A 56,670-nucleotide genomic window follows, 5' to 3' on the forward strand; every position below is an offset into this window, starting at 1 on the left:
GCCGGCCTGTGCTACGCCGAGTTCGCGGCGATGCTGCCGGTCTCCGGCAGCGCCTACTCGTATTCCTATGCGACGCTGGGCGAAGGCGTGGCCTGGTTCATCGGCTGGTGCCTGGTGCTGGAGTACCTGTTCGCCGGCTCCAGCGTCGCGGTGGGCTGGTCGGCCTACCTCATCAGCTTCGTCACCAGCACCCTGGGCCTGCCGTTCCCGGCGGAACTGGCCAGCGCACCGCTGACCTGGACCGGCCACACGTTCGTGGCCTCCGGCAATATCGTCAACCTGCCGGCGGTGCTGATCGTGGCCGCAGTGAGCGCGCTGTGCTACGTCGGCGTCACCCAGTCGGCCTTCGTCAACGCCATCGTGGTGGCGATCAAGGTCGCGGTGATCTGCCTGTTCGTCGGCGTCGGCATCTCCCATATCGACCCGGCCAACTGGCACCCGTTCATCCCGGAGAATACCGGCCCGGGCGAGTTCGGCTGGAGCGGCATCTTCCGCGCCGCCTCGATCGTGTTTTTCTCCTACATCGGCTTCGATGCGGTCTCCACCTCCGCGGGCGAGACCAAGGACCCGCAGAAGAACATGCCGATCGGCATCCTGGTGTCGCTGGCGATCTGCACCATCATCTACATCATCGTCTGCGCGGTGCTGACCGGCCTGCTGCCCTACACCCAGCTCGGCACCGCCAAGCCGGTGGCCACCGCGCTGGAGCACTATCCGGACCTGGCCTGGCTGAAGACCTTCGTCGAGATCGGCGCCATCGCCGGCCTGTCCTCGGTGGTGCTGGTGATGCTGATGGCGCAGCCGCGCATCTTCTACACCATGGCCCGCGACGGCCTGCTGCCGAAGCTGTTCGGCAAGGTGCATCGCCGCTTCCACACGCCGTATGTCGGCACCATCGTGGTCGGCGTGCTCGCCGCGCTGCTGGCCGGGCTGATCCCGCTGGACGTGCTCGGCGAACTGGTGTCGATGGGCACCCTGCTCGCCTTCGCCACGGTCTGCATCGGCGTGATGGTACTGCGCTTCACCCGGCCGGAACTGCCGCGGCCGTTCCGGGTGCCGTGGTTCTGGGCGGTGTGCCCGCTGGGCGCGGTGTTCTGCGTCGGCCTGTTCTTCCAGGCGTTTCAGGAACACTGGAAGGTGTTCGTCGGCTGGACCGCGATCGGCCTGTGCATCTATTTCTTCTACGGCATCCGCAACAGCCGCTTGGCCACGCGGGCCTGATCCGTCCCCCCGAAGACCGGCCGCTGCGCCGGTCTTCGCGTTCATCCCCTCTTTCTCGCGCGCCGCGCCAGGCTGGAACCGCTCCATGCTCAAACAACTCTGGGCCACCAAACACCCCCACGCCAGCCACGAGGACGCCGGCGGCCTGGGCCTGCAGCGCGCGCTCGGTCCCTGGGGCCTGACCGCGCTGGGCATCGGCGCGGTGATCGGCGGCGGCATCTTCGTCATCACCGGGCAGGCCGCGGCCGACCACGCCGGCCCGGCGATCATGCTGTCGTTCGTGCTGGCCGCGCTGTGCTGCGCGTTCTGCGCGCTGGCCTACGCCGAGTTCGCGGCGATGGTGCCGGTCTCCGGCAGCGCCTACACCTACACTTACGCCACCTTCGGCGAGCTGGCGGCTTGGTTCATCGGCTGGATGCTGGTACTCGAATACGGCGTATCGGCCTCGGCGGTGGCGGTGAGCTGGACCGGCTACTTCCTCAGCCTGCTCGACCATTTCGGCATCCACCTGCCCGCCGCGCTGGTCAACGCACCGCTGGACGGCAAGCTGCAGCGCACCGGCGCCATCGCCAACCTGCCCGCGGCCGGCATCGTGCTGCTGCTGACCTGGCTGTGCTACGTCGGCATCCGCAAGTCCTCGGCGATGAACATGGCGATGGTGGTGCTCAAGACCGGGCTGATCCTGCTGGTGATCGCGGTCGGCTGGAAGTACGTGGACCCGGCCAACTGGCATCCGTTCATCCCGGCCAACGAGGGACCAGGGAAGTACGGCATGGAGGGCGTGCTGCGCGGCGCGGCGATGGTGTTCTTCGCCTACATCGGCTTCGAGGCGGTGTCGGTGGCGGCGCAGGAATCGCACCGGCCGCAGCGCGACCTGCCGATCGGCATGATCCTGTCGCTGCTGATCTGCACCGTGCTGTACATCGCCATGGCCGCGGTGATGACCGGGCTGGTGCCGTTCACCCAGTTGGGCACCAACGAGCCGGTGGTGACCGCGGTCGCCGCGCATCCGCAGCTGAACTGGCTGCGCGTGGTGGTGGAGGTCGGCGCCCTGATCGGCCTGTCCTCGGTGGTGCTGGTGATGATCATCGGCCAGCCGCGGATCTTCATGATCATCGCCCGCGACGGCTTGCTGCCGCCGGTGTTCACCAAGATCCACCCCAAGTACCGCACCCCGCACGTCAACACGGTGATCACCGGCATCGGCATCGCCCTGCTGGCGGCGCTGTTCCCGCTGGACGTGCTCGGCGAACTGACCTCGATGGGGACCCTGATCGCCTTCGCCGCGGTCTGCGCCGGCGTGCTGATCCTGCGCTGCACCCAGCCGGACCTGCCGCGGCCGTTCCGCATTCCGTTCGCCTGGCCGATCTGCATCGCCGGCGTGGCCAGTTGCGTGACGCTGCTGTCGGCGATGACCGCGCACAATTGGAAGCTGATGGGCGGCTGGACCGTGATCGGCCTGGTCATCTACTTCGGCTACGGGCACCGCCACAGCCGCCTGCGGCACAGCCAGGGCTGAGCCATAAAGCCCCTCTCCCGCCGGGAGAGGGGTTGGGGTGAGGGTACGGGCGCGAAGCGCGCGCGGTGTTTCGGCTGCACGAGGCTGCGCTCGCACCCTCATCCGCCCCTTCGGGGCACCTTCTCCCGGGGGGAGAAGGGATAAAGCGCCAGCCCCTCTCCCGCCGGGAGAGGGGTTGGGGTGAGGGTACGGCGTGAGGAGGTGCCATTGGCGCAGCCTGTCATCCCAATCGCGCCAGCAAGCCCTAAACTACGCGCATGAACGCACTGCCCTACGATTCCGAGCGCCTGCGCACGCTGGCGCACCTGCTGATCGACAATATCCGCGAACTCGCTCAGGCCGGCTGGACGCCCGCCACCAGCAGCAACTTCTCGCACCGCCTGGACGATCGCCATGCCGCGATCACCGTCTCCGGCCGCGACAAGGGCCGGCTGGTCGAGGACGACATCATGGTGGTGGACTTCGACGGCCAGGCCGTCGGCCGACCGCTGCGCCCATCCGCCGAGACCCTGCTGCACACCCAGCTGTACCGGCGCTTCCCGGAGATCGGCTGCGTGCTGCACACGCATTCGCCGGTGCAGACCGTCGCCTCGCGCCTGTACGCGCCGCAGGGCCATATCCGCCTGGAAGGCTACGAACTGCTCAAGGCACTGCACGGCAACCACACCCACGAGACCGCGGTGGACCTGCCGGTGTTCGCCAACACCCAGGACATGACCGTGCTGGCCGCGCAGGTCGACGCGCTGCTCGACCGTGCGCCGCTGTGGGGCTACCTGATCGACGGCCATGGGCTGTACGCCTGGGGTCGCGACATGGCCGAGGCGCGCCGCCACCTGGAAGCCATCGAGTTCCTGCTGCATTGCGAACTGGAACTGCGCAAGTTGCGCGCCCTGGGCTGAACCGGCCGCGCGCGGCGCCCTGCCCGCGCGACAGCGTTCCAGCGCCGCAACGGCGGCGCCGCCGCCAACTGCTACCCTCTTCCTCCCCCCACGACGCCTCGCCGCCGCCATGAGCCGACTCCGCATCTTCGCCGACACCACTCCCGACGCGCCGCTGTTCGACAGCCGCGATGGCGACGCGATCGCCGCCGAGCTGCGCAAGATCGGCGTCACCTTCGAGCGCTGGCAGGCCAACCAGCCGATCGAACCCGGCGCCTCGCCGGAAGCGGTCATGGCCGCCTACCGCGCCGACATCGACCGCCTGGTCGCCGCCCACGGCTTCAAGACCGTGGACGTGGTCAGCATCGCCCCCGACAACCCGCAGCGCGAGGAGATGCGCAGGAAGTTCCTCGACGAGCATTTCCACAAGGAAGACGAGGTGCGCTTCTTCGTCGCCGGCTCCGGCCTGTTCACCCTGCACGTGGACGGCAAGGTCTACGAAATCGAATGCTTGCAGAACGATCTGATCGCGGTGCCGGACGGCACCCACCACTGGTTCGACATGGGGCCGGAGCCGCGCTTCGTGGCGATCCGCTTCTTCACCGAGCCGGATGGCTGGGTCGGTCATTTCACCGGCACCGACATCGCCCAGCGCTTCCCGCGCTACGAAGCGGCGCTGCGCGGCGAGGCGGGCGAGCCATGACCGCCGTGCAGGCGATCCTCACCGACATCGAGGGCACCACCAGCAGCATCTCCTTCGTCAAGGACGTGCTGTTCCCGTACGCGCGCCGCGCCCTGCCCGATTTCGTGCGCGCGCACGGCCAGGAGCCGCAGGTGCGGCGCTGGCTGGACGCGGTGGCGACCGAATGCGGCGGCATCTGCAGCGACGCGGTGATCGTGGAGACGCTGCAGGGCTGGATCGACCAGGACCGCAAGCACACCGCGCTGAAGGCGCTGCAGGGCATGATCTGGGAAACCGGCTACCGCGAAGGCGCCTACCGCGCGCACTTCTACCCGGAGGTGGCGGACGTGCTGCGCGGCTGGCACGCGGCCGGGTTGACGCTGTACGTGTACTCGTCCGGCTCGGTACCGGCGCAGAAGCAGTTCTTCGGCTACAGCGAGGCCGGCGACCTGATCGACCTGGTTTCGGGCTGGTTCGACACCGAGATCGGCGGCAAGCGCGAGGTCGCCAGCTACCGCGCCATCGTCGCCGCACTCGGCGTGCCCGCCGAGCGGATCGTGTTCCTGTCCGACGTGGTCGAGGAGTTGGACGCCGCGCGCGACGCCGGGCTGCAGACCCGCCTGCTCGACCGCCGCGAGGATTACCCGCAGCCGCGCACCGGCGCGGCCACGCACGGCCACGAGCGCGTGGAGAATTTCCAGCAGATCGCGCTCTGAGCCGAGCGCTGCGCGAGCGGCGCATCCAGAGGCACCAACGAGACGGTGGCGACGGTTGCGGGCAAGGCGTACGTTCGCTCGGCAAGCCAGCGCTGGCGCCCGAGCCGTTCATTGCACGAGGCCTCGGCGAGCGGCGCGGTGCCGAAGGCCAGGCTGCCGCTGGTGGTCGCGACAGCGATGAAGGCGCATCCCAAATGACCATGGAAGGCCATCTGTAGGAGCGGCTTTAGCCGCGACAGATAGCTTCGGAAAGTGCCTGTCGCGGCTAAAGCCGCTCCTACAAAAACAACAACGATGCCTCGCGCGGCGCGAGGGGAAGCGACCCGAAGTGGCGTCCGGATACGCTGGCCCCTTCGCTGATCGCGCGACTGAAATCAGACGCCCACCATCTCGCCGCCGGACCCGCGGCATCAGGCACAGGTGCTGCCGCGCCGCAGCCTGCCACGCACAAAGCCCGATGCCAGAGCCCGCTGCCTGACACGGATCCTGCCACGCGGTGCCCGTGCGCAGCACGAAGACGATCCCGTGCGCACAGGCAGCTCGCACTCCGATGGCTAAAGCGCCTCCTCCGCCCCTCCCCTCTTTCTCGCCTCGTCATACGCACATTGCGCGCTTTCCAGCGCGGGGCCGTTGGCGAGCGACCAGGTGTAAAGGGCAGCGAAGGGCTCGCGTAGCGAGCAGCCGAGCTCGGTGATGGTGTATTCGACGCCGATCGGCTGCGTCGGCAGCACCTTGCGGCTGATCAGGCCATTACGCTCCAGCCGCTTCAAGGCCTCGGACAACGCCTTGTGGGTGATGCCGTCGAGCCGGCGCTTGAGGTCGTTGAACCGCGCCGGCCGGGTGCAGAGGACGCTCAGGATCAGCACCGTCCACTTGTTGGCGATGTGTTCGAGGATGGGCCGCGTCGCGGTGACATCCAGCGGCAGTTCGAGCACGTCGTTGGCCATGGGTATACGCCCCTATATCTAAGCACCACTCGGTGCGTTCTTGTTATTAGATATACGACTGATACCTTATCCGTCAACACCAACGCAGTGAGGACCTATGAGCAGCCTTTCAGGGAAAATCGCCGTCGTGATCGGCGGCCATGGCGGCATCGGCGGCGCCATCGCGGACCGGTTCGCGGCCGAAGGCGCCACCGTTTACGCCACCAGCCGTCGCGCAGAAGAAGCGGACCTCGCGCATGGAGTCGGCAGGCTGCGTGCGCGCCGCGTCGATGCGTCCGATCCGACCGCGCTCGCGACCTTCTTCGAGGCGGTGCGCGGCGAGGTCGCGCGGGTGGACGTGCTCGCCCTCAACGCCGGCATCTCCGAGTTCGCGACCCTCGACGCGGTCAGCGAGGATCATTTCGACCGGACCTTCGACCTCAACGTGCGCGCGCTGCTGTTCGCCGCCAAGGCGGCGACGGCGCTCATGCCCGATGGCGGCTCGATCGTTCTGGTGGGCTCGATCGCCGATGCGATCGGCACCAAAGGCTATGGCGTCTACGGAGCCACCAAGGCCGCCATACGCTCTTTCGCGCGGACCTGGGCCAACGAGCTGGCGCCGCGCAACATCCGCGTCAACGTCGTGGCGCCGGGACCCACCGACACCGCCATGATGGCGGCGACGTCCGACACGGTGCGCGAGACGCTGACCCAGCTGATCCCGCTCGGCCGGATGGGGCGCGCCGACGAAGTGGCCTCGGCCGCGCTGTTCCTCGCCAGCGACCAGAGCAGCTTCATCACCGGCGCCTCGCTGCCGGTCGACGGCGGCATGGCGCAGGTCTGATCCAGGCCGCCTGCGGAACGCGCCCTCGCCCCGAAGAAGGCGATAGACGCGTCCCCGGGTTCGCGCTGGCGACAGTGGCGGGTCGGCGCGCCACTGGTTTTCCAGGGTGAGTGCGTTCCCTTGCGTGTCGGCCAGTTCGACATCCTCGGTTCACTCCTCCGATCGCGCTTGGGCGATTGCCGCCCATGCGCTTTGCCGCGATCATCTGCGCCATGTCTACCCCGCACCGCTCGTGCTTGCGTCCGTACCGGCTCCTGCTGGGTGTCGGGTTGCTGCTGTGCGTCGTCGGCCCGCATGCGGCGGTGCCGCCGATGGGAGCGTTCGCGGCGACCGCGCCGGCGGCGACGGCCGCGCCCGATCCCGTGCAGGCGCGCTTGCTGCAGGCGCAACTGGACGCGCTGCGGCCGCAACGGCCCGGCGTGACCGATCTGTACGTGGTCGGCTTCGCCGGCGACGCCAGCGAGGACGTGTTCCGCAACGAGACGCTGTACCTGCGCGACCTGTTCGCGCAGCGCTTCGACGCCGAAGGCCGCATCGTCACCTTGATCAACCATGCGGACAATCTCGGCGCCCATGCCTACGCGCCGGAGGCGTCCTACGAGCACCTGGACGCGACCCTGCAGCGCATCGGCAAGCTGATGGACCGGCGCGAGGACGCGCTGCTGCTGTTTCTGACCAGCCACGGCACCGAGCAGCACGAGCTGTACCTGCAGTTCGGACCCGGCGAGGACGCCGAGTACGACACCATCGCGCCGCAGGAGTTGCGCCGCCTGCTCGACCGAGCCGGCATCCGCAACCGCATCATCGTGATCTCGGCCTGCTACTCCGGCGGCTTCGTGCCGGCATTGAAGACCGCCGACACCGTGGTCATCACCGCCGCGCGCCGCGACCGGCCCTCGTTCGGCTGCGGCAACACCGCCAGCGCCACCTATTTCGGCCGCGCCTGGCTGATCGACGCGCTGGCGCGCACCACCGATGTCGTCGAGAGCTATCGCCTGGCCAGTGCCGAGATCAGCGCACGCGAACGTGCCGAAGGCGAAGCGCCGTCGTACCCGCAGTTGTACGTCGGCGCGCGCATCGCGCCGTTGCTGCAGCGTTGGCGCGCGCAGCTGAAGCCGGTCGCCGCGCCGGCATATCCCTATCCGGAGCCGGACACGGCCGCCGAACCCACGCCGGAAGCGGACGTGGCGCTGGCGCCGCAAGCGAGCGGCGGCGGGGCTAGGGACACGCCCGCTGCGCAACACGCGGCGGCGCCGTCACGAGCGACGGCACGTGGCCGTGTCGAAACGACGGGATCGCCGCATGCGAAGTCGTTGGTCCCAGCGTCCTCGGCGACATCACCTCGCTGACATCGCCGTGGCTGTTCGCGCGCGATCGCGGTGCCAAGCGGACGGCGCCGGCGTCCCGCGCGCCGTGCCCTTTCCATCCACGAGTGCGGCGCGAGCGGCGATGGAAGGCTTGTGCGCCCGCATCCGATCGCTTCAGCGATGCGCCTTGTCGTTGAGTTGCCACGCGCTGCCCTGGCGCACGGCAGCCGATTCGCGTCGCGGTCGCTTTGCGGCGCAGACGGACAGGCGCAAACGATGGCGCCAAGCATTGCGGCGACGCGTGACATTTCACGGCCGCTCCCGCTAACGCAGCGAGTTGCGTGCCCTGCGCCGTGCCCTTGGCCGGCCGTGCACCGCGTTGCTCGAGAACGTGGCGGACATCGGCGTGCGGCCCCGGATTCACGATCACCAGCACCGTGCCGTGCACCGCACTAGATGCGAGTGATTCGCGTTTGATCGCGGGACGTCATGGCTCGCTAGACTGCATGCGCCGCAAGCCCGCCAGCCTCAACGCCAGCCAGCTGCTCCCGATCCTTTCGCCCGCTCGCCTTCGCTCGCCAGCCAGGATCACCCACGCACTTCGACGGCCTCCTCAGTGGAGGTTTTTTTATTTCCGGGCCGCGCAGAGCTGCCGTACTTTCGTTTTTGCACCGTGCCGCGCACAGAGCGATAGCCGGCCCAAACCGCACCCGGTCTCCGTCATCGTCTTCGCGACGGAGCACCAAGCGCCAGGACCGGCGATCGCTGCCGGTCAGGGCGCGGCGTCCTGCAGGCGATAACCGGTGGTCGCGCGTTGCTCGCCGCGCCAGCGGTCGACGAAGCGCACGTCGATGCGATGCGCACCAACGCCCAGATCGGTCGGCAAGGTGCCGCGCCACAGGTGCTGCGACGGGATCGCTTCCGGCGAGCGGTCATAGCCGCGCAGCGTTTCGGCGGCGTCGTCGCGCGCATTCTCGGCGAGCAGGTCCGGATCCGGCTGCTGCACCCGGCGCATCGGCTTCCAGGCGCCGTCGTCGATGCGGTACTCCACGCGGCTGTCGTCCTGGCCCATGAACACGTTCGCGTACACCGCCCAGGCCGGATAGGCGCCGCGGCGCAGCACCTTGGGCGCGTGCACGGTCATCGCCACGTCCTCGTCGGCGCGCGCGGCGTGATAGGCCAGCGCATAGTCGCCGCCGCGCTTGACAGTCAGCCGCGCATACCCATTCGGGGTGCCATCGGCCATCGTCGCCGCGGGAATGCCATCGGCGTCCTTGACCCCGGACCAGAACGCGCCGCACGCCGCGCCCACGTTGTATTCGTGCAAGGGCTGCGCGCCACGCCAGCCGTCGTCGGCATCGTGATAGTAGTGGCGCTGGGTGTGGCTGTGGCCGCTGAGCACCAGCACATGCGGGAATTCCTGCAGCAGCGCGAACAGGCGCGCGCGGTCGGCATGGCGGAAGCTCTCCTTGCCCGGCGCCGCATCGAACAGCGGGATGTGCATGCCCAGCACCAGCAGCCGGTCCTTCGGCAGGGTCGCCAGGTAGGTCCGCAGGAACGCGAACTGGTCCTCGCGCAGGCCGCCGACGTAGTCCGGCTGCTGCTTGGGCTGGTAGACCACGTCGTCGAGGAACACGAAGCTGGCGCCGCCCTCTTCCACCGCGTAGGTGTCCGGGCCGTAGACCGCGCGCCAGCTCGACAGCGAGTCCGCGTCGTCGGCCGCATCGATGTTCAGGTCGTGGTTGCCGGGCACATGGAACCAGGGCACGCCGAGCTTGGCGGTCTCGGCGTTCAAGGCCGGATACAGCGAGAGGTCGTCGCTGACCACATCGCCCAGGGTGGTGCCCAGGCGCGCCTGGGTCTTGCCCAGCAACGGCGCGACGATGTTGCGCGCGTAATAGCCGACGTCGGTCGCCGAGGCGGTCTGGGTGTCGGTGAACACCAGCACGTCGGTGCTGTCCGCCTTGGGCTGCGCGCGCAGCGCGAAATCCCATTGGTCGGTGGCGCCGGCCGTCGGCGCGATGCCCGCGTATTTCAGCTTGGGCGACCCGGCCGGCGCGTAATGCCGCCAGTACTCCGGCAAGCCGTTGCCGGCGCTGGCGAAGGCATAGCCATCGGGCTTGATCACGAACACCGTGCGCCCCGGCTCCACCTCCAGGCGATAGCGCCCCTGCGCATCGGTGCGCACGATCCGCACACCGTCGGAGACCTGCACGCCGGCCACGCCGCGCTCGCCGCTGCCGCGGCCGGCATGGCCGTCGCGCTCCTGGTAGACGCTGCCGGTGATCGTCGCCGTCTGCGCCAGCGCGGGCACTGCGGCGATCGACAGGCAGGTGAGCACTACGGCACGCAACGACATGCGGGAATTCCGGCGATCAAAGAAGCCGCGATTGTAGCGATCCGCCGCGGCAGGGCGATGACCGCCGCCGCATTGGCTATGCGTGGCGCGCTTCCAGCACCGCGACCGCGTCGGCCAGGCCCAGGCCGCGCGCGCGCAGCAGCACGGTCAGGTGGTACAGCAGGTCGGCGGCTTCGCCGAGCAGTGCCGCATCGTCCTGCGCCACCCCGGCCAGGGCGGTTTCCACGCCCTCCTCGCCCACCTTCTGCGCGATGCGGCGGACGCCGTTCTCGAACAGTTGCGTGGTGTAGCTGCCCAACGGCCGCTCGCGCTCGCGCTGTTCGACCAGGCGGTCGAGCGCGCCCAGGAACTGGCCCGGCGCCTGCGAGAAGCAACTGTCGCGGCCGAGGTGGCAAGTCGGCCCGCGCGGATGCGCGGTGACCAGCAAGGTGTCGCGGTCGCAGTCGGTCTCGATCGCCACCAGCTCCAGCGTATTGCCCGAGCTTTCGCCCTTGGTCCACAGGCGCTGCTTGCTGCGGCTGTAGAAGGTGACCTTGCCGCTGGCGCGGGTCGCGGCCAGCGCTTCGGCATTCATATAGCCGAGCATCAGCACGCGCAGCGTGGCCGCGTCCTGCACCACCACCGGCAGCAGGCCATCACCCTTGGCCCAATCCAGCGCCGCATCCGCGACCTCGGCGCCGTGCGTGTGTTCATGCGCCATCGCGCACCTCGATCTGTCGTTGGCGCAGGAAGCGCTTGAGTTCGGGAATCGGAATCGCGCCGCTGTGGAACACGCTGGCGGCCAGCGCGCCGTCCACGTCGGCCTGTTCGAACACATCGGCGAAGTGCTGCGGTTCGCCCGCGCCGCCGGAGGCGATCAGCGGCACCTTGCACAAGGCGCGCACCGCGTACAGCTGGGCGATGTCGTAGCCGCGGCGCACGCCGTCGTTGTCCATGCAGTTGAGCACGATCTCGCCGGCGCCCAGTTGCTGCGCCTCCACCACCCAGTCCACGGTGCGCACGCGCAGCGCCTGGGTCTTGTCCGGGTCGCCGGTGAAGCGGCGCACGCGCCACTGGCCGTCGTCCTCGCGGATCGAGTCGATGCCGACCACCACGCACTGCACCCCGAACGCCTCGGCCAGCTCGGCGATCAGCGCCGGCCGCTCCAGCGCCGGCGAGTTGATCGAGATCTTGTCGGCGCCGGCATGCAGCACCGCGCGCGCGGTGGCCACGTCGCGGATGCCGCCGGCCACGCAGAACGGGATGTCGATCAGCCGCGCCACGCGCTCGACCCAGGCGTAGTCCACCGAGCGGCCTTGCGGGCTGGCGCCGATGTCGTAGAACACCAGTTCGTCGGCGCCCTGGTCGCGGTAGCGCAGCGCCAGGTCGACGATGTCGCCCATGTCGACGTGATCGCGGAACTTGACGCCCTTGACCACACGGCCGTCGCGCACGTCCAGGCACGGGATGATGCGCCGGCTCAGCATGCCAGCGCCTCGTCCAGGCGCAGCCGGCCTTCCAGCAGCGCCTTGCCGAGCACCGCGCCGGCGCAACCGGCCTCGCGCGCGGCGCGCACGTCGGCCGCGTCGCGGATGCCGCCGGAGGCCTGTACCTCCACGCCCGGCGCGATCTCGCGCAGGTAGGCGTACAGCGCCAGGTTCGGCCCGGACAGCATGCCGTCGCGTGCGATGTCGGTGCACAGCAGGTGCTTCAGTCCGGCCGCGGCGTACTCGACCGCCAGCGCCTCCAGGGTCAGCGACGAGGTCTCGGTCCAGCCCAGCACCGGCAGGCGCCAGACGCCTTGCGCGTCCTGGCGCGTGTCCAGCGCCACGGTGATGCGTTCGGGGCCGAAGTCGGCCAGCCACTCCAGCACCGACTCGCGGTCGCGCACCGCCAGCGAGCCGATCACCACGCGCGTGGCGCCGGCATCCAGGATGCGCTGCACGTCGGCGCGAGAGCGCACGCCGCCGCCGGTCTGCACCTGCAGTCCGGTCTGCGCGCGGATCCGGCCCAGCAGCGGCGCCAGGGTGTAGCCGCCGGCGCGCGCCGCGTCCAGGTCCACCAGGTGCATCCAGGCCGCGCCGGCCTCGGCGAAGGCCTGCGCGCGCGGCAGCGGATCGTCGCCATAGTGGGTTTCGCGGGCGTAGTCGCCCTGCGCCAGCCGCACCACGCGGCCGTCGCGGATGTCCAGCGCGGGATAGACGAGGAAGCTCATGGGAAATCGGTCTCGAGGAAGTTGCGCAGGATGCGCGCGCCGGTGCTCGCCGAGCGCTCGGGATGGAACTGCGCGCCGCAGCGGCGGCCGCGCTGCACCACCGCGGTGAACAACCCGCCGTGATCGCAGGCCGCTACGGTGTCGGCGGTGACCGGCGCGGCATAGCCGTGCACGAAGTAGGCGCTGGCCCGCTCCGGCACGCCGTCCAGCAGCGGCGAGGGACGCATCGGCAGCAGCCGGTTCCAGCCCATGTGCGGGATGCGGATGCCCAACGCCGGCGGCATGTGCCGGACCACGCCGGTGAGCAGGCCCAGGCAATCGACCTCGCCTTCCTCGGAACGTTCGAACAGCAGCTGCATGCCCAGGCAGATGCCGATCAACGGCACCTGCAACGCGCGCAACGGCTCGATCAGGCCTTGCTCGCGCAGCCGCGCCATCGCGTGCGGCGCGGCGCCGACGCCGGGCAGGATCACCCGGTCCGCGCCCTGCAAGCCTGCCGCGTCGCGTACCAGCCGCGCTTCCACGCCCAACCGTTCGAGTGCGTAACGCACCGACCCCAGGTTGGCGCCGCCGGCATCGATCAGGGCCACATCGGTCATCGCAGGCTCCTCGCCGCCGCCGCGCGCATCACAGCACGCCCTTGGTGGACGGCAAGGCCGCGCCCTCGCGGCGCAGCGCCTGGCGCAAGGCCCGCGCCAGGGCCTTGAAGCAGGCCTCGACCTTGTGGTGGTCGTTGTCGCCGTGCACGCGCAGGTGCAGGTTCAATCCGGACGCGTCGCACAGCGAGCGGAAGAAGTGCGGCACCAGTTCTGTCGGCAGGTCGCCGACGCGCTCGCGCTTGAACTCACCCTCGAACACGAAATACGGGCGCCCGCTGAAATCCAGCGCGGCACTGGCCAGGGTCTCGTCCATCGGCAAGGTGAAGCCGGCACGGCCAGCGGCCTCGCCAGCCGGCCACGGGCCGTCGGCCGGGTCGAAGCCGTAGCGGCCGATGCCGCGCTTGTCGCCCAGTGCCTGGCGCAGCGCCTGGCCCAGCGCCAGGCCGGTGTCCTCGACGGTGTGGTGCTCGTCGATGTGCAGGTCGCCGTCGGCGCGCACGTCCAGCGCGAAACCGCCGTGCTTGCCGATCTGCTCGAGCATGTGGTCGAAGAACGGCAGGCCGGTGGCGCAGTGCGGATCGCGCACCAGGTCCAGGTCGACCTCGACCGCGATCCGGGTTTCCTTGGTGTCGCGCTGCACGGTGGCGCGGCGCGGCGCATCGGCCAGTGCGTGGGCGATGCCGGCCCAGTCCCAGTCGCCGCCGAACTGTTCGGTCTTGAGCTGGAAGCCGCGGATGCGCAGGTTCTCGGCGAACTGGATGTCGGTGAGGCGATCGCCGACCATCGCCGAGCGCGCCCAGTCGATGCTGCGATCCTGCAGATAGGGCAGCATCAGGCCGGTGCCGGGTTTGCGCGTGGGCGCATTGTCGGCCGGCCAACTGCGGTCGATCAGCACCTCGCGGAACACGATGCCCTGGCTTTCGAAGATCTGCAGCATCAGGTCGTTGGGGCCGTCGAACGCGGCTTGCGGATAGGCTGCGCTGCCCAGGCCGTCCTGGTTGGTGACGATGACGAACTGGTAGCCGGCATCGCGCAGCTTGAGCATGGCCGGGATCACGCCGCGCACGAAGCGCAGCTTCTCGTAGGCGTCGATCTGGAAATCGGCCGGCTCTTCGATCAGGGTGCCGTCGCGGTCCACGAACAGGATCGGGGTCATGCCGCCGCCCTCCCCGCCTGCAGCGCGCCGAGCACGCGCTGGTTCTGCTCCGCGGTGCCGATCGTGATGCGCAGCGCGTCGCCCAGGCTCGGCGCGGCGCGCTGGTCGCGTACCACCACGCCGGCCGCGAGCAAGGCGCGGAACGCGCCTTCGGCATCGTCGAAGCGCAGCAGCAGGAAGTTGCCCTGCGAGGGATACACGCGGCGCACGCCCGGCAGCACCGCCAGCGCCGCGGCCATGCGCTCGCGCTCGCGGCGGATCTCGGCCACGCGCGCGGCGGTCTGGCGCAACGGCTCGGCCTGCAGCGCGGCCAGCGCCAACTGCGTGCATGGCGCCGGGATCGGGTACGGCGCCTGGCAGCGGCGCAAGACCGCGATCAGCGCCGGATCGGCGATCACGCAACCGATTCGCGCCGCGGCCAGCGCATGCGCCTTGGACAGGGTGCGCAACAACGCCAGGTTCGGGTGGCGCGCCAGCAGCGTGGTCGCCGAGGGCACGTCGGAAAATTCGCCATAGGCTTCGTCGACCACCAGCAGCGCGCGCCCATGCAGGCGCTCGGCGGCGCGTTCGATGTCCGCCAGCGGGATCGCCGCGCCGCTGGGATTGCCGGGCGAACACAGGAACACCAGCTTGGCCATCTGGCTCAGCGCCGCTTCCACCACCGCATCCACATCGGTGACCAGGCCGGCAGCATCTTCGCGCAGCGGCACCGCGACGATGCGCGCATTCTGCAGCCGCGCGCAGACCGCATACATGCCGAACACCGGCGGGGTGATCACGATCGCGTCGCGGCCCGGCTCGCACAGCGCGCGCAGCAGCAGGTCGATGGCCTCGTCGCTGCCGCGGCCGAGCAGCAGTTGCTCCGGCGCACAGGCGTACAGCGATGCCAGCGCCGCGCGCAACGCCGGCGGTTGCGGATCCGGATAGCGGCGGTTGCCGGCATCGCGGTCGGCGGGATTGGCCCAGGCCGATTCGTTGGCGTTGAGCCAGACCTCGCCGTGCAGCGCGCTGCTGCGCGCCGAGGAATAGCCGGCGAAATCGCGCAGGTCGGGACGCACCAGCGCCAGCATCGAGCCCGGCATCGGGGTGTCGTTCGCCCCGCTCATGCCGCCTTCTCCATGCGCAGCGCCACCGCGTTGGCGTGCGCGTCCAGGCCCTCGGCGCGGGCCATGGTCACCGCGCAGGCGCCGATGCCGGCGATGCCGGCGCGGCTGGCCGCCTGCACGCTGACGAAATTCTGGAAGCTGGCGACGCTGACCCCGCTGTAAGCGCGCGCCGCACCGCTGGTCGGCAACACGTGATTGGTGCCGCTGCAATAGTCGCCCAGCGCCTCGGGGGTGTAGTCGCCGAGGAACACCGAACCGGCGGCCTCCACACGTTCCAGCCAGGCGCGCGGGTCGCGCAGGGCCAGGATCAGATGCTCGGGCGCATAACGGTTGCTGATCGCGAAGGCATCCTCGAGCGCGCCGACCTGGATCAGCCGCGATGCAGCCAGGGCCTGGCGCGCGATCGCCGCGCGCGGCAACGTCGCCAACTGGCGTTCGATCTCGTCCTCGACCGCGTCGATCAGCTCGGCGCTGTCGGACAGCAGCAGCACCTGCGAGTCCGGGCCGTGCTCGGCCTGCGACAGCAGGTCGGCGGCGACGAAGGCGGCATCGGCGCCGACATCGGCGATCACCAGCACCTCGGACGGGCCGGCGGGCATGTCGATCGCCGCCGCGCCGGCTTGCGCCACCTGCTGCTTGGCTTCGGTCACATAGGCGTTGCCCGGCCCGAACAGCTTGTCGCACGACGGCACCGACTCGGTGCCGAAGCCCATCGCCGCGATCGCCTGCGCGCCGCCGAGCTTGAACACGCGGTCCACGCCGCTCAGCTTCGCCGCGACCAGCACCGCCGGATCGGCCGAGCCGTCGGCGCGCGGCGGCGTGCACAGCACCACCTCGCGGCACCCGGCCAGCGCCGCCGGCACGCACAGCATCAGCGCGGTGGACGGCAGCGGCGCGCTGCCGGCCGGCACGTACAGGCCGACCCGGCCGATCGGCCGCACCACCCGCTCGCAGACCACGCCCGGCGCTGTTTCCACCGCATAGGGTTGGGCCATGCCGGCACGGTGGAACGTCTCGATCCGCGCCGCGGCCTGCGCCATCGCCTCGCGCAACACGGCCGGCACCGCCGCTTCGGCCGCGGCGAACTCGTCGGCACCCACTTCGAAACTCTGCAGCACCACACCGTCGAACCGCGCGGTGATCTCGCGCAATGCCGCGTCGCCGCGACCGCGCACGTCGTCCAGCAACTGCGTCACCGCGGCGCGGGTCTGCGCGGCCACGGTCTGCGCCGGCCGGGTCAAGGCCTGCGTGCGCGCCTGCGCATCGAGCGAATTCCAGTCCAGTCGGTTCATGCCAGCGAGCGCTCCACCGTCAACACCATCAAGCCCTGCGCGCCGGCGCGTTCCAGTTCCTCCATGCGCTGCCAGGTGATCGCGCCATGACACATCGTCTGCAGGTGCAGCGGGCCATCGCCGTCGCCCGGCAGTTGCACCAGCGGGTCGGCATCGGGCAGCAAGCGGGTCAGTTCGGCGACGTGGTCGCGCGCGGCGCGGAACATCAGCAGCTTGCTATCGCGCAGCTTGAGCACGCCGTCGAGCCGCCGCAGCAGCATCGCCGCCAGTCCGGCGCGGGCGTCGCCCGGCTCGCGCACCGGCCCGGCCAGTACCGCCTCGCTCTCCAGCAGCGTTTCCACCGGCTTGAGCTGGTTGGCGGCCAGGGTCGCGCCGCTGGACACCAGGTCGCAGATCAGGTCGGCGGTGCCCAGGCGCGGCGCGATCTCCACCGAGCCGGACAGTTCCACCACCTGCGCGTCGATGCCGCGCGCCTCCAGCCAGTCGGCCAGCACCGCCGGATAGCTGGTGGCGATGCGCATGCCCTGCAACTGTTCCGGGCCGGTCCACTCCCAACCGTCGGGCACCGCCAGCATCAGCCGGCACTGGCCGAAGTTGAGGCCGCGCAGCGCCCGGTAGGCCTCGGGCATGCCGTTGCGGCGGCGCTCGCCGGCCTGCTCCTCGAGTTCGTTGCGGCCGACGATGCCGAAGTCGCACACGCCATCGGCGATCAGGCCGGGAATGTCGTCGTCGCGCACCAACAGCAGGTCCACCGGCAACGACTCGCCGTAGCAGAACAGCTTGTCGCGGCTTTCGCGCCAGCTCAGCCCGCAGGCCGCCAGCAGCGCGCGCGCCGGTTCGGCCAGGCGGCCGCTCTTCTGGATCGCGATACGCAGCCGGTCACGCGCCGGCGCTGCCAGGGAAGCACTCATCAGGACATCTCAGTGGGAGTCGGAAGGACGCGCCGCTTGCCGACGCAACGCCGTGGCATAGCCGCCGGCGCCGTATTCCAGGGTCCGCGCGACGCGGCCGATGGTGGTGACGCTGACCTGGGTCAGCTCGTGGATCTCGCGGTACGGCACGCCCTTGAGCAGCAGCGGCACCACCCGCCAGCGATCGGACATCGCCTCCAGCTCGGCGGGCGTGCACAGATCCTGCAGGAACGCGGCGACTTCCTGCGGCTTGCTCAGGTGCGCCAGGGCACGCGACAAGGCCTTGAACCATGCGTCTTCGCGATCGGCGGCGGGGGCAGGACGTTGTTTCATTGCGCTAATGTAATAGCGCGCTAGTACATTGGTCAACAGGGACCTGCACGCAGCCACGTTCCACGAGGCCGGCAATGGACGACTGGCGAGATCGTGCCCGCGTCCGCGCGGCGAACCAGGCGATAGCGAAGCAGACGATTGGAAAATCGCGCCTGGACTGCTAGCGTCGCCCGGGTTCAACCACGCGGAGCAAGGGATGCGCCGGACTGCCCATCACGAACTCCTGGCCCTAGGCGTGCTGGCGGCCGCATCGGCGTGGCTGCCGTGGCCGAGCAGCGCCGCGCCGGCACCGCGCACCGCCGAGACCGGAACCGGGACCGAGACCGAGACGGCGTCCCCGCCCCAGATCCGCTCCAAAGCGCAGCTCGACGCCTACCTGCACGCGCATGCGGGCCAGCCCACGCCGCTGGACGCCCTTCCCCCCGGCGCCCGGGAGCGCTTCCTGGATGGCCTGGTGTTCGGCAGCCGGGGGCTGGCGGGGTTCGACACCCAGGACCTGGCCCAACTCACCCACGAGCAGGGACGCCAGTTGCTGGCGCTGTTCGGCGCCGAACGCTACGCCGACACGTTGCAGCCATGGGCGGAGCAGGCGCGCGCCGCGCGCGCCGACGCGCAGATCGGCGACCTGGAACGCCGCTACAACCGCTACAACCGGACACTGACGCAGGAGCGGGCGACGGGCGATGCCTGGGACCACTTGCGCGGCGACCTGCCCGAGGCGTTCGACCGCACCGCCATCGGACGCCTGCCCGACGACGCATTGGCGCTGCTGTATCGCGCGATCGAACGCGCCTATGCGCAGGCACCCACGTCCGAAGGCCTGGAACTGCAGCTGCAGGCACTGAACGCATTGCGCCATCGCGGCCGCGCCGATGCCCGGCAGTTGGACAGCGCGGCCGATGCGCTGCTGCTCGCGCATCGCTACGAGGATGCGCGCCGGTTGCTGGCGACGGGCGGCAGCAGCGACTGGCCACGATGGCTACGGTTCGAGGACCGCCTGGATGGTCCCGCTCCTGGCCCGACGCTGTGGGTCGCGGACGCCAGCGGCACCACCTTGCGGCGGCAACGCATCGATCTGCGCCCGGCGCAGATTCTGGTCACCGCCGGTTGCCATTTCTCCGAGGACGCGGCCCGCGCGATCGCGGCCGACCCGGTGCTCGGGCCCGCGTTCCAGCGCCATGCACGCTGGCTGGCGCTGCCGCCGGGCGCGGAAGACATGGCGGCGCTGCGTGCCTGGAACCAGGCGCACCCGCAAACGCCGCTGCACCCGATCTACGACCGCGACGAATGGCGCATCCTGCCGGCGTGGGACATGCCGACCTTCTACCTGGTCCGCGACGGCAAGGTGCTCGCGCAATTGAAGGGCTGGCCGGCCGACGACCGCGACCAGCGGCAGCAGTTGGCCGCGCTGCTGCGGGGCGCCGGACTGCTGCCCTGACGCAGTGGCGACGACCAGCGGTCGCCGGCAACCGCGGCCACGTCACACCCCACGCCGCGATCTAAGGATTCCGCGGGAATTCCCGATTTCGATAGCACGACCAAAGGACCCGAACACTCCAGCTGTCGTCCCGATGCAGCAGGAAGCTCTTGGCGACCAGATCGATATCGTCGGCCACCCGCGCAGCGATCTCGGCATCGTTCGACGCACGAAAAGCGCTCTTGAACGCCATCTCGCGCAGCCCATCCAGGAAACCCAAGCCCTCCCGGGACATCCTGCCCCTTTCCGCTTCGACAGCAGTGAAGTCCTCCGTCCACGCGCTATCGAACGACGCTCCATCTCTCGCGTCCAGCGCCTCATCGCGATCCAGGCCGCGCAGAAACGCAAAGAACTCGGGTTTCGCGAGCAACGCGTGCATCTCGAGCAACCGCGGATCCTTCATTGCCTCACTCCATTGGAAACCCGGCAGCGCTCCAGGCGGCGTCGCTGGCGCACGCCGCGCATCGAAGCCGCCCGGCCCGCTCCGCTCAGGCCATGACCTTGGCCTGCTCCAGTTCCACCAGCAGGGTGCTGGCCAGTTCGTCGCGGGCGACCTCGAACTGCTGCTCTCGCACCAGGTCCTTGACCGCGACCACGCCGCGCGCCAGTTCGTCGTCGCCGGCCAGCACCACGAAGCGGATGCCGGCGCGCGCCGCGTACTGGAACTGCTTGCCGACCTTCTTCGGCTCCATCTGCACTTCGGTGTTGATCCCGCCGGCACGCAGGCGCCGCGCGATGTCCAGCGCGTCGTCCAGCTTGGCCTCGTCCATCAGCGCGACCATCGCCTGCACGCTGCTGGAGGCGATACCCTCGATCAGCCCCGCCTCGCGCAGTTGCCAGAACAGACGGGTCAGGCCGATGGAAATGCCCACGCCCGGCAGCTTGGACTTGCTGTAGTGGCTGGCCAGATCCTCGTAGCGGCCGCCCGAGCAGATCGAACCGATCTGCGGGTAGTCGATGAGCATGGTCTCGTACACGGTTCCGGTGTAGTAGTCCAGGCCGCGCGCGATGGAGAAGTTCAGGCAGTACGAGGTCTCCGGCACGCCCAGCGCCTTGACCAGGGCCAGCACCTCGCGCAGCTCGGCCACGCCCTCGCGCAGGGTCGCGCTGGACGCCGCATCGGTCTCCAGCGCCTGCAGCCGCGCCAGCGCATCGTCATGACCGCTGGAGCGCACCGCGACGAAGTCGAGGATGCGCTGCACCTGCTCGGCGGGAATGCCGAAGCCCTCGCCGACCAGCGTCTCGCGCACGTAGTCGGCGCCGCGCTTGTCCAGCTTGTCGACCTCGCGCAGCACCGCCAGCTGGCGCTCGCCCTCGGCCACGCCCAGGCTCTCGAAGAAGCCGCGCATCAGCTTGCGATTGTTCAATTGCACCGCGAAATCGCCGATGCCCAGTTCGGCGAACACCGCGTGGATCACCGCTAGCACCTCGGCGTCGTAGCGGATGCTCAGCGCGTCCTTGCCGATGACGTCGATGTCGCACTGGTAGAACTCGCGGAAGCGCCCGCGCTGGGCGCGTTCGCCGCGGTACACGCGCTGCATCTGGTAGCGGCGGAACGGAAAGCTCAGCTCGTGCTCGTGCTCGGCCACGTAGCGCGCCAGCGGCACGGTCAGGTCGAAGCGCAACGCCAGTTCCGGCAGCCCGCCCTCGCCACCGGCATCGGCCGCCGCGGCGTTGGCCAGCGCGCCGGTGGACTGCACGAAGTACACCTGTCGCTCGGTCTCCCCGCCGGACTTGGTCAGCAGCACGTCGGACAATTCGAACACCGGCGTTTCCACCGGCAGGAACCCGAACCGCTCGTAGTTGCGGCGGATGACGTCCAGCATGCGCTGGAACGCGATCTGCTCGCGCGGCAGCAACTCCATGATGCCGGGCGGCGTACGGGGCTTGATCACGTGCAAAACTCCTGCGTCTTGGGGGCGAACGGACGCCAATTCTAGCCGTACTGGGTGCCGTGGTCGTATCGGCGTATGATCCCGGGTGACCTGCCAGACCGCCGAGCGCATGCACCGGACCGCCTCCCGCTTCGCCCTGCCCTATGCCGAACCCGCCGCGGCCCGCGATCCGCACGCGCGCGACTGCATGCACTGCGCGGTGCGCCACCTGGCGATCTGCTCGGCGCTGGCCTGCGACGAGGTCCAGGCGCTGGAGCGGGTGACCACCTCGCTGTCCTACGCCGCCGGCGCCACCCTAGTGCGCACCGGCGAGGCGCGGCAGGCGGTCTACACGGTCACCTCCGGGGCGCTGCGCCTGGTCCGCACGCTGGCCGATGGCCGCCGCCAGGTGGTGGGCTTCGTGCTGCCGGGCGACTACGTGGGCCTGAGCGAAGCGGCGAAGTACCGCAACGACATCGAAGCGATCGCCGATACCCGGGTGTGCCGGGTGGCGGTGGCGGACATGCGGCAACTGCGCAGCCAGTATCCGCAGCTGGAGCGCAAGCTGCTGCAGCGCGCCTGCCTGGAACTGGACGCGGCGCAGGATGCGGCGCTGGCCCTGGCGCGCCTGCAGCCGATGGAGAAGCTCGCCGATTTCCTGCTGAAGCTGGCGGCGCGCACCGCCAGCCGCGGCGATCCCGGCAATACCGTGACGCTGATGATGGGCCGCGGCGATATCGCCGACCATCTCGGCCTGACCATGGAAACGGTCAGCCGCACCTTCACCAAGCTGCGCCAGCAGGGCCTGATCGCCCTGCCGCAGTTGCATGTGGTCGAGATCCGCGACTTCGCCGCGCTGCACCGACTGGCGACCGACGAAGGCTGACCCGACGCCGGCGATTTTTTCGCCAGCCCCTGTCTACGCCTGGCACCACCGCGCCTGCGCCGACTTATCCACAAGTTTCCGGGGCAACGCTCCACATGCGCTGTGGACAACCCGGCCAGCCGCGACCGATTCCGAACCGGGATGCTGGTTGCGGTCCGAGAGCAAGGCTGCAGCGGACCGCCACGGGAGACCGGCGCAGACGCTGCCCACTGCCGCATCCATGAATGCTTCAGGCACCGACCATTCCCTGACACACACCCAGGCATAGACTTGCGCCGCGATACACCTGCGGCGCCGCCGCGGTGCCGGAGGGGGGAACCACTGGGAGGGCAATCATGCTCGTCGCCATCGATGTGCTGCACGACTCACGCGCCTGCGTGGTGCTGGATCGCGAAAAGGAACTGGATTTCTGGAAGACGCATTTCGCCCAGGCCCCGTTCCATCAGCCCGGGCATACGTTCACCGATTACGAGCCGGCGCTGAAGCTGGCCTACGACGCCTACCTGAAGTACCACGGCCAGCGCTTCGAGGACGTGGTACCGCAGCTGCGCGACGTCTTCCTGCGCGACCATCCGCGTTCGCGCCTGGACTGGCTGCAGGCGCGCAGCGTGGTGCAGGCCGCCTGGTCGCGGCTGCAGCCGGACGAGTAAAGGCCTCGTCCTCGCCCGAGCCGGGCGCCGCGTCCATGCGGCACGTTCGCCAAGCGGCGCGGCGCTGACCGTTGGAGGCAGGGCGGAAGGCCGCGGCCTCAACCGGCCAGCAGGCGCGCGCGCACTGCGGCGTAGTCCGGCGCGATCGGCTCGGCCCGCGCCGGGCGCTGCAGCAACGCCGCCAACGCCGGCGGCACCGCGACCGGCTCGCCGATCAACGGCTCCACCACCGCCTCGAACTTGGCCGGATGCGCGGTCGCGGCCACCGCCCAATCGCCGGCATCGGCCTCGACGCCTTCGGCGCGGATCTGCTGCAGCACGTGCAGCGCGGTGGCGGTGTGCGGGCAATGCACCTCGCCGTAGCGGCGGAAGCGCTCGCCGATCAACTGGCGGATCTGCGCATCGTCCACCGAGTAGGACTGGAACTGCGTCCGCAGCGCGGCATCGTCGCCGCGGTACAGCCAGCGCAGCCGCTCGAAATTGCTCGGCGCGCCGACGTCCATCGCGTTGGCGACGGTGGCCACGCTGGGCTGCGGCGCATAGTCGGCGCCGGCGAAGTAGTCCGGCAGCACGTGGTTGGCGTTGGTCGCCAGCACGATCCGGCCCAGCGGCACGCCCTGCCCGCGCGCCAGGATCGCCGCCAGCGCATTGCCGAGGTTGCCGGTCGGCACCACCAGGTTCAGCGCCTGCGCGTGCGCGGCGTAGTGCTCCAGGGCGGCATGGGCGTAGTAGCTCATCTGCGGCAGCAGCCGGCCCAGGCTGATGCTGTTGGCCGAACTCAGCGGCGCCTGCGCCTGCAGGTCGGCATCGTTCAAGGCCTGCTTGACCAGCGCCTGGCAGTCGTCGAAGGACCCGGCCACGCGCAGCGCCTGGATGTTGTCGCCGAAGCAGCCCAGTTGATGCGCCTGGCGCGGCGACACGCGCCCGTCCGGATACAGCACCACCACGCGCAGGCCGGGTTGGCGATGGAAGGCGGCGGCCACGGCGGCGCCGGTATCGCCGGAGGTGGCGACGAGGATGGTCAGCGGCGTCGCGGCGTCGCGGCGCACGCGCGTCAGGCAGGCGGCGAGGAAGCGTGCGCCGAAGTCCTTGAACGCGGCGGTGGGGCCGTGGAACAACTCCAGTGCGTGGTCGGCGGGCGTGGCCAGCGGCTGCAGGGGGGCATCGAAGTCGAAGGCGTCGGCGCAGATCGCGGGCAGGTCCGCGGCGAGTGCGTCGTCGGCGAAGAACGGCGCCAGCAGGGTGGCGGCGGTCTCGGCGAGGCTGGCGCCGGGCTGCAGTTCGCGCGCCGGGGGCATGCGTTCGGGCACGTACAGGCCGCCATCGGGCGCCAGGCCGGCGGCGATGGCCTGGCTGAGGGAGACGGGGGGAGCGGCGTTACGGGTGGAAACGAAGTTCATGGTGGTTCCATCGGCAAGGGGAGTTCGATCGCACTGTCATCCCGGGCTGTTGCACCGGCTTTCGGCTTTCGGCTTTCGGCTTTCGGCTTTCGGCTTCTGGCTTCTGGCTTCTGGCTTCTGGCCTTGGCCTTGGCCTTGGGCTTGGCTTTGGGCTTGGCTTTGGGCTTGGCTTTGGGCGTGGCTTTGGCTGTTGCTGGGCTTTGGCTCCGGCTTGTTTTTGCTTTTCCATCTCCCGTGAGGCGCGGCAAGCAGGATGGGTACAACCCCCGCAGGGGGCGACGCGCAGGGGGCGACGCGCAGGGGGCGACGCGCAGGATGCGCGTCGTTTTCGGCAGGCACATGGATGTGCCTTCCGAAAATTCCCATCCTGCTTGCGGACCCGGAGCGCGCAGCGCGGAGGGCGCGCCGCCCGGGTGTGCTTTCTTTTGGTTACTTTTCTTTGCACAAGCAAAGAAAAGTGACCCGCGTCAGCGGAAGCTCTTGCTCTTGCTCTTGTTGCTGTGCCTTGGCGCTTTTTGTAGGAGCGGCTTCAGCCGCGACAGATTTCTGCGTCACTTTGGTCGCGGCTGAAGCCGCTCCTACAGGTTTCCTCATCCGACACCAAAAACTCAAGCAACAACAAAGCTTTCGCCTTGCGGCGAGTTACTTTTCTTTGCTTGTGCAAAGAAAAGTAACCAAAAGAAAGCACACCCTGCCTCGCGCCCTCCGCGCTGCGCGCTCCGGGTCCGCGTCCATCACGGGGATCCGCGGAAGGGGCATCCTGCCCCTGCCGCGGACGGCGCACATCCATGTGCGCCGCCCTTCGGGTGTTTCCCCGCGATGGCCGCCGCTCGGAAGGGAACCCGGCAAAGCAAGCAGCAAAAGCAACAGCAAAACAACGGCAACAACGACAGCGACAGCAGGATCAAAAACAACAGCAACAGCTACAGCAATGGTGGCGAGCTCAGGGGCAAGCCAGGCTCCGCTAAAGCAATTTCGCTCCCGCGCAGTTCACCGGCGACACCCAGTGCTGACTGCCCAAGCCCACCGCGGCGAACGCCGCCTGGACCGCCGGCGCCGCGGCCTCGGCCTCGGCACGGGTGGCGAACCAGGCGAACATGCTGGGGCCGGCGCCGGAAATGCCAGCCCCCATCGCACCCGCCGCCAGCGCCGCCGCCTTGGCCGCATCGAAGCCCACGATCAACGGCGCGCGCCGCGGTTCGATCAGCACATCGCGCAAGCCGGCGCGCACCAGGCCCTCGTCGCCGGCATGACAGCCCGCCAGGACCAGCGCCAGATTGGAGCTCTGCGCAACGAACTCGCCAAGCCGGTACTCCCCGGCCAGCACCGCCCGCGCATGACGGGTCTCCAACGTCGCGTCCGGATGCACCAGCAGGCTGTGCCAGTTGGCCGGCACCGCCACCGGCACCAGGCGCTCCAGCGTCGACAGCACCAACCCGCCCAGCAGCATCGGGCCGAGGTTGTCGCCATGGCGGCTGCCGCTGGCCACCGCCTCGCCGTCCAGCGCGTAGCGATACAGTTGCTCGCGCGACAGCGGCGCCTCCAGTAGCGCATTGGCCGCCACCAGCGCGGCCACGCACGACGCGGCCGAGCCGCCCATGCCGGAGCTGAGCGGGATGCCCTTGTCGATCTCCAGCTCGAAGCCGAACGGCAGTGCCATCGCCTCGCGCAGCGCGATCAGCGCCGCGCCGGCGGTGTTGCGCGCGGCCTCCAGCGGCAAGGCCACGGTGGTGCCGCGGATGGCGGCGATGCGCACCTCGGGCGCGTCGATGCGGCGCACCGTCACCGTGTCGCCGACACCCTGCACGGCGTAGCCCAGCAGGTCGAAGCCGACCGCCACGTTGGCCACCGAAGCAGGCGCGAAGGCCCGCGCCTGCCGCGGCGGCGCGGCCGCAGCCATGGCATCGGCCGGCATGGTCTGCATCCGGTTCACAGCCGCGCGCCCTCGCCCGCCGCCACCCGCAGCAGGTCGGCGAATACCCCGGCGGCGGTGACCTCCGGGCCGGCGCCCGGGCCCTGCACCACCAGCGGATTGTCGCAATAGCGGCGGGTGGTGAACTGCACCACGTTGTCGGTCAGGCGCAGGTTGGCGAAGGCATGTTCGGCCGGCAGTTCCACCAGGCCGACGCTGGGCGCGCGGTCCGGCGCCAGCCGCGCCACGTAGCGCAGCACGCAGCCGCGCTCCCTGGCCGCCTGCAGGCGCTGCGCGAACACCGCGTCCACCTCGTGCAGGCGCGCCATGAAGTCCTCGACGCTGGCCTGGCGCAGCGCCTCCGGCACCAGGCTCTCCACCGCCACGTCCTCCAGGCTGAGCTCGCGTCCGGCCTCGCGCGCCAGGATCACCAGCTTGCGCGCCACGTCGATGCCGGACAGGTCGTCGCGCGGATCCGGCTCGGTATAGCCCATGCCGCGCGCGTCGGTGACCAGGTGCGAGAACGGCACGCTGCCGTCGTACTTGTTGAACAGCCAGGCCAGGGTGCCGGAGAAGATGCCCTCGATCGCGGTGACCGCGTCGCCGGTATCGACCAGGTCGCGCAGTGTGGTGATCACCGGCAAGCCGGCGCCGACCGTGGCCTCGTAGCGGAAGCGCGCGCCGCTGGCCTCGGCGGCGGCGCGGATCGCGTGGAAGCGCGCCAGCGGCCCGGCACCGGCCTGCTTGTTCGGGGTGACCACATGGATGCCGGCAGCGAGCCAGTCGGCATAGCGGTCGGCGACATCGGCGCTGCCGCTGCAATCGATGATCACCGCATGCGGCAGGTGCGCCGACAGCAGGTGCGCGGTGAAGGCGTCCAGGTCGGTCGGCTGGCGGCCGCCGGCGAAGGCCTGGCGCCAGTCGCCGGCGATCGCGCGGGTCTCCAGGTGCATGGTGCTGCGCGAGGCGATCGCGCGCAGGCGCAGGTCGAGGTTGGCCTTGGCCAGCAGTTGCGGCTGCGCCGCGCGCAACTGGTCCAGCAGCGCCGCACCGACGTTGCCCGGGCCGATCACCCCGACCGAGAAGGTCTGCGGCGACAGCCAGAACCCTGCATGCGCGGCGCGCAGCGCCTTGGTCGCGTGCGCGCTGTCGATCGCCACCGAGATGTTGCGCTCCGAGGAGCCCTGCGCGATCGCCAGGATGTTGACCTGGGCACGGCCCAGCGATTCGAACAGGCGCGCGGCCACGCCCGGCTGCCCGGTCATGCCGTCGCCGACCGCCGCCAGCACGCTGATGCCGGTGGTCAGCTGTACCCGCTGCACCTGGCCGACCACCAGTTCGTGCGCGAATGCCGACAGCAGCGCATCGCGCGCGCGCTCCGCCTCGTTCTGCCGCACCACGCAGCAGATGGAGTGCTCCGAGGAGCCCTGCGAGATCATCACCACCGACACCCGCGCGTTGCGCAAGGCCGCGAACACGCGCTCGGCGGTGCCGGGCACGCCGATCAGGCCGGTGCCCTCGAGGTTGAGCACCGCCAGGTCCGGGCTCAGGGTCAGGCCCTTGATCGGGCCGCTGGTGGCGCTGCTGGCGGTGATGCGGGTGCCCGGATGTTCGGGCTGGAAGGTGTTGCGGATGATGATCGGCAGACCGCGCTCGATCGCCGGCGACATGGTCTGCGGATGCACCACCTTGGCGCCGAAGTAGGCCAGCTCGCAGGCCTCGTCGTAGCTCAGCGTCTCCAGTTGCACCGCCTCGGGCACCACCCGCGGGTCGGCCGACAGCACGCCGTCCACGTCGGTCCAGATATGCAGTTCGTCGGCCTCGAACAGGGCCGCGAAGATCGCGCCGGAGTAATCGCTGCCGTTGCGGCCGAGGGTGGTGATGCGCCCGGCGCGGTCGCGCGCGACGAAACCGGTCACCACCACGCGCTGCTGCGGATGCTGCGCGCGCCATTGCGCCAGGCGCTGCGCGCTGGCCGCCCAGTCCACGTCCACGCCCAGGTCGCCGCGGTCCACCACCAGCACCTCGCGCGCGTCCAGCACCGCGCAGTCCTCGCCCAGCGCACGCAGGTGGTCGCCCAGCAACTGCGCCGAATACACCTCGCCCAGGCCCTGCACCCGGTCCAGTACCTCGCGCGGCAGCTCGCCGATCACCGCCAGCGCGCCGAGGATCTCGGCCAGGCGTTCGAAGCGCGCGTCCAGCCATTCCACCGTGGCGCCGGCATGCTCGCCGAGCAGCGACACCGCTGCGGCGCGGTGCCGGGCGCGGGTTTCGTGCCAGCGTTCGCGCCAGTCGCCGTTTCCGGCAGCGGCCAGCTCGGCCAGCCCGATCAGCGCGTCGGTGACGCCCTTCATCGCCGACACCACGGTGACCTGCAGCGTCTCCTCACGCGCCAGCAGCAATTGCGCGACATGGCGATAGCGTTCGGCGTCGGCGACGGACGTGCCGCCGAACTTGTGGACGACGGTGCGCGCGGCGAGCACGGGTGCGGCGGCGGGAGCGGAAGCGACGGCGGGGGACGGCATGGGAGACCTCGGAGTGGAGGCCCCGCTCGCATCAGGTCCGGGGATTCCCCCGCATCCTGATCCGGGTGCGGGGCCGTGGTGTTCGAGAGTTACGCGAAGACGACGGACCGCACCGGGCGAATGGTGAGGGTGGTAATACCGGTGGTAATGCCCGCAGTGGTCCCGGCCGCGTGCCGGAGCGAACGCGGAAGCGAGAGGGAGGCAAGGGCGAAGACCAGAGGCATGGGCGCAAGAGGACAACATGCGCCCGGGCGCTGTCAAGCGCCGCGTGTGCAACCGCAGCATCGACCTGTTGACCGGGCAAAACGGTTGCAAAAGTGACTATCGTGAAACCCTGAAAAACTCCGGGCTACGTCGCGTCACGACGCGCGATTGGCTCAGGGTCGAGGCTACGCGGCACCTGTGGAACGAGCAGCAAAAAAGCGCGCGGCGCTGCGAGCGCCGCGCGCTTGCGCAACCCGTTACTGCTGTTTCTGATCGGACGGCGGCGGCTGCGTCGGCTGCTGCGGGTCCGGATTGGCCGGATCCTGCGGATCGGTCGGTGGCGGCGACGTCGGCGACATGCCCTGCGACGCGTCCTGGCCCTGCGCCGTGCCCTGCCCGGTGTCGGCGCCAGCGGCGGCGCCTGCGGCATCGCCGCTGGTGGTGCCGGCCGGCGCGGTGGTGCCGCCGGACGGACTGCCGTCGGCCGCGGCCGGCGGATTGGCCGAATTCGGGTCGGTGGCCGGCTGGTCGCCATCACGTTTGCACGCTGCCAGCGCGGCCAGCATCGAACCGACCAGGACCACCTTCATTGCTGCTTTCATGAGTCACTCCTGCTTCGCATGGGGTGGGAGTCGCCACGTGCGCGCCACCAAGCCGGCGGTCGCATCAAAGGCGACGAGAACCGCCGATGCGCGGCGGCGATCGCCCCGCCACAGAGCGGACGGGACGCCTGTAGCAGACGTGGCGGCTGCGCCATCGTCATCCTCACCTGCGGCCGCGCGGAAAACGCAGTGCGAACCGGCACGCCGCCGCAGTAGCGGACAGATGCAGCCTACGCAGGACGATGCTCAGATCGCGTGGACGCAAGGTACAGAGGACGTTATTGCCCACGAGCGCATGAAGTGCGATTCAGCGCTACCGCTCGGTGGCTGCATGCGGGGGCGCAAGCGATCGTGGCCGCAAGCGCCACGGACGGCGGAAGCCGCCTCATGCATGGAATGGTGACCCCGGCGCGATTCGAACGCACGACCTGTCCCTTAGGAGGGGACCGCTCTATCCAGCTGAGCTACGGGGCCACAAGGCTTTCCGGGGATGTGGCGCAGGCAATGTGCCTTCTTTGCGCTCGCGCCATTCCCCCAGATATCCCGAGATTGTACCGGATCGGCCGTTACGGTCACCTGGGTAGCTGCGGCTTGCGGTGAGGCTCTGCCCCCTCCACAGCACAAGCCGCGGCCTAGGCGCCGCCAGAGGGGGGCAGCCCCGGGCCGCGTGCGCCGGGCGGCCCGCCGGCCCCTACGTGCCCTGAGCAGTTCAATCGCCTGACGGTCGCAGTCTGCGGCATTGGCGCGCGCCCAGGCGGCTTTGCAACTGTACAGAGGCTACGAATAAATTGATCGCAAAAAGGAGCACGCCGTAGACGATTCTTTAACAAGATGTTCGCGACTGACGTTACATAGCTGTCCTGATTAGACTGCCAATCCTATACACGAGAAAGGAAATCACATGGAAATCCGACGGTCCGTGAGCGGCGCACTGGCGAGTTTTCTACTCGCCTCGTACGCCGGCTTGGCTGCTTGCGCGTCCAGTCCACCCGTCCAAGCCGCGGAGGCCGATTTCAACGGCAAATGGTCAGTGCAATGGTGTGACAAGACCGATCCTAACGCGGACTGTGGCGGTTTCAACGTCGATCTTACCCAAGTCGGTGACAAGATTGACGGTGAATCCTTCGGGGCGAGAGCACGGCTTGCCCAGATCGACGAAGGCGGGACTATTCACGGCATCGCCATCGGCAATACGGCTGTCCTAACCATAGAAAGCCTGCGTAGCGGCGGAATCTATCTCATCGAGGCAACCATCGATGGCCGCTGCATGCTTTGGAAGATGCGAGATACCGTTCGTGAAAGCAAGCGGGACATCGACATCATTGCAACAGACGATGTACTGACAAAGGCAAGCAACTCCTCGCCGAGCAATGAAACCAAGCCGCAAGTTGACTGCCGCGGTATTCCGATAATAACACAGGATTGACGGATGGATTACAACAACGCACCCATATTACCGAGATAACCGACATGGATTACAGGGAACTTGACCAAGCGGAATATGATCGCAAACTTCGCATGGTAATAGTTGGGTCCGAAGGCCTGCATGCGAACGCGCAGGATATTGGCGACAACCGCGCGACAATAGGCTGGGGCTATACCTTCAATCGAGACAACAATGTTGCGATCTGGCGAGAGAGCGGAATCGAGCTCACCCGGCAGCAGTGGCAAACGCTGGCAGCAATTGATGCAGCCCCAGCCCTGGAAAGGACCAGAGTTGGCCTGACGTTCTCGCGGCAACTGGATGCAGCCGAGTCCGATCAATTGCTCAGGGCTTCCATGGCGGAGTACGAAGGACCGGCGAACCGCCTGCAAATGCCACTATCTGATGAACGCATCGCCCTCGTTTCGCTTGCCTACAATCGCGGCATAGGGATGCTGAATGGCATACCTGAAAGCAATGTTCCAGAGCACGCGATCATGGACGCGGTTCGCGATGGCGATCGCGCAGAGGCGTGGTTCCAGATGCGATATAACTGCTGGGGAAGCAACAACGACGCAGAAGCCGGACTTCGAAAGCGCCGCTTTGCCGAAGCGCAAGTGTTCGGTCATTATGACAACCCTAACAACGTTACACCCGAAGAAGCCCGCAACGTCTACCGCATGTATCAACTGCATCGCGACGAGATCGACCGCGTGGAGCGTGGTTTCGGGATCACAGTTGATGGTGAAGCCGCCCAGCGAAATCGTATCGCACAGGCAAATCGCGATTATCCCGCGCTTGTCAATGAATATGGAATCGTACCGAGCATAGCTGACTCGCTCGGACCGGCTCGCGATGCGCTTTTACGAGAGCTTCGGCGGGAACATCCGGATCTAGCCGATAGGCTGACCGATGCCAACTTCAACGCCGGGCATATTTACCTCGATCCCGGCAGAGACCTACGAGATCGCGGTGAAGTCGACCACCAATACCCCATAGATACCAACAATAGTCGCGTCAACAACCGTAACGTCGCATTGAGACGCGAGCAGCACAACACCGCTACAGGAGATGCTGACCAGAACCACGCCGCAACTATCGATTCGCAGAGGATGTCGCGCGGGCAGAATCCACAGGAGATTGGTGGCGAAGACTTGCTGATGGGACAAGGCGGCAACGACCTCCTGCGGTCGCATGGTGGCGATGACATCCTTATTGGCGGACAGGGCCGAGACCGGATGGAAGGCGGCGACGGCCGCGACACTTACGTGATCGGCGCCGGCGACACCGTGATGGACAGCGATGGCGTAGGCGAAGTGCGCTGGGGCGGAAAGCAACTGACGGGCGGCAGCCGCTCGGAATCTGATCCCGCCAATACCTATCGCAGCGATGATGGGCGCTTCATCTACGCTCTGGAAAACAACAACCTCTCGATTACCGACACGTTAGCCACTGATCAGGCACGAAGGGAACGAGCCGTGATCGAGAATTTCCACAATGGCCAGCTTGGGATCGACCTGAGTGAACAGGCGCGCAGCGCGGCTACTCCACAAGCGGACCCGCAGCGACTTCAGCCCAGCCACCCCGATAGCCCCGACAATGCGTTACTTGAGAGAATCCGCGATGGCGTGCGTGGACTGGATCGCCAAGCCGGCAAACCCTGGGACGAGAACAGCGACCGGCTTAGCGCGAGTCTGTTGCTGCTGGCCGGCGAGAAGGTGTTCACGGCCAAGGACGAGCTGAAGATCGCGACCAACACGCCCACTGCCACCTTCAACGGCGGCGAATTGGTGCACATCTGGCGCACAGGCCACCCTTCGCCCGACCCCGCCGCGCACAGAGCGCATATGTCCATGCAGGAAGCGCTCGCGATGCCGGCGGAACAGCGCTTCGCGCAATTCGATGTCGTGCAGCAACAGGTCAGGGCCGAAGAACTGCAACGTAGCCAACAGCAGGAGGCCGTTCGGACGCAGTCAGCCCCAATGCGATCGATGTGAGAGCATTCATACAATTGCCTAGAGTGCCCTGCGCGCCACTTATGAAAGTCGCATGGGCAATGCAGGTCATTGGCAGCCGGGGCGCAACAGGGAAGCACGGCAACGATCAGGCCGGCGCCCCGCACGCAATGAGCGCAAAGCGACGCGAGCGGCAGCAGTCTGAATTCAAATCGCGATGATCGCCGTCGCCTGCACTTCGACGACCGCGTCGGGCTGTTTGTCGCGCAGATCGGCTAGATGGGCCACTGAGCGGACCTCATCGCGCAGGTGGTCACTCTTGACAGCCAGGATCGCCTTGATCTTCTGGTACGCCGTGCGGGTCTGCGCGGCGTCAGTCGCCCGGATGGTGGATATGCCCGTTGGCGGGCCCTCAGCGGCCATCCGGCGACATAGACGATCCCACCGGATGCCTAGACGATACAGTCATCGGCGAACAGATGACGGCTCCATTTCCCGTCCACATTGCGCTTGAACAACTTCGACATGGCGTCGCCTTTGAAAATTGACGCATTGCGTCACTCTTTCGCCGCCAATGCCATCCGGAGCCGGTCACGCCTCGAGATACGGCGCACCATCAGCCGTCGTCATTGCACGTGCGGCGTGGGCACCTAGGTCGCTGTGATCCGTTGACATCGCCGGTTGGCGCGACCTGCCCTGGCCTCGCCGTGCCCGCTACACGAGCGCCGCCCGGCGGTTCCGGCATGTCGCAGCGCCGGGCCAGCGGCGCGCAGTCTGCTAAAATTGCCGGCTAATCGCGTCCCGCGTCCCCCGCCTGCGGTCGCCTTCCCTGTCGCAACGAACCCAGGAGATTCCATGTCCGCTGACCTGCTCAAGGCGCTCGGCCTCGCCGCCACCAATTCCGGCACCTATCTCGGTAACGGCGAGTGGTCCAGCGCCACCGGCGCCGGCGTGCTGCAGCCGCTCAACCCGTCGAGCAACGCCATCATCGCCGAGGTCCAGGCCACCACCGAGCAGGACTACGAAACGGTGATCGCGCGCGCCCAGGCCGCGTTCAAGGTGTGGCGCACCACCCCGGCGCCACGCCGCGGCGAGGCGGTGCGGCTGTGCGGCGAGGCGCTGCGCAAGCACAAGGACGCGCTGGGCTCGCTGGTCGCGCTGGAAATGGGCAAGAGCAAGCCGGAAGGCGACGGCGAAGTGCAGGAGATGATCGACATCGCCGATTTCGCGGTCGGCCAGAGCCGCATGCTGTACGGCTACACCCTGCATTCGGAGCGCCCCGGCCACCGCATGTACGAGCAGTACCAGCCGCTGGGCCTGGTCGGCATCATCAGCGCGTTCAACTTCCCGGTCGCGGTGTGGAGCTGGAACGCGTTCCTGGCGGCGATCTGCGGCGATATCTGTATCTGGAAGCCGTCCAACAAGACGCCGCTGACCGCGATCGCCTCGATGAAGATCTGCAACGACGCGCTGCGCGACGCCGGCTTCCCCGACATCTTCTTCCTGATCAACGACGCCGGCGTGGCCCTGTCCGAGCGCCTGGTCGAGGACACCCGCATCCCGCTGATCAGCTTCACCGGCTCCACCCAGGTCGGCCGCAGCGTCGCCGAGAAATGCGCGCGCCGCCTGGGCCGCTGCCTGCTGGAACTGGGCGGCAACAACGCCATCATCCTCGACGAGAGCGCCGACCTGAAGCTGGCGGTGCCCGGCATCGTGTTCGGCGCGGTCGGCACCGCCGGCCAGCGCTGCACCACCACGCGCCGGCTGATCGTGCACGAATCCATCTACGACACCGTGCTGGCGACGCTGGTCAAGGCCTACAAGCAGGTCGAAGGCAAGATCGGCGATCCCACCGACCCGGCCAACCTGATGGGCCCGTTGAACAGCCGCGGCGCGGTCGAGCAGTTCCTGGACTCGATCGCCAAGGCCAAGGCCGCCGGCGGCACCGTCGAGACCGGCGGCACCGCGCTGGACCGTCCGGGCAACTTCGTGCTGCCGGCCATCGTCACCGGGCTGAAGAACAGCGACGACGTGGTCCAGCACGAGACCTTCGCGCCGATCCTGTACGTGATGAAGTACAGCACCCTGGACGAGGCCATCGACATGCAGAACGGCGTGCCGCAGGGCCTGTCCTCGTCGATCTTCACCCAGAACCTGAAGGCGGCCGAGAAGTTCCTGTCCGCGGCCGGCAGCGACTGCGGCATCGCCAACGTCAACATAGGCACCTCCGGCGCCGAGATCGGCGGCGCCTTCGGCGGCGAGAAGGACACCGGCGGCGGCCGCGAGTCCGGCTCGGACGCGTGGAAGGTGTACATGCGCCGGCAGACCAACACGATCAACTACTCCGACTCGCTGCCGCTGGCGCAGGGCATCAAGTTCGATCTGTAAGATGCGCCTGGCCGCGCTCTCCGATATCCACGGCAACCTGCCCGCGCTGGAGGCGGTGCTTGCGGATATCGGACGGCGCGGCGTGGACCGGATCGTCAACCTGGGCGATCTCGTGTCCGGCCCGCTGTGGCCGCGGGAAACCGCCGCGCGGCTGATGCCGCTGGCGCTGCCCACCGTACGCGGCAACCACGAGCGCCAGTTGAGCGAACTGGCGCCGGCGGCCATGGGCGCCAGCGATGCCTACGCCCATGCGCAACTGACGCCGACGCAGCGGCGCTGGCTGGCCGCGCTGCCGCCGACCCTGTCGCTGCCGCATGCGCTGCTGTGCCATGGCACTCCGCACGACGATCTGTGCTGGCTGCTCGACGAACTGGCGCCGCCGCGGCTGCGCGCCGCCGACCCGCAGCGCGTGCGCGAGCGGCTCGGCGACGCGCCGCAGGCGGCGCTGGTGCTGTGCGGACACAGCCACCTGCCGCGCACACTGCGCCTGGACGACGGGCGCCTGCTGTGCAACCCCGGCAGCGTTGGCCTGCCCGCCTACGCCGAACCCCATCCGCAACCGCACCGGGTCGAAACCGGCACGCCGCAGGCGCGCTATGCCGTGCTGGAGTACCGCGACGGCCAGTGGCAGGCGCAACTGCACGCGATCGACTACGACCATGCCAGCGCCGCCGCGCAGGCCGAGCGCAACGGCCAGCCGCACTGGGCGCATGCGTTGCGGCACGGGCGCATGCCCGCATGAGCGGCGCACGCCAGGCGCGCTTCTGGGATAATTCGCCCATCCCCCGCACGCGCGCATCCGCCTGGCGCATGCCGCCTTTCTCGCACAAGGAGTCCAGATGAGCACCGTCCGCGAAACCAACTCGCTCGCCGTCGTCAGTCTGGTCGCAGGCGTCCTCGGCTGGACTGTGATGCCGGTGCTGGGCAGCCTGTGCGCGATCATCACCGGGCATCTGGCGCGCGCCCAGATCCGCCGCCAGCCGCAGCGCTTCCGAGGCGACGAGCTGGCACTGGGCGGGTTGGTCCTTGGCTGGGCGATGGTGGTGTTTGCGGTACTCGCGGCACTGGCGTTGCTGGGGTTTATCATCTTCTTCGGCAATCTGATCTACACGAGCGCCCACCCGTGACAACCATGGACGCCTCCGCTCCGCGCGAACGCTTCAGCGACCGCGTCGCCGACTATGTCCGCTACCGCCCCGACTATCCGCCGGCGCTGCTGGCGTGGGTGCACGACGAACTCGGCGTGGCGCGCAGCGCGCAGGTCGCCGACATCGGCGCCGGCACCGGCATTTCCACCCGCATGTTCCTGCAGGCCGGGCATCCGGTGCTGGCGGTGGAACCGAACGCGGCGATGCGCGAGGCCGCCACGGCGCTGCTGGGCGGGCAGCCCGGCTTCGCCGCGATCGACGGCAGCGCCGAGGCCACCACGCTGGCCGATGCCAGCGTCGACCTGATCAGCGCCGCGCAGGCCTTCCACTGGTTCGACATGGACGCGGTGCGCCGCGAATGGGCGCGCGTCCTGCGCCCTGGCGGGCTGGCGCTGGTGTACTGGAACTCGCGGCTGCTGGACGGCACGCCGTTCCTGCACGATTACGAACAACTGCTGCTCGACTACGGCACCGACTACAGCGCGGTCGCCGAGCGCTACCACGACGACGCGACGATGCAAGGCTGGTTCGGTGCCGGGCTGCGCGGCACGGCGCAATTCCCCAACGTGCAGCAACTGGACTACGACGGCCTGCGCGGACGCCTGCTGTCCTCCTCCTACGCGCCGCTGGCCGGGCACCCGCGCCATGCGCCGATGCTGGAGGCGCTGCGCGCGCTGTTCGAGCGCCACCAGGTCGATGGCCGGGTCGACGTCCACTACCGCACTCGTGCCTTCGCCGGCACCTTGAACTGAGCCGCGACCGCATGTATTCCCTCGCCCGCCCGTTCCTGTTCGCCTTCGACGCCGAGCGCGCCCATGCCCTGGGGCTGCGCGCCATCGAGATGGCCTACCGCACCGGCACCAATCCGCTGCTGGCCAAAGCGATCGCGCCGATGCCCACGCGCGCGTTCGGCCTGGAGTTTCCCAACCCGGTCGGCTTGGCCGCGGGCCTGGACAAGAACGGCGAGCACATCGACGCGCTGCTGGCGCTGGGTTTCGGCTTCGTCGAGATCGGCACCATCACCCCGCGGCCGCAGCAGGGCAATCCGAAGCCGCGCATGTTCCGCTTGCCGCGCGAGCAGGCGGTGATCAACCGCATGGGCTTCAACAATCTCGGCGTGGACGCGCTGGTGCGCAACGTCGAACGCGCGCGCCGCCGCCACGGCCTGCTCGGCATCAACATCGGCAAGAACAAGGACACGCCGAACGAGGATGCCGCGTCGGATTACCTGCATTGCCTGGAAAAGGTCTACGCGCTGGCCGACTACGTGACCGTCAACATCTCTTCGCCGAACACCGCCGGCCTGCGCGAGCTGCAGGAAGAACAGGCGCTGCGGCAGCTGGTGTCGCAGTTGCGCGAGGCGCAGGAAGCGCTGGCCGCGCGCCATGGCAAGCGCGTGCCGATGCTGGTCAAGGTGGCGCCGGACCTGAGCGACAGCGACATCGACGCCGCCGCGCGGGTGCTGTCGGACCTGCAGGTGGACGGCGTCATCGCCACCAACACCACCATCGCCCGCCCCGGCCTGGAACGGGCGCCGCTGGCCGCCGAGAGCGGCGGTCTGTCCGGCGCGCCGCTGCTGGGCCAGTCCACCCTGGTGCTGCGCCGGCTGCGCGCGCGCCTGCCCGAGCACATTCCGCTGATCGGCGTCGGCGGCATTCTGTCCGGCGCCGATGCGGTGGCGAAGATGGCCGCCGGCGCGGCCCTGGTGCAGTGCTACAGCGGGCTGGTGTTCCGCGGCCCGGCGCTGATCGGCGAGTGCGTCGAGGCGATGCGCCGGCGCCGCGAGGCGCCCAGCCGCGGCGCGGTCGCCGCGCTATGAGCAACGCCTGGTCGCTGACCGCGAACGCGCCGCTGCAGGCGCTCAACACCTTCCATGTCGCCGCGCAGGCGCCGTGGCTGCTGCAGATCTTCGCGCCCGAGGCGCTGCCCGAGGCGCTGCTGGCGCCGCAACTGGCCGGCGCCGCGCTGCTGCCGCTGGGCGGCGGCAGCAACATGCTGTTCGCCGGCGACGCGCCCGGCGTGGTGCTGGCCTTCGCCAACCGCAGCATCGACACGCTGGAACACCGCGCCGACTACGCCATCGTCCGCGCCGGCGCCGGCGTGGGCTGGCACGAGCTGGTGATGTGGTCGCTGGCGCAGGGCCTGTCCGGCCTGGAGAACCTGGCGCTGATCCCGGGCACGGTCGGCGCCGCGCCGATCCAGAACATCGGCGCCTATGGCGCGCAGGTCGGCGAATTCGTGCACACGGTCGAGGCCTACGACCGCGCCGATGCGCGCTTCGTGCGGCTGGATCCGGATGCCTGCGAATTCGGCTACCGCGACAGTCTGTTCAAGCACCAGCCCGACCGCTACCTGATCGCCGCGGTCGAGTTCAACCTGCCGCGGCTGCATGCGCTGCGCCTGGATTACGCCGGCATCGGCGAGGAACTGGAGGCGCTCGGCATCGCCACTCCCGGCGCGCCGGACGTGGCGCAGGCGGTGATCAACATCCGCCGCCGCAAGCTGCCCGACCCCGAGGTCCTCGGCAACGCCGGCAGCTTCTTCAAGAACCCGCTGCTGCCGGCCGAGCAGGCACAGGCGCTGCAGCATGCCTACCCGGCGCTGCCGGTGTTTCCCGGCGACGGCGCGGAGCAACGCAAGCTCTCGGCGGCCTGGCTGATCGAGGCCTGCGGCTGGAAGGGCCATCGCGACGGCGACGCCGGCGTGTCCGCCGCCCACGCGCTGGTGCTGATCAATCACGGCCAGGCCAGCGGCGCCGAGCTGCTGGCGCTGGCGCGACGCATCTCCGCCTCGGTGCTGGAGCGGTTCGGCGTGATCCTGGAACCGGAGCCGCGCATCGTCGGCGCGCAGTGGTGAACCAGGCCACGCCGCTGCGCGCGGCGATGCTGATGCTGGCCAGCACGCTGGCGTTCGGGATGATGGTGATCGCGATCAGGCTGGCCTCGGAACACCTGTCCACGGTGGAGATCGCGTTCTTCCGCAACCTGTTCGGGCTGCTGTTCCTGCTGCCGATGCTGCTGCGCCCGGGCCGGCCGCTGCCGCGCACCGCGCAACTGCCGCGCTACCTGCTGCGCACCGCGATCGGCCTGGTGTCGATGCTGGCCGGGTTCTGGGCGATCGGCCATCTGCCATTGTCGCAGGCCATCGCGCTGTCCTATTCCACGCCGCTGTTCGTGACCCTGGCCGCGGCATTCTGGCTGGGCGAGACCGTGCGCTTGCGGCGCTGGATGGCAGTGTCGTGCGGCTTCGTCGGCGTGTTGCTGATCGTCCGCCCCGGCGCGGCCACGTTCAGCACCGACACCCTGGTCGCGCTGCTGGCGGCGGTGATGAGCGCGCTGGTGGCGATCCAGATCAAGCAACTGGCGCGGGTGGACGCGGCCAATACCGTGGTGTTCTACACCTACGTGTTCTGGGTGCCGATGTCGCTGCTGCCGGCGCTGTTCGCCTGGAGCTGGCCGCACGGCATCGACTGGCTGTGGCTGCTCGCCACCGGCCTGTTCGGCACGCTCGGGCAGGTGTTGTGGACGCGCGCGCTGCGCATCGGCGAGGTCTCGGCGCTGACCCCGATCAGCTTCATGCAGCTGCCGCTGGTGGCCGGGTTCGGCTGGTGGCTGTTCGGCGAGACGCCGGACCGCTGGACCGCGCTCGGCGCGCTCATCATCCTCGCCGCCAACGCCTACATCGCCCACCGCGAGGCTGTGCTGGCGCGCCGCGCCGCCAGCGCCGCGGCGACCGCGGCGGCCAAACCGGGCGAATGAGCGCGCCTGCCGTGCCATGCCGGCGCGGCATGCGCGGCCCACGCACACGGGCACCGGGGCGCACTCGTCGATGCTTGTATCCTGCGGGCGCGCGAACATGGAGAACGGCATGAAGACCATCGGCCTGATCGGCGGCATGAGTTGGGAATCCACCGTGCCCTACTACCGGCACATCAACGAAACGGTACGCGCGCAACAGGGCGGGCTGCATTCGGCGCGGCTGTTGCTGTACAGCGTGGACTTCCACGAGATCGAGCAGTTGCAGCAGGCCGGCGACTGGGACGCGGCCGGGGCGGCGATGGCCGCGGCCGCGCGCGCGTTGCAGGCCGGCGGCGCCGACTTCCTGGTGCTGTGCACGAACACCATGCACCGCGTCGCCGACGCGATCACCGCCGCGGTGCCGCTGCCGCTGCTGCACATCGCCGATGCCACCGCCGATGCCCTGCAGGCCGCCGCCGTGACCCGGGTCGGGTTGCTCGGCACCCGCTTCACCATGGAGCAGGACTTCTATCGCGCGCGGCTGCGGCAGCGCGGTTTCCAGGTGCTGGTGCCGGATCCGACGGGGCGCGAGGACGTGCACCGCATCATCTACGACGAGCTGTGCCAGGGCGTGATCCGCGATGCCTCGCGGGCGCGTTACCGCGAGGTCATCGCGGCGCTGCAGGCGCAGGGTGCCGAGGCGGTGATCCTGGGTTGCACCGAGATCTCGCTGCTGGTCGGGGCCGACGACGCCGCGGTGCCGCTGTTCGACACCACCGCGCTGCATGCGCAGGCCGCGGCGCTGCACAGCCTGGCATAGGGGCGTGGCACGCCATCGCGACCGCGCGCGTGGCGATACGCGGCGCGGCTTGTCACACTCCAGCGCCCCTCCCTGCCCGCGCGTCACGGCACCAATCGTCATAATGGGCGCACGATCGATTCGGAACCCCCGATGCGGACCCTACGCCTGCTCGCCTTCGCACTCGTCCTGCTGCTGTGCCCGGCCTTGTCCGCCCTCGCCGTCGAGATTCCCACGTACACGCCGAACGTGGTCGATCCGGCCGGGGAGTTGAGCGACGCGCAGCGGCAGCAGGTCAACGCGGCGCTGCAACGGATCCGCGAGGAGCAGAACATCTGGGGCGCGGTCTATCTCGTGCCCTCGCTCGACGGCGAGGACATCGAACCGGTGGCCGACGCGGCGTTCAAGAAGTGGCAGTTGGGCAGCAAGGGCGCCGACAACGGCCTGCTGCTGGTGCTGGCGATGCAGGACCGGCGCTCGCGCTTCGAGGTCGGCTACGGACTGGAGGGCGTGCTGCCCGACGCGGTCGCCCGGCGCGCGCTGGAAGATCATCTGGCGCCGAAAATGCGCCGGGGCGACACCGCCGGCGCCATCGTCGATGCGTTCGGCTTCATGGCGCGCGTGGCCGCCAAGGATCCGGAAAGTCTCGCGGAGCTATCGCGCGCGTCGTCCGCCGCCGAACAGGACGAACGGGCCGACTGGAAACGCGGCAGCGCCGCCTGGGCCGGCATGCTCGCGTTGATCTGGCTGCTGCCACCGCTGCTGGCGCGCCGGCAGCAGCGCCTGCGTGCGCGCCTGCTGCGGCGCCATCCGGAACTGGCCAACGCGCCGGAGGAGATCGCCGGCGCCAAGCGCACGCGCCTGGGCTTGGGGGCGTTCATCAAAGTGTTCCTGAGCATCAACCCGGGCGTGTTCGTGCTGGTGCTGTCGAGCCTGTTCTCGCTGGCGTTCTGGCTATGCGCGGCCGCCGAAGTGCTGGCGCTGTGGGCGATGCTCGCGTTGTCGGGCCGCCGCTACCGTTCGCCGGAACGGTTCCGCGCCTTCCTGCGGGAGCAGGACATCATGCGCAAGGCGCTGATCCGCAAAGGGCACGTGGTCGAGACCGGAAACGGAACATACGCCTATACCCAGGCGTACTACGCCAGCGAAGCGTCGTCGTCGAGCTCGTCGTCTTCGTCCAGCGATTCGTCGTCTTCCGGCGGCGGCAGCTCCGGCGGCGGCGGCGCCAGTTCCAGCTGGTAGCCGCTCAGGCCGAGGCGCGCCGGCGCCGCCAGCGCGGGCGCCGTTCGCCGCGGAACATCAGCAGGTACAGGCCGACCACCCACACCAGCGCCGCGCACCAGCCGCCGAGGATGTCGGAGGGGTAATGCACGCCCAGGTAGATCCGCGACACGCCGACCAGCAGGGCGAAGGCGCTGGCCAGCACCAGCACCGGCCAGCGCCAGCGCGTGCGCCACGCCAAGGCAATCACCACCGCCGCCAGCGTCATCGAGCCCATCGCATGGCCGCTGGGAAAACTGAAGGTGTGGTGCTCGGGCGCGATCGATTCCCACAGGCTGGGCCGGTCGCGCTGGAAGAACTGCTTGGCGCCCATGTTCAGCAGCGCCGAGCCGACGAAGGAAAAAGCCGCGAACATGGCTTCGCGCCAGCGCCGCAGTGTCAGCAACGCCAGCACGATCGCGACATCCAGCGGGATCACCCCGTACTGGTAGCCGGCTTCGGTGACCACGGTGAAGAACCGGTCCCAGCCGGGCGAGGTCAACCCGCGCATGCTCCACAGCAGCGGCTCGTCGAAATAGAAGTTCTCCAGCGCGTGGACCTCGTCGGCCAAGGCCACGAACACGCCCAGCGGCAGCAGCACGCCGGCGAACAGCAACCCGATGCGCCAGGCGTTGCGGCGCAGCCAATGGCGCACGCCGGCGGCGCGCTCGGGCGGGGCCTCACCCGGCGCGACGGACATACGTGGTTTCGACGTAGTCGTCGATCAGCGCCACGAACTCCTGGGCGATGTTCTCGCCGCGCAGGGTCACTTTCTTCTCGCCGTCGATGAACACCGGCGCGGCCGGCGCCTCGCCGGTGCCCGGCAGCGAGATGCCGATGTTGGCGTGGCGCGATTCGCCCGGGCCGTTGACCACGCAGCCCATCACCGCCAGGGTCATGCTCTCGGCGCCGGGATGGGTCACCTTCCACTCCGGCATCCGTTCGCGGACATGGTTCTGCACCACCTTGGCCAGTTCCTGGAAGAACTCGGAGGTGGTGCGGCCGCAGCCCGGGCAGGCCGTGACCAGCGGGGTGAAGGCGCGCTGGCCGGTGGTCTGCAGCAGTTCCTGGGCGACGATCACCTCCTGCGTGCGCGACTGCCCCGGCTCCGGGGTCAGCGAGATGCGGATGGTGTCGCCGATGCCCTCCTGCATCAGCACGGCCAACGCCGCGCTGGAGGCGACGATGCCCTTGCTGCCGATACCGGCCTCGGTCAGGCCCAGGTGCAGCGCGAAATCCGAGCGCTGCGCCAGGTCGCGGTACACCGCGATCAGTTCCTGCACGCCGCTGACCTTGCAGCTGAGCACGATGCGGTCGCGGCCCAGGCCCAGTTCCACCGCGCGCTCGGCCGAATCCAGCGCCGAGCGGATCAGCGCCTCGCGCAGCACCCGGCCGGCGTCCCACGGCACCTCGCGCCGCGAGTTCTCGTCCATCAGCTGCGCCGCCAGGGACTGGTCCAGCGAGCCCCAGTTGGCGCCGATGCGGACCGGCTTGTCGTACTTCAGCGCGAACTCGATCAGCTGCGCGAACTGGGTGTCCTTCTTCTTGCCGAAGCCGACGTTGCCGGGGTTGATCCGGTACTTGGCCAGCGCCTCGGCACAGGCCGGCTCGGCGGCCAGCAACTGGTGGCCGTTGTAGTGGAAGTCGCCGATCAGCGGCACTTCGATGCCCATCATCCGCAGCTTGTCGACGATGCGCGGGATCGCCGCGGCCGACTCGGCGTTGTTGACGGTCAGCCGCACCATCTCCGAACCGGCGCGCCACAGCTCGGCCACCTGCTTGACCGAGGAGGCGACGTCGGCGGTGTCGGTGTTGGTCATCGACTGCACCACCACCGGACTGCCGCCGCCCACGACGACGCCCCCGATGCGGACCGGCTGGGTGGGACGGCGCGCCCAGGGCGCCGCGTCGGTGGGGGGAGTGGGTCGGCTGACGGCATCGTGCATGCGCGCATTTTAGCGTGAGTGGCGGCCCCACCCCACTCCCCGCCGCGCGCGGTTCAGCCATGCCGCCGGCACTGCGACGGTTTGTCGCAGACAGCCGCCGGCGCCAACGCATACGATGCGCGCCATGACTTCCACCGACGCCTCGTTCCTGCGCACCCTGTGCAGCCTGCGCTGGCTGGCCACCGCCGGCCAGGCGGCGACGATCCTGGTGGCGACCTGGGCGATGCGGCTGCCGCTGCCGCAGGCGCCGCTGTGGTCCGGGGTGGCCGCGCTGGCCCTGTTCAACCTCTACGCGCAGTTGCGCCTGCGCCACGCCGACACCGCCGCGCCCGCCACCGCCTTCGGCCACATCCTGGTCGACGTGACCGTGCTGACCTGGATGGTCGGCTGGAGCGGCGGCATCGGCAACGCCTTCGGCTCGCTGTTCCTGGTGCTGATCGCGCTGGCGGTGCTGGCCCTGCCGCTGCGCTGGGCGCTGGCGGTGGCGCTGGCCTGCGTGGCCGGTTACACGGTCAGCGCGGTGTTCGGCCTGCCGCTGCCCCCCGGTCCCTACCAGGCACTGGACCTGCAGCGTTGGGGCATGGCCGCCAACTTCCTGCTCTCCACGGTCGTGGTGGTGGTGTTCTCGACCCGCCTGGCCATGGCCATGCGCGAGCGCGAGCGCGAACTGGCGCTGCTGCGCGAGCGCTTCACCCGCAACGAGGGCATCGTCGCCCTGGCGACCCACGCCGCGTCGGTGGCGCACGAACTGAACACGCCGCTGGCGACGATGACCCTGCTCACCGACGACATCGCCGAACAGAGCACCCAACCGGAACTGCGCGAGGACCTGGACACCCTGCGCGAACTGCTGGTGCAGTGCCGCGAGCGGGTGCTGGCGCTGGCCGCGCCGGCGCAGCGCGCCGGCGGCGGCACGGTGTCGCTGGCGCACGTGCTGCACCAGTGGCAACTGGTGCGGCCGACCGTGCAATTGCGCCGCAACGACGACGCGCCGCTGCAACTGCGTCTGGAAAGCGCGATCGGCCACCTGTTGCAGGTCCTGCTGAACAACGCCGCCGATGCCGGCGAGCGCGCCGGCCACCCGCAAGTGGACCTGAACGTGCGGGTCACCGGCAGCGAACTGATCGGCGAGGTGCGCGACTACGGCGGCGGCTTCGACGCCAACCAGGTCGCGTTGCCGGCCACCCTGTTCCGCAGCGGCAAGCCCGACAGCATGGGCGTGGGCCTGGCGCTGTCGCATGCGACCATCGAACGCCTGGGCGGCGAACTCTGGACCCAGCCCGCGCCCGGCCACGGCGCCCGGGTCGGCTTCCGCCTGCCGCTGCTCGCCCTGGAGACCTCCGCATGAACACCGACACCCCGCTGGGCCTGCTGGTCGACGATGATCCGCTGTACCTGCGCACCCTGCAGCGCACCCTCGCCCGCCGCGGACTGGAGACGCAGACCGCCGACAGCGGCGCGGCGGCGCTGGCGCTGGCCACGGCCACGCCGCCGGACTACGCGCTGATCGACCTCAAGCTCGGCGACGAATCCGGACTGGCGCTGATCCAGCCGCTGCGCGCGATCCGCGCCGACATGCGCATCCTGCTGGTCACCGGCTACGCCAGCATCGCCACCGCGGTGGAGGCGATCAAGCTCGGTGCCGACGACTACCTGCCCAAGCCGGCCACGGTGCCGATGATCCTGCGCGCGCTGAACCTGGAGGCGGAGGAGGCCGAGGACGACGACGGCGCCGACGTGCCGGACGCGATGACCCCGCTCAGCCGCCTGCAGTGGGAACACATCCAGCAGGCCATGCACGAGACCGGCGGCAATGTCTCGGCCGCTGCACGCCTGCTCGGCATGCACCGGCGCTCGCTGCAGCGCAAGTTGGCCAAGCGCCCCAGCCCGCAGCGCGAACCGCCTCGCTAGCGGTCCGACGGAAGCCAGCGCCATCGCGCTTCATCACGCGATCTTCACGTCGCAAATCGCGTCGCGTTCGTCTACGTCGCAGGGCGCGGATCGATTCAAGTCGATGGGCCGCGCGCCGCTAACAAGGCATGACGTCCCGCCCTCTTCCGACGCCACCCGACGAATCCAAGCGGCTGGCCACCCTGCGTCAGCTGTGCCTGCTCGACACGCCAGCCGACCGCGCCTTTGACCTGATCACCCAGTTGGCCTCGCGCAGCCTGCGCACGCCGATCGCGCTGGTGTCGCTGATCGACGAACAGCGGCAGTGGTTCAAGTCGCGGGTCGGCCTGGCCGCGCCGCAGACGCCGCGCAGCCAGGCGTTCTGCGCGCATGCGATCCACAACCCGGAACTGCTGGTGGTGGCCGACGCGCGGCAGGATCCGCGCTTCCGCGACAACCCGCTGGTGACCGGGCCGCCCTTCATCCGCTTCTACGCCGGCGCGCCGCTGATCCTGGCCGACGGCACCGGCCTGGGCACTTTGTGCGTGATCGACAGCGAACCGCGCCACGTGTTCGACGCGGCGTCGCGCGCCACCCTGGAGGAGCTGCGCGATCTGCTGCTGTTGCGGATCGAGACCCTGCGCAACACCGGCTTCGTCGACGCCTTGACCGGCCTGCCCAACCGCAGCCGTTTCAACGAAGACCTGACCATGTGGCTGTCGCTGCAGAGCAAGGACCAGCACGACACCGGCGTGGCCATCGACGTGTGCGGCGCCGACTACTTCCGCGACATGGTCAAGGCGCTGGGCTGGGAATACGCCGAGGGCTATCTGCTGGCCGCGCGCGACCGCCTGCTGGCGGCGCTGGACGGGCGCCCCGCGTACCGCATCGACACCACCAGCTTCGCCTTCGTCGTGGACGGCCACGATCCGGCGCAACTGGCGCAGCGCTGCACGCAGGTGTGCGGCGCCTTCGCCGAGGCGATAGAGCACCAGGGCATTCCGCACGCGGCGACGCCGTCGATCGGCGCGGTGCGCCTGGACGGCGCGCTCAGCGCCAATCACACGCTGCGTTCGCTGACCACCGCGGTGGACATGGCGCGCCAGCGCGGCCTGCCGTGGAGCCTGTACGAACGCGGCCACGACGCCAGCCAACGCAACGCCTTCCGCATCCTGGCCGCGCTGCCCGAAGCGCTGGACGCGCGCGATCAGCTGAGCCTGCACTATCAGCCGCGGGTCAGCCTGCACAGCGGCGCCTGCGTCGGCGTGGAAGCGCTGTTGCGCTGGCAGCACCCGCTGCTCGGCGCGGTCGCGCCCAACGAGTTCATTCCGCTGGCGGAAAAGACCGCGCTGATGAGCCGCGTCACCGCCTGGGTGCTGCAGGCCGGCATCGCCCAGGCCGCGGCCTGGCAGCGGCAGGGACACCGGTTCAGCGTCTCGCTGAACGTCTCTGCGGTGGACCTGGAGCAGGATGACTTCATCGCCACACTGCGCGGGTTGCTGGCGCAGCATGCGCTGGAGCCGGGCCGCATCGAGATCGAGTTCACCGAGAGCGCGATGATCCGGCATCCGCAACGCGTGGCCGAGCAGTTGCAGGACATCAGCGCGCTGGGGGTGAAGATCGCCATCGACGATTTCGGCACCGGCTACAGCAACCTCAGCTACCTCAAGCGCATTCCGGCCAACGCGCTGAAGATCGACCAGTCGTTCATCCGCTCGCTGCCGGGCAGCCGCACCGACTGCATGATCGTGCCGTCGATGATCCGGCTCGGCCACGATTTCGGCCAGCAGGTGGTGGCCGAAGGCATCGAGACCGAGGAGACCTACGCAATGCTGCGCGACTGGGGCTGCGACGAAGGCCAGGGGTATTGGATCGCGCGGCCGATGCCGGCCGCGGCGCTGGAAACCTGGTTGGCCGCGCCAGGGCGCGGCGCCTGACCGGCGCGCGCCGACGCGTCCGCAAGTGATGCGGCGATCGCCTCACGGCGAGCGCCGCGGGCGCCTCACCAGAACACCGTGTACAGCGCGACCAGGATCGCGATCACGCCGGCCGCGCCGAGCTTGAAGCCGAGCGAGGTGCCGTAGGCCACATCGTCGGTGCGGATCAGGTCGCGCGCCTGCCGGGCCGGGGTCAGCAGCGACACCACCACCGCCAGCACCAGCGCCACCAGGAACACCACGCCGATGCGGTCCATGAACGGCAGTTCTGGCCAGGCCAACTTGAGCGCGAACGACAGCACCACCGAGCCGATCGCCGCGGTCAGCGCACCGGCCTCGTTGGCGCGCTTCCAGAACAGGCCGAGCATGAAAATCACCACCACGCCCGGGGTGAAGAAGCCGGTGAATTCCTGGATGAACTGGAAGCCCTGGTCGAAATTGCCCAGCAACGGCCGCGCGGTCAGGATGCCGACCAGCACCGACAGCACCGCGGCGATGCGGCCGACCCGCACCAGTTGCTTCTGCTCGGTTTGCGGGCGGAACTTGGCGTAGAAGTCCAGGGTGAAGATCGTCGCCACCGAATTGATCTTCGACGCCAGCGAGGCCACGATCGCGGCCACCAGCGCGGCGAACACCAGCCCGAGAATGCCGGTCGGCAACAGTTGCATCATGGTCGGATACGCCTGGTCGGACTTGGCCAGGTCCGGCGCCAGCACCACCGCGGCGATGCCCGGCACCACGATCACCACCGGCATCAGCAGCTTCAGGAACGCGGCGAACACGATGCCCTTCTGCGCCTCGCCCAAATCCTTGGCGGCGAGCGCGCGCTGGATGATGTACTGGTTGAAGCCCCAGTAGCTGATGTTCATCACCCACAGCCCGCCGAGCAGCACGCTCAGGCCCGGCAGGTCCTTGTAGAACGGGTTGTCCTTCGAGAGGATCATGTGGAAGTGCTCGGGGTGCGCATTCCACAGGTGCTTGAAGCCGGCCAGCACGCCGGCCCCGTCGCCGATGCGCGACAGCGTCAGCCCGGCCACCAGCAATCCGCCCAGCACCAGCAGGGTGACCTGCACGATGTCGGTCAGCGCCACCGCCTTGAGCCCGCCGTACAGCTGGTAGACCAGCGCGAACACGCCGATCAGCGCCAGCGCCAGGGTCTGGTCCATGCCGGTGACCTGGCTCACCGCGATCGAGCCCAGCCACAGGATCGAGGTCAGGTTGACGAACACGTACAGCAGCAGCCAGAACACGGCCATCAACGTGCGGATCCACTTGCCGTAGCGCTGCTCCAGGAACTGCGGCATGGTGTAGATGCCGTTGCGCAGGAAGATCGGCAGGAAGAACTTGCCGACGATCAGCAGGGTCAGCGCCGCCATCCACTCGTAGGAGGCGATCGCCAGGCCGATCGCATAGCCGGAGCCGGCCATGCCGATGATCTGCTCAGCGGAGATGTTGGCCGCGATCAGCGAGGCGCCGATCGCCCACCACGGCAGCGTCTTGCCGGCCAGGAAGTAGTCCTCGGCGCTCTTGCTGTGCCCTGCCTTCTCCCGCGACACCCATTGCGCGAGCACGAAGATGCCCGCCAGGTAGACCAATACGATCGCCACATCCAACGTCGCCAGACCCACTGCACTTCTCCCACGGGCCGCGGCCCGTTCGCCTGTGTCGCGATGAACCCGTCCCGCCGGACGGGCTTGCTTGTGTTTGCTTCGCACCGACCTGCATCGGGCGAGAGGACCAACTGTCTGCCGAGGCATGCAGCCATCGGGAAGCATCGGCGCCGACCGGCTTGCCGGCTGCTCGCGGGTGCACGCGCCGAGACGCCTGCCCATGAGCGGAACCGGCCGGATGCCGCGCCCGATGTTCCGGTCAGGCGTTCCGACAACACGTAGCGCTGCGCTTCGATGCCTGGCTGGGTGGTGCCCGGCGCACGGCTCGCCGCCGCATCCGCTCGCGCCGCACTGCGTGAGCGCGCCGCGCTAGATGCCCTAGCCACAGCACGCCTTCGCGCGTGTCGCCGTGCGCACGGCGCCGTCACCGCGACGGCGCCACTGCATCCTGGCGCGCGGCTCAGCGCACCGCGCAGTCGACCACGCTCTGCGCATCGTTGCTCGGTCCCAGCGCGATCCGCGACACCGACAGGTCCAGCGCGCCGTCGCTCTCGATCACCGGCAGCCGCTCCAGCTTGGACACGTCCGCGCCGGCGACGCTGAAGCACTTCAGCGGCACTCCCAGCGTGCGCCATTCGCCCTTGGGCAGCGCCGCGAGCGCCTTGCCCAGGTCGACCTGCGCCGCGCAGCCGGTGCCGCAGCCCACGCCGATGCGCGCCGCGCCGCTCGGCGCCGCGTCCACCTTCATGGTCAGGATCAACTGCACGTCGCCGTTGCTCTCGCGCGAGACGTCCAGCGGCTTGGGCAGCACCAGCGCCATGCCGGCCTTGCCCTTGCCCGACCACGCGAAGCGGCGCGCGTCTTCCTGCGCCTTGTGGTCGATCGCGGTGACCTTCAGCGAGCCGTCGGCCAGCGCCGCCGGCATCGTCGCCGCCGGCAGGTTGGCCTGGCTGGCGCCCTGCAGGATCAGGTTGATGCCCGGCGCCGGCTTGCCGCGCTCGAAGTACACCCCGCCCACCGCCTGCGCGCCGGAGACCCCGGACACTTCCGACAGCCGGCTCACGTCGCCCTTATCGGCGTAGGTCAGGCCGTAGCCGAACGCGAACTGCGGGTTGTAGTTCTTCTGCCCGACGTTGTTGGCGTACTGGGTCGCGCTGCGCGGCCAGGAGAAGCTGAGCTTGCCGTGGAAATCGTACTGGATGCCGCCGTCGGGCTTGCGCAACAGCACGTCGGCCACGCCGCCGCCCTCGGAACCGGGCAACCAGGCGGCGACGAAGGCGTCGGCGGCATTGATCTCGCGGTTGACCCACAGCGGCCGTCCGCTCAGGAACACCGCCACCACCGGAATGCCGTCGGCCTTGAGCCGCTTGATCAGTTGCAGATCGCTGTCGTCGCCGGGCTTGTACAGCAGCGTGGCGATATCGCCCTGGAACTCGGCGTACGGGTTCTCGCCGAACACCACCACCGCCACGTCGGGCTTGTCCCGGTACTTACCGTCGATCGCCAGTTCGGCCTTGCCGCCGGCGGCCTGCACCTGCTGCTGCAGGCCTTCCCAGATCGTGTTGCCGTTCGGATAGTCGGCGCGCTTGGTGCCGGTGCCCTGCCAGTTCAGGGTCCAGCCGCCGGCTTGCTTGCCCATGTCGTTGGCGCCGTCGCCGGCCACCAGCACCTTGCTCTGCGGCTTCAGCGGCAGCAGCTGCTTCTGGTTCTTCAGCAGCACCAGCGACTCGCGCACCGCCTGCCGCGCCACCGCGCGGTGCTCCGGCGCGCCGAGCAGTTCGAACTTGCCGCCGAGCGGACGCTGCGACGGCTTGCCCGCCTCGAACAGGCCCAGCCGCAGCTTCACCCGCAGGATCCGCCGCACCGCATCGTCCAGCCGCGCCATCGGGATCTGGCCCGACTTGACCGCCTTCAGCGCGTTCTCGTACACGCCCTTCCAGCTGTCGGGCGCCATCAGCATGTCCACGCCGGCGACGAACGACGCCGGGCAGTCGTCCTTGGTGCAGCCGGGCACCTGCGCATGCCCGTTCCAGTCGCCGACCACGAAGCCGCCGAAATGCATCTGCCCCTTCAGCACGTCGGTCAGCATCGGCGCGTTGCCGTGCATCTTCACGCCATTGAAGCTGTTGAAGGAGGCCATCACCGTCTGCGCGCCGGCCGCGATCGCCGGCGGATAGCCCGCGCCATGGATGTCGCGCAACTGCTGCTCGCTGACCCGCGTGTCGCCCTGGTCCTTGCCGTCGGTGGTGCCGCCGTCGCCGAGGAAATGCTTGACCGAGGCGATCACGTGCGAGCCGTCGAGGAAACCGGGCTGCCCGGGGATGCCCTGCAGGCCTTCGACCACCTTGCCAGCGAAGCTGGCGACCACCTCGGGCGACTCGGAGTAGCCCTCGTAGGTGCGGCCCCAGCGATCGTCCTGCGGCACCGCCACGGTCGGCGCGAACGTCCACTCCATGCCGGTGGTGCGGGTCTCGGCGGCGGTGACCGCGCCGATCTTGCGCATCAAGTCCGGATTGCGCGTGGCGCCCAGGCCGATGTTGTGCGGGAACAGCGTGGCGCCGACGATGTTGCTCTGCCCGTGCACCGCGTCGATGCCGAAGATGATCGGAATCGCCGGGCCCGCCTTGCCCTTCTCCATCGAGGCCTCGTAGTAGGCGTCGGCCAGCGCCAGCCACTGCGCCGGGCTGGCGTCGTACTTGCCGCCTGGATCGGAATTGCCGCCGGCCAGCACCGAGCCGATGTGGTACTTGCGCACGTCGTCCGGGGTCATGCTGGCGATGTCGCCCTGCACGGTCTGCCCGACCTTCTGCTCTACCGTCATCTGCGCCATCAGCTTGGTGATGCGCGCTTCGAGCGCGGGATCCTCGGCCAGCGGCCAGGCCGGCGACGGCCACAGCTGCGGATGGATGGCCGGCGGCGCGGCGGCGGCGGCGGCCGGAGCGGATTGGCCGGGACCGGCCGCAGCCAACGCCAACAGGCCCAGCGCGGCCGCGGTGGCCAGCGCGTTACGGATCGGCGCGGACACGCCAGCAGACTGCTTTTGCAAGAGCTTCCCTCCCAGGAACGAATGCACGACACACGAAGGCCGCACTCCCTCCCGAGACGCGCGACCGGCGCCTACGCTTCATTACTCGCCCCGATGCTGTCAACAACGCACCGAGGTATGCCAAGGCCATAGTGGCATATCGGATTGCGCTATAGGGATGGAATACCCAAAAGCGCATCCCGCCACGTGGCTGTTAGCGTTACCAGCCGCATTTCGCGCCGGCTCGGCGAATTGCATTTGCTGCATCGCACCACCGACAGTTCCGGGAACTGCGCAAGTCGGACGTGGTGCTGGCGCGTTCCTGTTACGACGTCCTTGCGTCCACTCGGTTTACGCCAACGAGCGTGCTCGATCGATCCAGAGACCACCTGGCGTGAGACCGGCGCTGGGCGCGGTAACGGCGCGCTTTGGGAACGCGTCGAAGGTCTCGCGCGAACGACACAGTGCCAGCGAATCGGTCGCAGTCTCCGGCCAGCGAGCGAGGGCGGTGGCGCGCTCCTCGCTGCGCCACAGGCAACTGGCACGTCTGTCCCGTTGCCGCATTGCGCGACGGCTACCCCACAAAAAGAAACGGGGCCCTCAGGCCCCGTCGCATCCGGATCGACACCGAACCTCAGCCGCGCAACCGCGCCAACACCGCGCGCGTCACCGGGTCGGCGACCTCGGTGGTTTCGCCCTGCAGCGCCGGCAGCAACTGGCTGGCCAGTTGCTTGCCCAGTTCCACGCCGAACTGGTCGAAGGCGTTGATGCCCCAGACCACCGACTGCACGTAGACGCTGTGCTCGTACATCGCGATCAGCGCGCCCAGCGCCTGCGGGGTCAGCGCGTCGAGCAGGATCAGCGTGCTCGGGCGGCCACCCGGATAGTCGCGGGCCGGATCGTCGCTACCCTGCCCGTTCGCCAGCGCCTCGGTCTGCGCCAGCAGGTTGGCCAGCAGCGCCTGGTGGTTGACGGTGTACGGGTCGTCGTTGCGGATGCAGCCGATGAAGTCGGCCGGCACGATGCTGGTGCCCTGGTGCAGCGCCTGGAAGAAGCTGTGCTGCACGTCGGTGCCGGCGCCGCCCCACCACACCGGCACGGTGTCGGCTTCGACCGGGCTGCCGTCCAGTCGCACGCGCTTGCCCAGGCTCTCCATCACCAACTGCTGCAGGTAGGCCGGCAGCAGCGCCAGGCGCTGGTCGTAGGTCATCACCGCCTGGGTGGCATAGCCGAGCAGGTTGCGGTTCCACAGCGTGGTCAGGCCATGCAGGACGGCCACGTTGCGCTCCAGCGGCGCGTTCAATGCGTGGTCGTCGAACTGCGCGGCGCCGTCCAGCAACTGCTCGAAGGCGTCGACGCCGATCGCCAGCGCGATCGGGAAGCCCACCGCCGACCACAGCGAGTAGCGCCCGCCGACCCAGTCCCACATCGGCAGCACGCGGCCGGCGGCGATGTCGAAGGCCTTGGCGGCGCGCTCGGGATTGGCGCTGACCGCGTACAGGCGCTCGCTGCCGCCCAGCCAGTCGCGCAGGATCTGGCCGTTGAGCAGGGTTTCCTGGGTGCCGAAGGTCTTGGAGATCAGCACGCCGGCGGTGCGCGCCGGATCCAGCGTGGCCAGGGTGCGCTGCATCGCCGCGCCGTCCACGTTGGAGACGAAGTGCACGCGGAAACGCGCGCCGGCCACCGGACGCAGCGCGTCGGCGACCAGGCGCGGGCCGAGATCGGAGCCGCCGATGCCGACGCTGACGATGTCGGTGACCTCGGTCTGCGCCAAGGCGTCGATCAGCGCGCGCATGCGCTGCTGCACCTCGCGCGCGCTGGCGTTGGCCTGGCTGGCCACCGGCGCGTCGGTGAGGTCGCCGCGCAGCGCGGTGTGCAACGCGGCGCGGCCTTCGGTGACGTTGACCGTCTCGCCGCGGAACAGGCGCTGGAAGGCACCGGCCACGTCGTGTTCGGCGGCCAGCGCGAGCAGCGCGTCGAGCGCGGCGCGGTCGTATTTCTGCCGGGCGAAGTTGAAGTACAGCGGTCCGACCTGCAGCGCCAGGTCGTCGACCCGGCCCGGCTCGGCGGCCAGCAGTTCGGGAAGGCGCGCCCCGCGCAAGCGCTGGGCGTGGGAATGCAGTGCGTCGAAACCGGTGGACTGTGTCATGCGGCCTGCTTCGGGATGCTGTGGTTGGTGTGGGTGATCTTGTTGTTGCCGTCCACGTAGACCAGGGTCGGCTGGAAGCGCGCGGCTTCCTCCTCGCTCATGCCGGCGAAGGCGGCGATGATGATCAGGTCGCCGACCTGCACGTGGCGCGCGGCGCCGCCGTTGAGCGAGATGATGCCGCTGCCCTCGTCGGCGCGGATCGCGTAGGTGCTGAAGCGCGCACCGTTGGTGACGTCCCAGATGTGCACCTGCTCGAACTCGCGGATGCCGGTGGCGTCCAGCAGCAGCCCGTCGATGGCGATGGAACCTTCGTAGTTGAGTTCCGAGTGGGTGACGGTGGCGCGGTGGATCTTGGTCTTCAACAGGCTCAGTTGCATGCTCGCGGTACTGCGGTGGGGATAGAGGCGCAGTTTAGCAGCCGGGGGTTAAGCGGCGGTGGCAGCAAGGGTCTGGCGGCGGGCGCGACGCGGCCCGCATCGCGTCCCGGCGGGCCGGCCGCAGGACATGCTCCGACTGCATCCGGCCGCGGATGCGGGCATGGGCGACGTGTGCAAGCCAAACCCGATCAAGCGAGCGGCGAATCCCGCACTTGCGGACAACATCGGGAAGCGACGGGCATGCTGGCTTCGGACCCCGTCGGGGCTGAAGTCCCTCCCACAGTACACCCAGCCAACTCCCAGCAAGCCCCTGTAGGAGTCAACTGTCATGCAGCAGCGATGACGGGAGGCGCGTAAGAAGCCTGATCGCGCGCGATGGCATTGAGCCAGCGTAGGTACTTGTGCATGCAGGCGACGATGGCGACCTTGGCCGGTTTGCCGGCCGCTTGCAGGCGCGCATAGGTTTGGGCCAAGGGGGATTTGGCGCGGATGCTGGCCCAGGTGGCCATGTACAGCGCGCGGCGCACGTCGCTGCGCCCGCCTTTGATGCGGCGCTGGCCTTGCCAGCGGCCGCTGTCGTGATTGAACGGCGCCAGCCCGACCAGGGCGGCCAGCTTGCGCGGCGGCAGCGTTCCCAGTTCCGGCAGGCGTGCGGCCAGGGTGGCGCGCAGGATCGGCCCCAGCCCCGGCACCTTGGGCAGGGTCGAACACGCGTCGGCCTGCTGCTGAAGGTCTCGCTTCAGCGCATCGCTCTGCCGCTTCAGTAGGTCGATCGCTTCCTGGCAGTGGCGCCGCACCTCCGGGCTGGTGATGTGCTCCAGACGCCGCCGCAGGGCGTCGTGCTGGCCGACCAGAGCATTGCGCAGATCCAGCAGTTCGCGCAGGTGCTGCAGGTGCTCGGGCAACACGTCCGTCGGGGGGGCCACAATGGCTTGGGCTGTCACGGCCAACAGACGCGCGTCCAGGGCGTCGGTCTTGGCCTTGATGCCCAGCGCCTTGGCCAACGCACGTGGGCGCTGCGCACACATCCGCACCGCCGGCAGGTTGGCCTGCCGCAGCGTCCGCAGCACCTCATGTTCGTAGCCGCCGCTGGCTTCCAGCACGATCCGTTCGCACTCCAGCCTCGCCAGACGCTGGACCAGCTCAACGCGCCCTTGCGGCGTGTTGGGCTGGGTCCAGGCCAGTCCGTCCGGCAGCACATGAATGACCAGTTCGGCCTTGGCAACATCGATCCCGACAAAGCGCCGCATAGACGTTCTCCGCAGTAGACTTAGGGTCGAGAGCGCTCCTGCCAATGCCCAGGCTTGTGATGTTCGAGCTCCCGGCTCAGGCAACTGTTCGGGCTTGTCAGGCAGGAGAACCGGGGTGCGGCGGCACTGACTCCTACTCGTGCTCGCTTGGCACTGCGGCTTAACGGCCTGCCGCACCCCGCTCTCACCTTCAACGATAGACC

49 protein-coding genes and 1 tRNA gene (1 of these 50 only partly in view) are annotated in these 56,670 nt (G+C 69.2%); 24 read left to right on the top strand and 26 right to left on the bottom strand.

What is annotated here, in order from left to right; all coding sequences use genetic code 11:
• From AB3X07_RS12120 to mtnC, 5 genes are all read left to right on the top strand, one after another.
• Positions 1 to 1,221, top strand: partial view of an amino acid permease gene (locus AB3X07_RS12120; protein WP_369938866.1) — the 3' portion only. 252 nt of this gene lie to the left of the window's left edge; only the last 1,221 of its 1,473 coding nucleotides appear in the window; its start codon lies beyond the left edge, outside the window; the stop codon is at positions 1,219 to 1,221.
• Between the two features lie 85 nt (positions 1,222 to 1,306).
• Positions 1,307 to 2,740, top strand: coding sequence for an amino acid permease (locus AB3X07_RS12125; RefSeq protein ID WP_369938867.1), 1,434 nt, complete (start codon positions 1,307 to 1,309; stop codon positions 2,738 to 2,740).
• A 257-nt stretch (positions 2,741 to 2,997) separates the two neighbouring features.
• The gene (locus AB3X07_RS12130; protein ID WP_369938868.1) at positions 2,998 to 3,639 is read left to right on the top strand and encodes a methylthioribulose 1-phosphate dehydratase; all 642 of its coding nucleotides are present in this window, start codon (positions 2,998 to 3,000) and stop codon (positions 3,637 to 3,639) included.
• Between the two features lie 109 nt (positions 3,640 to 3,748).
• On the top strand, positions 3,749 to 4,321 hold the full coding sequence (locus AB3X07_RS12135) for a 1,2-dihydroxy-3-keto-5-methylthiopentene dioxygenase (RefSeq protein ID WP_369938869.1): 573 nt from the start codon (positions 3,749 to 3,751) through the stop codon (positions 4,319 to 4,321).
• The gene (gene mtnC, locus AB3X07_RS12140; protein ID WP_369938870.1) at positions 4,318 to 5,016 is read left to right on the top strand and encodes an acireductone synthase; all 699 of its coding nucleotides are present in this window, start codon (positions 4,318 to 4,320) and stop codon (positions 5,014 to 5,016) included. Before AB3X07_RS12135 ends, mtnC begins: the two co-directional genes overlap by 4 nt.
• Before the next feature lie 554 nt (positions 5,017 to 5,570).
• Here the strand turns inward: mtnC and AB3X07_RS12145 are convergent.
• The gene (locus tag AB3X07_RS12145) at positions 5,571 to 5,963 is read right to left on the bottom strand and encodes a winged helix-turn-helix transcriptional regulator (protein ID WP_369938871.1); all 393 of its coding nucleotides are present in this window, start codon (positions 5,961 to 5,963) and stop codon (positions 5,571 to 5,573) included.
• Between the two features lie 97 nt (positions 5,964 to 6,060).
• On the opposite strand from AB3X07_RS12145, the gene AB3X07_RS12150 reads away from it, so the two are divergent.
• Positions 6,061 to 6,786 carry an SDR family NAD(P)-dependent oxidoreductase gene (locus AB3X07_RS12150; RefSeq protein WP_369938872.1) on the top strand — a complete coding sequence of 242 codons (726 nt, stop codon included), beginning with the start codon at positions 6,061 to 6,063 and terminating at the stop codon, positions 6,784 to 6,786.
• A 212-nt stretch (positions 6,787 to 6,998) separates the two neighbouring features.
• Complete coding sequence (locus tag AB3X07_RS12155; protein ID WP_369938873.1) at positions 6,999 to 8,135, top strand: C13 family peptidase; 1,137 nt, start codon at positions 6,999 to 7,001, stop codon at positions 8,133 to 8,135.
• A gap of 730 nt (positions 8,136 to 8,865) precedes the next feature.
• Here the strand turns inward: AB3X07_RS12155 and AB3X07_RS12160 are convergent.
• The 10 genes from AB3X07_RS12160 to AB3X07_RS12205 all read right to left on the bottom strand — a co-directional run bounded on the left by AB3X07_RS12160 (position 8,866) and on the right by AB3X07_RS12205 (position 18,043).
• On the bottom strand, positions 8,866 to 10,452 hold the full coding sequence (locus AB3X07_RS12160) for a calcineurin-like phosphoesterase C-terminal domain-containing protein (RefSeq protein ID WP_369938874.1): 1,587 nt from the start codon (positions 10,450 to 10,452) through the stop codon (positions 8,866 to 8,868).
• 76 nt (positions 10,453 to 10,528) lie between these two features.
• Positions 10,529 to 11,152, bottom strand: a complete 624-nt coding sequence (hisIE, locus tag AB3X07_RS12165) for a bifunctional phosphoribosyl-AMP cyclohydrolase/phosphoribosyl-ATP diphosphatase HisIE (RefSeq protein ID WP_369938875.1) — start codon at positions 11,150 to 11,152, stop codon at positions 10,529 to 10,531.
• Positions 11,142 to 11,918, bottom strand: a complete 777-nt coding sequence (gene hisF, locus AB3X07_RS12170) for an imidazole glycerol phosphate synthase subunit HisF (protein ID WP_369938876.1) — start codon at positions 11,916 to 11,918, stop codon at positions 11,142 to 11,144. The genes hisIE and hisF overlap by 11 nt, the downstream gene beginning before the upstream one ends.
• The gene (hisA, locus tag AB3X07_RS12175; protein ID WP_369938877.1) at positions 11,912 to 12,646 is read right to left on the bottom strand and encodes a 1-(5-phosphoribosyl)-5-[(5-phosphoribosylamino)methylideneamino]imidazole-4-carboxamide isomerase; all 735 of its coding nucleotides are present in this window, start codon (positions 12,644 to 12,646) and stop codon (positions 11,912 to 11,914) included. The genes hisF and hisA overlap by 7 nt, the downstream gene beginning before the upstream one ends.
• Positions 12,643 to 13,245, bottom strand: a complete 603-nt coding sequence (hisH, locus tag AB3X07_RS12180; protein WP_369938878.1) for an imidazole glycerol phosphate synthase subunit HisH — start codon at positions 13,243 to 13,245, stop codon at positions 12,643 to 12,645. The genes hisA and hisH overlap by 4 nt, the downstream gene beginning before the upstream one ends.
• Before the next feature lie 28 nt (positions 13,246 to 13,273).
• Positions 13,274 to 14,401, bottom strand: a complete 1,128-nt coding sequence (gene hisB / locus AB3X07_RS12185; protein ID WP_369938879.1) for a bifunctional histidinol-phosphatase/imidazoleglycerol-phosphate dehydratase HisB — start codon at positions 14,399 to 14,401, stop codon at positions 13,274 to 13,276.
• Positions 14,398 to 15,507 (bottom strand): histidinol-phosphate transaminase, encoded by a 1,110-nt coding sequence (gene hisC / locus AB3X07_RS12190; RefSeq protein WP_369938880.1) that lies wholly within the window; start codon positions 15,505 to 15,507, stop codon positions 14,398 to 14,400. Before hisC ends, hisB begins: the two co-directional genes overlap by 4 nt.
• Positions 15,504 to 16,799: a histidinol dehydrogenase gene (gene hisD / locus AB3X07_RS12195; RefSeq protein ID WP_369938881.1), complete on the bottom strand. Its 1,296-nt coding sequence runs from the start codon at positions 16,797 to 16,799 to the stop codon at positions 15,504 to 15,506. The genes hisC and hisD overlap by 4 nt, the downstream gene beginning before the upstream one ends.
• On the bottom strand, positions 16,796 to 17,710 hold the full coding sequence (gene hisG / locus AB3X07_RS12200; RefSeq protein ID WP_369938882.1) for an ATP phosphoribosyltransferase: 915 nt from the start codon (positions 17,708 to 17,710) through the stop codon (positions 16,796 to 16,798). The genes hisD and hisG overlap by 4 nt, the downstream gene beginning before the upstream one ends.
• A 9-nt stretch (positions 17,711 to 17,719) precedes the next feature.
• Positions 17,720 to 18,043 carry a YerC/YecD family TrpR-related protein gene (locus AB3X07_RS12205; protein ID WP_369938883.1) on the bottom strand — a complete coding sequence of 108 codons (324 nt, stop codon included), beginning with the start codon at positions 18,041 to 18,043 and terminating at the stop codon, positions 17,720 to 17,722.
• Between the two features lie 196 nt (positions 18,044 to 18,239).
• On the opposite strand from AB3X07_RS12205, the gene AB3X07_RS12210 reads away from it, so the two are divergent.
• Entirely contained in the window at positions 18,240 to 19,481 is a 1,242-nt protein-coding gene (locus AB3X07_RS12210; protein WP_369938884.1) for a hypothetical protein, read from the top strand.
• A 61-nt stretch (positions 19,482 to 19,542) separates the two neighbouring features.
• On the opposite strand, the gene AB3X07_RS12215 is transcribed toward AB3X07_RS12210, so the two are convergent.
• Together AB3X07_RS12215 and hisS are read right to left on the bottom strand one after the other, a co-directional pair.
• Complete coding sequence (locus AB3X07_RS12215) at positions 19,543 to 19,923, bottom strand: hypothetical protein (protein WP_369938885.1); 381 nt, start codon at positions 19,921 to 19,923, stop codon at positions 19,543 to 19,545.
• A gap of 85 nt (positions 19,924 to 20,008) precedes the next feature.
• Positions 20,009 to 21,415, bottom strand: a complete 1,407-nt coding sequence (gene hisS, locus AB3X07_RS12220) for a histidine--tRNA ligase (RefSeq protein ID WP_369938886.1) — start codon at positions 21,413 to 21,415, stop codon at positions 20,009 to 20,011.
• Positions 21,416 to 21,614: 199 nt separating this feature from the next.
• On the opposite strand from hisS, the gene AB3X07_RS12225 reads away from it, so the two are divergent.
• Together AB3X07_RS12225 and AB3X07_RS12230 are read left to right on the top strand one after the other, a co-directional pair.
• Positions 21,615 to 22,280, top strand: coding sequence for a Crp/Fnr family transcriptional regulator (locus tag AB3X07_RS12225; protein WP_369944740.1), 666 nt, complete (start codon positions 21,615 to 21,617; stop codon positions 22,278 to 22,280).
• A gap of 335 nt (positions 22,281 to 22,615) precedes the next feature.
• The gene (locus AB3X07_RS12230) at positions 22,616 to 22,930 is read left to right on the top strand and encodes a hypothetical protein (protein WP_369938887.1); all 315 of its coding nucleotides are present in this window, start codon (positions 22,616 to 22,618) and stop codon (positions 22,928 to 22,930) included.
• Positions 22,931 to 23,028: 98 nt separating this feature from the next.
• On the opposite strand, the gene thrC is transcribed toward AB3X07_RS12230, so the two are convergent.
• The 5 genes from thrC to AB3X07_RS12255 all read right to left on the bottom strand — a co-directional run bounded on the left by thrC (position 23,029) and on the right by AB3X07_RS12255 (position 30,047).
• On the bottom strand, positions 23,029 to 24,330 hold the full coding sequence (gene thrC / locus AB3X07_RS12235) for a threonine synthase (RefSeq protein ID WP_369938888.1): 1,302 nt from the start codon (positions 24,328 to 24,330) through the stop codon (positions 23,029 to 23,031).
• A 964-nt stretch (positions 24,331 to 25,294) separates the two neighbouring features.
• Positions 25,295 to 26,254 carry a homoserine kinase gene (locus tag AB3X07_RS12240; protein WP_369944741.1) on the bottom strand — a complete coding sequence of 320 codons (960 nt, stop codon included), beginning with the start codon at positions 26,252 to 26,254 and terminating at the stop codon, positions 25,295 to 25,297.
• Positions 26,255 to 26,259: 5 nt separating this feature from the next.
• A complete protein-coding gene (thrA, locus tag AB3X07_RS12245) occupies positions 26,260 to 28,767 on the bottom strand; it encodes a bifunctional aspartate kinase/homoserine dehydrogenase I (protein ID WP_369938889.1) in 2,508 nt (835 codons plus the stop codon).
• A gap of 461 nt (positions 28,768 to 29,228) precedes the next feature.
• Positions 29,229 to 29,573: a hypothetical protein gene (locus AB3X07_RS12250; protein WP_369938890.1), complete on the bottom strand. Its 345-nt coding sequence runs from the start codon at positions 29,571 to 29,573 to the stop codon at positions 29,229 to 29,231.
• 397 nt (positions 29,574 to 29,970) lie between these two features.
• Positions 29,971 to 30,047, bottom strand: a tRNA-Arg gene (locus AB3X07_RS12255).
• A 427-nt stretch (positions 30,048 to 30,474) separates the two neighbouring features.
• Between AB3X07_RS12255 and AB3X07_RS12260 the strand changes: the two genes are divergently transcribed.
• Both AB3X07_RS12260 and AB3X07_RS12265 read left to right on the top strand, forming a co-directional pair.
• Positions 30,475 to 30,999, top strand: coding sequence for a hypothetical protein (locus AB3X07_RS12260; protein ID WP_369938891.1), 525 nt, complete (start codon positions 30,475 to 30,477; stop codon positions 30,997 to 30,999).
• 44 nt (positions 31,000 to 31,043) lie between these two features.
• Entirely contained in the window at positions 31,044 to 32,993 is a 1,950-nt protein-coding gene (locus AB3X07_RS12265; protein ID WP_369938892.1) for an XVIPCD domain-containing protein, read from the top strand.
• A gap of 165 nt (positions 32,994 to 33,158) precedes the next feature.
• Here the strand turns inward: AB3X07_RS12265 and AB3X07_RS12270 are convergent, their stop codons facing one another.
• The gene (locus AB3X07_RS12270; protein WP_369938893.1) at positions 33,159 to 33,374 is read right to left on the bottom strand and encodes a hypothetical protein; all 216 of its coding nucleotides are present in this window, start codon (positions 33,372 to 33,374) and stop codon (positions 33,159 to 33,161) included.
• Positions 33,375 to 33,806: 432 nt separating this feature from the next.
• Here AB3X07_RS12270 and AB3X07_RS12275 point away from each other — a divergent pair, with 432 nt between their 5' ends.
• The 9 genes from AB3X07_RS12275 (at position 33,807) to AB3X07_RS12315 (ending at position 42,265) form a co-directional block, all read left to right on the top strand.
• Entirely contained in the window at positions 33,807 to 35,339 is a 1,533-nt protein-coding gene (locus tag AB3X07_RS12275; protein WP_369938894.1) for an aldehyde dehydrogenase family protein, read from the top strand.
• 1 nt (position 35,340) lies between these two features.
• Positions 35,341 to 36,081, top strand: coding sequence for a metallophosphoesterase family protein (locus AB3X07_RS12280; protein WP_369938895.1), 741 nt, complete (start codon positions 35,341 to 35,343; stop codon positions 36,079 to 36,081).
• Positions 36,082 to 36,178: 97 nt separating this feature from the next.
• A complete protein-coding gene (locus AB3X07_RS12285; RefSeq protein ID WP_369938896.1) occupies positions 36,179 to 36,466 on the top strand; it encodes a DUF4190 domain-containing protein in 288 nt (95 codons plus the stop codon).
• 5 nt (positions 36,467 to 36,471) lie between these two features.
• Complete coding sequence (locus AB3X07_RS12290) at positions 36,472 to 37,239, top strand: class I SAM-dependent methyltransferase (protein ID WP_369938897.1); 768 nt, start codon at positions 36,472 to 36,474, stop codon at positions 37,237 to 37,239.
• Positions 37,240 to 37,250: 11 nt separating this feature from the next.
• Entirely contained in the window at positions 37,251 to 38,306 is a 1,056-nt protein-coding gene (locus AB3X07_RS12295) for a quinone-dependent dihydroorotate dehydrogenase (protein WP_369938898.1), read from the top strand.
• Positions 38,303 to 39,343 carry a UDP-N-acetylmuramate dehydrogenase gene (gene murB, locus AB3X07_RS12300; protein WP_369938899.1) on the top strand — a complete coding sequence of 347 codons (1,041 nt, stop codon included), beginning with the start codon at positions 38,303 to 38,305 and terminating at the stop codon, positions 39,341 to 39,343. Before AB3X07_RS12295 ends, murB begins: the two co-directional genes overlap by 4 nt.
• Positions 39,344 to 39,369: 26 nt before the next feature.
• Positions 39,370 to 40,245, top strand: a complete 876-nt coding sequence (locus AB3X07_RS12305) for a DMT family transporter (RefSeq protein ID WP_369944742.1) — start codon at positions 39,370 to 39,372, stop codon at positions 40,243 to 40,245.
• Between the two features lie 109 nt (positions 40,246 to 40,354).
• Positions 40,355 to 41,044 carry an aspartate/glutamate racemase family protein gene (locus AB3X07_RS12310; RefSeq protein WP_369938900.1) on the top strand — a complete coding sequence of 230 codons (690 nt, stop codon included), beginning with the start codon at positions 40,355 to 40,357 and terminating at the stop codon, positions 41,042 to 41,044.
• 132 nt (positions 41,045 to 41,176) lie between these two features.
• On the top strand, positions 41,177 to 42,265 hold the full coding sequence (locus AB3X07_RS12315; protein ID WP_369938901.1) for a TPM domain-containing protein: 1,089 nt from the start codon (positions 41,177 to 41,179) through the stop codon (positions 42,263 to 42,265).
• Between the two features lie 4 nt (positions 42,266 to 42,269).
• Here AB3X07_RS12315 and AB3X07_RS12320 read toward each other — a convergent pair whose 3' ends face one another.
• A complete protein-coding gene (locus AB3X07_RS12320; protein ID WP_369938902.1) occupies positions 42,270 to 42,983 on the bottom strand; it encodes a phosphatase PAP2 family protein in 714 nt (237 codons plus the stop codon).
• The gene (ispG, locus tag AB3X07_RS12325) at positions 42,964 to 44,229 is read right to left on the bottom strand and encodes a flavodoxin-dependent (E)-4-hydroxy-3-methylbut-2-enyl-diphosphate synthase (RefSeq protein ID WP_369938903.1); all 1,266 of its coding nucleotides are present in this window, start codon (positions 44,227 to 44,229) and stop codon (positions 42,964 to 42,966) included. The genes AB3X07_RS12320 and ispG overlap by 20 nt, the downstream gene beginning before the upstream one ends.
• A 124-nt stretch (positions 44,230 to 44,353) precedes the next feature.
• Here ispG and AB3X07_RS12330 point away from each other — a divergent pair, with 124 nt between their 5' ends.
• The 3 genes from AB3X07_RS12330 to AB3X07_RS12340 all read left to right on the top strand — a co-directional run bounded on the left by AB3X07_RS12330 (position 44,354) and on the right by AB3X07_RS12340 (position 48,056).
• Complete coding sequence (locus tag AB3X07_RS12330; protein WP_369938904.1) at positions 44,354 to 45,577, top strand: ATP-binding protein; 1,224 nt, start codon at positions 44,354 to 44,356, stop codon at positions 45,575 to 45,577.
• Positions 45,574 to 46,140: a response regulator transcription factor gene (locus tag AB3X07_RS12335; RefSeq protein ID WP_369938905.1), complete on the top strand. Its 567-nt coding sequence runs from the start codon at positions 45,574 to 45,576 to the stop codon at positions 46,138 to 46,140. Before AB3X07_RS12330 ends, AB3X07_RS12335 begins: the two co-directional genes overlap by 4 nt.
• Positions 46,141 to 46,268: 128 nt before the next feature.
• Positions 46,269 to 48,056 (top strand): EAL domain-containing protein, encoded by a 1,788-nt coding sequence (locus AB3X07_RS12340; RefSeq protein ID WP_369938906.1) that lies wholly within the window; start codon positions 46,269 to 46,271, stop codon positions 48,054 to 48,056.
• A 65-nt stretch (positions 48,057 to 48,121) separates the two neighbouring features.
• Here the strand turns inward: AB3X07_RS12340 and AB3X07_RS12345 are convergent, their stop codons facing one another.
• From AB3X07_RS12345 to AB3X07_RS12365, 5 genes are all read right to left on the bottom strand, one after another.
• The gene (locus AB3X07_RS12345) at positions 48,122 to 49,684 is read right to left on the bottom strand and encodes a sodium/sugar symporter (RefSeq protein WP_369938907.1); all 1,563 of its coding nucleotides are present in this window, start codon (positions 49,682 to 49,684) and stop codon (positions 48,122 to 48,124) included.
• Positions 49,685 to 50,126: 442 nt separating this feature from the next.
• On the bottom strand, positions 50,127 to 52,727 hold the full coding sequence (locus AB3X07_RS12350; RefSeq protein ID WP_369944743.1) for a glycoside hydrolase family 3 protein: 2,601 nt from the start codon (positions 52,725 to 52,727) through the stop codon (positions 50,127 to 50,129).
• Positions 52,728 to 53,325: 598 nt separating this feature from the next.
• Positions 53,326 to 54,840 carry a glucose-6-phosphate isomerase gene (pgi, locus tag AB3X07_RS12355; RefSeq protein ID WP_369938908.1) on the bottom strand — a complete coding sequence of 505 codons (1,515 nt, stop codon included), beginning with the start codon at positions 54,838 to 54,840 and terminating at the stop codon, positions 53,326 to 53,328.
• On the bottom strand, positions 54,837 to 55,217 hold the full coding sequence (gene panD / locus AB3X07_RS12360) for an aspartate 1-decarboxylase (protein WP_019798646.1): 381 nt from the start codon (positions 55,215 to 55,217) through the stop codon (positions 54,837 to 54,839). The genes pgi and panD overlap by 4 nt, the downstream gene beginning before the upstream one ends.
• A 326-nt stretch (positions 55,218 to 55,543) precedes the next feature.
• Entirely contained in the window at positions 55,544 to 56,467 is a 924-nt protein-coding gene (locus tag AB3X07_RS12365; protein WP_369938742.1) for an IS110 family transposase, read from the bottom strand.
• Between the last annotated feature and the right edge of the window lie 203 nt (positions 56,468 to 56,670).

The organism is Xanthomonas sp. DAR 35659, assembly GCF_041242975.1.
Classification (GTDB): Bacteria; Pseudomonadota; Gammaproteobacteria; order Xanthomonadales; family Xanthomonadaceae; genus Xanthomonas_A; species Xanthomonas_A medicagonis.

Coding starts and splice junctions, on each gene's coding strand:
- AB3X07_RS12130 (WP_369938868.1), top strand. CDS start 2,998: ATGAACGCACTGCCCTACGATTCCGAGCGCCTGCGCACGCTGGCGCAC.
- AB3X07_RS12365 (WP_369938742.1), bottom strand. CDS start 56,467: ATGCGGCGCTTTGTCGGGATCGATGTTGCCAAGGCCGAACTGGTCATT.
- AB3X07_RS12285 (WP_369938896.1), top strand. CDS start 36,179: ATGAGCACCGTCCGCGAAACCAACTCGCTCGCCGTCGTCAGTCTGGTC.
- AB3X07_RS12265 (WP_369938892.1), top strand. CDS start 31,044: ATGGATTACAGGGAACTTGACCAAGCGGAATATGATCGCAAACTTCGC.
- ispG (WP_369938903.1), bottom strand. CDS start 44,229: ATGCACGATGCCGTCAGCCGACCCACTCCCCCCACCGACGCGGCGCCC.
- AB3X07_RS12280 (WP_369938895.1), top strand. CDS start 35,341: ATGCGCCTGGCCGCGCTCTCCGATATCCACGGCAACCTGCCCGCGCTG.
- AB3X07_RS12270 (WP_369938893.1), bottom strand. CDS start 33,374: ATGGCCGCTGAGGGCCCGCCAACGGGCATATCCACCATCCGGGCGACT.
- AB3X07_RS12315 (WP_369938901.1), top strand. CDS start 41,177: ATGCGGACCCTACGCCTGCTCGCCTTCGCACTCGTCCTGCTGCTGTGC.
- hisC (WP_369938880.1), bottom strand. CDS start 15,507: ATGAGCGGGGCGAACGACACCCCGATGCCGGGCTCGATGCTGGCGCTG.
- AB3X07_RS12320 (WP_369938902.1), bottom strand. CDS start 42,983: ATGTCCGTCGCGCCGGGTGAGGCCCCGCCCGAGCGCGCCGCCGGCGTG.
- AB3X07_RS12240 (WP_369944741.1), bottom strand. CDS start 26,254: ATGCAGACCATGCCGGCCGATGCCATGGCTGCGGCCGCGCCGCCGCGG.
- AB3X07_RS12155 (WP_369938873.1), top strand. CDS start 6,999: ATGTCTACCCCGCACCGCTCGTGCTTGCGTCCGTACCGGCTCCTGCTG.
- panD (WP_019798646.1), bottom strand. CDS start 55,217: ATGCAACTGAGCCTGTTGAAGACCAAGATCCACCGCGCCACCGTCACC.
- AB3X07_RS12250 (WP_369938890.1), bottom strand. CDS start 29,573: ATGAAAGCAGCAATGAAGGTGGTCCTGGTCGGTTCGATGCTGGCCGCG.
- hisF (WP_369938876.1), bottom strand. CDS start 11,918: ATGCTGAGCCGGCGCATCATCCCGTGCCTGGACGTGCGCGACGGCCGT.
- thrA (WP_369938889.1), bottom strand. CDS start 28,767: ATGCCGTCCCCCGCCGTCGCTTCCGCTCCCGCCGCCGCACCCGTGCTC.
- AB3X07_RS12310 (WP_369938900.1), top strand. CDS start 40,355: ATGAAGACCATCGGCCTGATCGGCGGCATGAGTTGGGAATCCACCGTG.
- AB3X07_RS12305 (WP_369944742.1), top strand. CDS start 39,370: ATGCTGATGCTGGCCAGCACGCTGGCGTTCGGGATGATGGTGATCGCG.
- hisIE (WP_369938875.1), bottom strand. CDS start 11,152: ATGGCGCATGAACACACGCACGGCGCCGAGGTCGCGGATGCGGCGCTG.
- AB3X07_RS12150 (WP_369938872.1), top strand. CDS start 6,061: ATGAGCAGCCTTTCAGGGAAAATCGCCGTCGTGATCGGCGGCCATGGC.
- AB3X07_RS12295 (WP_369938898.1), top strand. CDS start 37,251: ATGTATTCCCTCGCCCGCCCGTTCCTGTTCGCCTTCGACGCCGAGCGC.
- AB3X07_RS12135 (WP_369938869.1), top strand. CDS start 3,749: ATGAGCCGACTCCGCATCTTCGCCGACACCACTCCCGACGCGCCGCTG.
- AB3X07_RS12275 (WP_369938894.1), top strand. CDS start 33,807: ATGTCCGCTGACCTGCTCAAGGCGCTCGGCCTCGCCGCCACCAATTCC.
- AB3X07_RS12260 (WP_369938891.1), top strand. CDS start 30,475: ATGGAAATCCGACGGTCCGTGAGCGGCGCACTGGCGAGTTTTCTACTC.
- AB3X07_RS12340 (WP_369938906.1), top strand. CDS start 46,269: ATGACGTCCCGCCCTCTTCCGACGCCACCCGACGAATCCAAGCGGCTG.
- AB3X07_RS12230 (WP_369938887.1), top strand. CDS start 22,616: ATGCTCGTCGCCATCGATGTGCTGCACGACTCACGCGCCTGCGTGGTG.
- hisB (WP_369938879.1), bottom strand. CDS start 14,401: ATGACCCCGATCCTGTTCGTGGACCGCGACGGCACCCTGATCGAAGAG.
- AB3X07_RS12215 (WP_369938885.1), bottom strand. CDS start 19,923: ATGAAGGATCCGCGGTTGCTCGAGATGCACGCGTTGCTCGCGAAACCC.
- AB3X07_RS12290 (WP_369938897.1), top strand. CDS start 36,472: ATGGACGCCTCCGCTCCGCGCGAACGCTTCAGCGACCGCGTCGCCGAC.
- AB3X07_RS12160 (WP_369938874.1), bottom strand. CDS start 10,452: ATGTCGTTGCGTGCCGTAGTGCTCACCTGCCTGTCGATCGCCGCAGTG.
- AB3X07_RS12125 (WP_369938867.1), top strand. CDS start 1,307: ATGCTCAAACAACTCTGGGCCACCAAACACCCCCACGCCAGCCACGAG.
- AB3X07_RS12335 (WP_369938905.1), top strand. CDS start 45,574: ATGAACACCGACACCCCGCTGGGCCTGCTGGTCGACGATGATCCGCTG.
- hisD (WP_369938881.1), bottom strand. CDS start 16,799: ATGAACCGACTGGACTGGAATTCGCTCGATGCGCAGGCGCGCACGCAG.
- thrC (WP_369938888.1), bottom strand. CDS start 24,330: ATGAACTTCGTTTCCACCCGTAACGCCGCTCCCCCCGTCTCCCTCAGC.
- pgi (WP_369938908.1), bottom strand. CDS start 54,840: ATGACACAGTCCACCGGTTTCGACGCACTGCATTCCCACGCCCAGCGC.
- AB3X07_RS12330 (WP_369938904.1), top strand. CDS start 44,354: ATGACTTCCACCGACGCCTCGTTCCTGCGCACCCTGTGCAGCCTGCGC.
- hisH (WP_369938878.1), bottom strand. CDS start 13,245: ATGACCGATGTGGCCCTGATCGATGCCGGCGGCGCCAACCTGGGGTCG.
- AB3X07_RS12210 (WP_369938884.1), top strand. CDS start 18,240: ATGCGCCGGACTGCCCATCACGAACTCCTGGCCCTAGGCGTGCTGGCG.
- murB (WP_369938899.1), top strand. CDS start 38,303: ATGAGCAACGCCTGGTCGCTGACCGCGAACGCGCCGCTGCAGGCGCTC.
- AB3X07_RS12205 (WP_369938883.1), bottom strand. CDS start 18,043: ATGAAACAACGTCCTGCCCCCGCCGCCGATCGCGAAGACGCATGGTTC.
- mtnC (WP_369938870.1), top strand. CDS start 4,318: ATGACCGCCGTGCAGGCGATCCTCACCGACATCGAGGGCACCACCAGC.
- AB3X07_RS12145 (WP_369938871.1), bottom strand. CDS start 5,963: ATGGCCAACGACGTGCTCGAACTGCCGCTGGATGTCACCGCGACGCGG.
- hisA (WP_369938877.1), bottom strand. CDS start 12,646: ATGAGCTTCCTCGTCTATCCCGCGCTGGACATCCGCGACGGCCGCGTG.
- hisG (WP_369938882.1), bottom strand. CDS start 17,710: ATGAGTGCTTCCCTGGCAGCGCCGGCGCGTGACCGGCTGCGTATCGCG.